General features: G+C 60.4%; 52 protein-coding genes (1 of these 52 only partly in view). 38 read left to right on the forward strand and 14 right to left on the reverse strand.

Annotated elements, in window-relative coordinates; translation table 11 throughout:
- From AC1DLT_RS25335 to AC1DLT_RS25445, 23 genes are all read left to right on the forward strand, one after another.
- Positions 1-437, forward strand: a 437-nt coding sequence (locus AC1DLT_RS25335) for a calcium-binding protein (RefSeq protein ID WP_477488566.1), incomplete at its 5' end; no start/stop codon positions are given.
- 52 nt (positions 438-489) lie between these two features.
- The gene (locus tag AC1DLT_RS25340; protein WP_477488567.1) at positions 490-2652 is read left to right on the forward strand and encodes a type I secretion system permease/ATPase; all 2163 of its coding nucleotides are present in this window, start codon (positions 490-492) and stop codon (positions 2650-2652) included.
- On the forward strand, positions 2649-4088 hold the full coding sequence (locus tag AC1DLT_RS25345; RefSeq protein ID WP_477488568.1) for an HlyD family type I secretion periplasmic adaptor subunit: 1440 nt from the start codon (positions 2649-2651) through the stop codon (positions 4086-4088). Before AC1DLT_RS25340 ends, AC1DLT_RS25345 begins: the two co-directional genes overlap by 4 nt.
- Before the next feature lie 655 nt (positions 4089-4743).
- Positions 4744-5724, forward strand: a complete 981-nt coding sequence (locus AC1DLT_RS25350) for a Bug family tripartite tricarboxylate transporter substrate binding protein (protein ID WP_040124553.1) — start codon at positions 4744-4746, stop codon at positions 5722-5724.
- 65 nt (positions 5725-5789) lie between these two features.
- The gene (locus AC1DLT_RS25355) at positions 5790-6623 is read left to right on the forward strand and encodes an amidohydrolase family protein (protein ID WP_477488569.1); all 834 of its coding nucleotides are present in this window, start codon (positions 5790-5792) and stop codon (positions 6621-6623) included.
- 15 nt (positions 6624-6638) lie between these two features.
- Positions 6639-7136, forward strand: a complete 498-nt coding sequence (locus AC1DLT_RS25360) for a nuclear transport factor 2 family protein (protein WP_477488570.1) — start codon at positions 6639-6641, stop codon at positions 7134-7136.
- 44 nt (positions 7137-7180) lie between these two features.
- The gene (locus AC1DLT_RS25365; protein WP_477488571.1) at positions 7181-7660 is read left to right on the forward strand and encodes a tripartite tricarboxylate transporter TctB family protein; all 480 of its coding nucleotides are present in this window, start codon (positions 7181-7183) and stop codon (positions 7658-7660) included.
- 7 nt (positions 7661-7667) lie between these two features.
- Positions 7668-9179: a tripartite tricarboxylate transporter permease gene (locus AC1DLT_RS25370; RefSeq protein ID WP_477488572.1), complete on the forward strand. Its 1512-nt coding sequence runs from the start codon at positions 7668-7670 to the stop codon at positions 9177-9179.
- A 226-nt stretch (positions 9180-9405) separates the two neighbouring features.
- Positions 9406-10629: an MFS transporter gene (locus AC1DLT_RS25375; RefSeq protein WP_477488573.1), complete on the forward strand. Its 1224-nt coding sequence runs from the start codon at positions 9406-9408 to the stop codon at positions 10627-10629.
- Positions 10630-10755: 126 nt separating this feature from the next.
- On the forward strand, positions 10756-11640 hold the full coding sequence (locus AC1DLT_RS25380) for a helix-turn-helix domain-containing protein (protein ID WP_477488574.1): 885 nt from the start codon (positions 10756-10758) through the stop codon (positions 11638-11640).
- Between the two features lie 87 nt (positions 11641-11727).
- Complete coding sequence (locus tag AC1DLT_RS25385) at positions 11728-12609, forward strand: beta-keto acid cleavage family enzyme (RefSeq protein WP_477488575.1); 882 nt, start codon at positions 11728-11730, stop codon at positions 12607-12609.
- Entirely contained in the window at positions 12609-13073 is a 465-nt protein-coding gene (locus tag AC1DLT_RS25390; RefSeq protein WP_477488576.1) for a PaaI family thioesterase, read from the forward strand. The genes AC1DLT_RS25385 and AC1DLT_RS25390 overlap by 1 nt, the downstream gene beginning before the upstream one ends.
- A gap of 113 nt (positions 13074-13186) precedes the next feature.
- On the forward strand, positions 13187-13954 hold the full coding sequence (locus AC1DLT_RS25395; protein ID WP_477488577.1) for an HpcH/HpaI aldolase family protein: 768 nt from the start codon (positions 13187-13189) through the stop codon (positions 13952-13954).
- Between the two features lie 23 nt (positions 13955-13977).
- On the forward strand, positions 13978-14892 hold the full coding sequence (locus tag AC1DLT_RS25400; protein WP_477488578.1) for a cupin domain-containing protein: 915 nt from the start codon (positions 13978-13980) through the stop codon (positions 14890-14892).
- 32 nt (positions 14893-14924) lie between these two features.
- The gene (locus tag AC1DLT_RS25405; RefSeq protein WP_477488579.1) at positions 14925-15839 is read left to right on the forward strand and encodes a DUF6282 family protein; all 915 of its coding nucleotides are present in this window, start codon (positions 14925-14927) and stop codon (positions 15837-15839) included.
- A 601-nt stretch (positions 15840-16440) separates the two neighbouring features.
- A complete protein-coding gene (locus tag AC1DLT_RS25410) occupies positions 16441-18231 on the forward strand; it encodes an AfsR/SARP family transcriptional regulator (protein WP_477488580.1) in 1791 nt (596 codons plus the stop codon).
- A gap of 39 nt (positions 18232-18270) precedes the next feature.
- Positions 18271-19281, forward strand: a complete 1011-nt coding sequence (locus AC1DLT_RS25415) for a phosphatase PAP2 family protein (RefSeq protein WP_477488581.1) — start codon at positions 18271-18273, stop codon at positions 19279-19281.
- Positions 19282-19315: 34 nt separating this feature from the next.
- The gene (locus AC1DLT_RS25420) at positions 19316-21013 is read left to right on the forward strand and encodes a S8 family serine peptidase (protein WP_477488582.1); all 1698 of its coding nucleotides are present in this window, start codon (positions 19316-19318) and stop codon (positions 21011-21013) included.
- Between the two features lie 270 nt (positions 21014-21283).
- On the forward strand, positions 21284-22732 hold the full coding sequence (locus AC1DLT_RS25425; RefSeq protein WP_477488583.1) for an aKG-HExxH-type peptide beta-hydroxylase: 1449 nt from the start codon (positions 21284-21286) through the stop codon (positions 22730-22732).
- A gap of 61 nt (positions 22733-22793) precedes the next feature.
- Complete coding sequence (locus AC1DLT_RS25430; protein ID WP_477488584.1) at positions 22794-23510, forward strand: ThiF family adenylyltransferase; 717 nt, start codon at positions 22794-22796, stop codon at positions 23508-23510.
- Complete coding sequence (locus tag AC1DLT_RS25435; RefSeq protein WP_477488585.1) at positions 23507-24418, forward strand: class I SAM-dependent methyltransferase; 912 nt, start codon at positions 23507-23509, stop codon at positions 24416-24418. The genes AC1DLT_RS25430 and AC1DLT_RS25435 overlap by 4 nt, the downstream gene beginning before the upstream one ends.
- 656 nt (positions 24419-25074) lie before the next feature.
- Positions 25075-25311: a hypothetical protein gene (locus AC1DLT_RS25440; RefSeq protein ID WP_247138120.1), complete on the forward strand. Its 237-nt coding sequence runs from the start codon at positions 25075-25077 to the stop codon at positions 25309-25311.
- A 91-nt stretch (positions 25312-25402) separates the two neighbouring features.
- Positions 25403-25669, forward strand: coding sequence for a hypothetical protein (locus AC1DLT_RS25445; RefSeq protein WP_477488586.1), 267 nt, complete (start codon positions 25403-25405; stop codon positions 25667-25669).
- 177 nt (positions 25670-25846) lie between these two features.
- Here the strand turns inward: AC1DLT_RS25445 and AC1DLT_RS25450 are convergent, their stop codons facing one another.
- Positions 25847-27085: a HipA domain-containing protein gene (locus AC1DLT_RS25450; RefSeq protein WP_477488587.1), complete on the reverse strand. Its 1239-nt coding sequence runs from the start codon at positions 27083-27085 to the stop codon at positions 25847-25849.
- On the reverse strand, positions 27082-27354 hold the full coding sequence (locus tag AC1DLT_RS25455) for a helix-turn-helix domain-containing protein (protein ID WP_477488588.1): 273 nt from the start codon (positions 27352-27354) through the stop codon (positions 27082-27084). The genes AC1DLT_RS25450 and AC1DLT_RS25455 overlap by 4 nt, the downstream gene beginning before the upstream one ends.
- Before the next feature lie 634 nt (positions 27355-27988).
- Between AC1DLT_RS25455 and AC1DLT_RS25460 the strand changes: the two genes are divergently transcribed.
- Complete coding sequence (locus AC1DLT_RS25460) at positions 27989-28363, forward strand: VOC family protein (RefSeq protein WP_040124572.1); 375 nt, start codon at positions 27989-27991, stop codon at positions 28361-28363.
- Between the two features lie 230 nt (positions 28364-28593).
- On the opposite strand, the gene AC1DLT_RS25465 is transcribed toward AC1DLT_RS25460, so the two are convergent.
- Positions 28594-29400, reverse strand: a complete 807-nt coding sequence (locus AC1DLT_RS25465; RefSeq protein WP_477488589.1) for an AraC family transcriptional regulator — start codon at positions 29398-29400, stop codon at positions 28594-28596.
- Between the two features lie 397 nt (positions 29401-29797).
- Between AC1DLT_RS25465 and AC1DLT_RS25470 the strand changes: the two genes are divergently transcribed.
- Genes AC1DLT_RS25470 through AC1DLT_RS25480 form a run of 3 tightly spaced genes read left to right on the forward strand, consistent with a single transcriptional unit; the run spans position 29798 to position 32912 of the window.
- Complete coding sequence (locus AC1DLT_RS25470; protein WP_477488590.1) at positions 29798-31828, forward strand: FUSC family protein; 2031 nt, start codon at positions 29798-29800, stop codon at positions 31826-31828.
- Positions 31825-32034: a DUF1656 domain-containing protein gene (locus AC1DLT_RS25475; protein WP_477488591.1), complete on the forward strand. Its 210-nt coding sequence runs from the start codon at positions 31825-31827 to the stop codon at positions 32032-32034. The genes AC1DLT_RS25470 and AC1DLT_RS25475 overlap by 4 nt, the downstream gene beginning before the upstream one ends.
- On the forward strand, positions 32031-32912 hold the full coding sequence (locus AC1DLT_RS25480) for an efflux RND transporter periplasmic adaptor subunit (RefSeq protein WP_477488592.1): 882 nt from the start codon (positions 32031-32033) through the stop codon (positions 32910-32912). Before AC1DLT_RS25475 ends, AC1DLT_RS25480 begins: the two co-directional genes overlap by 4 nt.
- A gap of 241 nt (positions 32913-33153) precedes the next feature.
- Here AC1DLT_RS25480 and AC1DLT_RS25485 read toward each other — a convergent pair whose 3' ends face one another.
- The 4 genes from AC1DLT_RS25485 to AC1DLT_RS25500 all read right to left on the reverse strand — a co-directional run bounded on the left by AC1DLT_RS25485 (position 33154) and on the right by AC1DLT_RS25500 (position 38022).
- Positions 33154-34005: an NADPH-dependent oxidoreductase gene (locus AC1DLT_RS25485; RefSeq protein WP_477488593.1), complete on the reverse strand. Its 852-nt coding sequence runs from the start codon at positions 34003-34005 to the stop codon at positions 33154-33156.
- A gap of 167 nt (positions 34006-34172) precedes the next feature.
- Positions 34173-35846 (reverse strand): GMC oxidoreductase, encoded by a 1674-nt coding sequence (locus AC1DLT_RS25490; RefSeq protein ID WP_477488594.1) that lies wholly within the window; start codon positions 35844-35846, stop codon positions 34173-34175.
- Positions 35847-35950: 104 nt separating this feature from the next.
- On the reverse strand, positions 35951-36862 hold the full coding sequence (locus tag AC1DLT_RS25495; RefSeq protein ID WP_477488595.1) for a sugar phosphate isomerase/epimerase family protein: 912 nt from the start codon (positions 36860-36862) through the stop codon (positions 35951-35953).
- 227 nt (positions 36863-37089) lie between these two features.
- Positions 37090-38022, reverse strand: coding sequence for a LysR family transcriptional regulator (locus tag AC1DLT_RS25500; RefSeq protein WP_477488596.1), 933 nt, complete (start codon positions 38020-38022; stop codon positions 37090-37092).
- A 403-nt stretch (positions 38023-38425) separates the two neighbouring features.
- Here AC1DLT_RS25500 and AC1DLT_RS25505 point away from each other — a divergent pair, with 403 nt between their 5' ends.
- The 4 genes from AC1DLT_RS25505 (at position 38426) to AC1DLT_RS25520 (ending at position 42853) form a co-directional block, all read left to right on the forward strand.
- Entirely contained in the window at positions 38426-39781 is a 1356-nt protein-coding gene (locus AC1DLT_RS25505) for an ABC transporter substrate-binding protein (protein WP_477488597.1), read from the forward strand.
- Positions 39782-39841: 60 nt separating this feature from the next.
- A complete protein-coding gene (locus tag AC1DLT_RS25510; protein WP_477488598.1) occupies positions 39842-40810 on the forward strand; it encodes a carbohydrate ABC transporter permease in 969 nt (322 codons plus the stop codon).
- Positions 40811-40812: 2 nt separating this feature from the next.
- Entirely contained in the window at positions 40813-41703 is an 891-nt protein-coding gene (locus AC1DLT_RS25515) for a carbohydrate ABC transporter permease (protein WP_477488599.1), read from the forward strand.
- A 91-nt stretch (positions 41704-41794) separates the two neighbouring features.
- The gene (locus AC1DLT_RS25520; RefSeq protein ID WP_477488600.1) at positions 41795-42853 is read left to right on the forward strand and encodes an ABC transporter ATP-binding protein; all 1059 of its coding nucleotides are present in this window, start codon (positions 41795-41797) and stop codon (positions 42851-42853) included.
- 42 nt (positions 42854-42895) lie between these two features.
- On the opposite strand, the gene AC1DLT_RS25525 is transcribed toward AC1DLT_RS25520, so the two are convergent.
- The 7 genes from AC1DLT_RS25525 to AC1DLT_RS25555 all read right to left on the reverse strand — a co-directional run bounded on the left by AC1DLT_RS25525 (position 42896) and on the right by AC1DLT_RS25555 (position 50140).
- Positions 42896-43735, reverse strand: a complete 840-nt coding sequence (locus AC1DLT_RS25525; protein WP_040124587.1) for a MurR/RpiR family transcriptional regulator — start codon at positions 43733-43735, stop codon at positions 42896-42898.
- A gap of 104 nt (positions 43736-43839) precedes the next feature.
- Entirely contained in the window at positions 43840-44517 is a 678-nt protein-coding gene (locus AC1DLT_RS25530) for an aspartate/glutamate racemase family protein (protein WP_477488601.1), read from the reverse strand.
- 69 nt (positions 44518-44586) lie between these two features.
- Complete coding sequence (locus AC1DLT_RS25535; protein WP_477488602.1) at positions 44587-45552, reverse strand: ABC transporter ATP-binding protein; 966 nt, start codon at positions 45550-45552, stop codon at positions 44587-44589.
- Position 45553: 1 nt separating this feature from the next.
- Positions 45554-46615: an ABC transporter ATP-binding protein gene (locus AC1DLT_RS25540; RefSeq protein ID WP_477488603.1), complete on the reverse strand. Its 1062-nt coding sequence runs from the start codon at positions 46613-46615 to the stop codon at positions 45554-45556.
- Positions 46612-47505, reverse strand: coding sequence for an ABC transporter permease (locus tag AC1DLT_RS25545; protein ID WP_477488604.1), 894 nt, complete (start codon positions 47503-47505; stop codon positions 46612-46614). Before AC1DLT_RS25545 ends, AC1DLT_RS25540 begins: the two co-directional genes overlap by 4 nt.
- Positions 47506-47508: 3 nt before the next feature.
- A complete protein-coding gene (locus tag AC1DLT_RS25550) occupies positions 47509-48462 on the reverse strand; it encodes an ABC transporter permease (RefSeq protein WP_477488605.1) in 954 nt (317 codons plus the stop codon).
- Between the two features lie 79 nt (positions 48463-48541).
- Positions 48542-50140 carry an ABC transporter substrate-binding protein gene (locus AC1DLT_RS25555; RefSeq protein ID WP_477488656.1) on the reverse strand — a complete coding sequence of 533 codons (1599 nt, stop codon included), beginning with the start codon at positions 50138-50140 and terminating at the stop codon, positions 48542-48544.
- Between the two features lie 486 nt (positions 50141-50626).
- Between AC1DLT_RS25555 and AC1DLT_RS25560 the strand changes: the two genes are divergently transcribed.
- From AC1DLT_RS25560 to AC1DLT_RS25590, 7 genes are all read left to right on the forward strand, one after another.
- Complete coding sequence (locus tag AC1DLT_RS25560; protein WP_477488606.1) at positions 50627-52102, forward strand: FAD-dependent oxidoreductase; 1476 nt, start codon at positions 50627-50629, stop codon at positions 52100-52102.
- Complete coding sequence (locus tag AC1DLT_RS25565) at positions 52095-52733, forward strand: DsbA family protein (protein ID WP_477488607.1); 639 nt, start codon at positions 52095-52097, stop codon at positions 52731-52733. Before AC1DLT_RS25560 ends, AC1DLT_RS25565 begins: the two co-directional genes overlap by 8 nt.
- Positions 52733-53749, forward strand: a complete 1017-nt coding sequence (locus AC1DLT_RS25570) for a dipeptidase (RefSeq protein ID WP_477488608.1) — start codon at positions 52733-52735, stop codon at positions 53747-53749. Before AC1DLT_RS25565 ends, AC1DLT_RS25570 begins: the two co-directional genes overlap by 1 nt.
- Positions 53750-53945: 196 nt before the next feature.
- Entirely contained in the window at positions 53946-54962 is a 1017-nt protein-coding gene (locus AC1DLT_RS25575) for an ABC transporter substrate-binding protein (RefSeq protein ID WP_477488609.1), read from the forward strand.
- A 24-nt stretch (positions 54963-54986) separates the two neighbouring features.
- Positions 54987-56054 (forward strand): ABC transporter ATP-binding protein, encoded by a 1068-nt coding sequence (locus tag AC1DLT_RS25580; RefSeq protein WP_477488610.1) that lies wholly within the window; start codon positions 54987-54989, stop codon positions 56052-56054.
- Between the two features lie 62 nt (positions 56055-56116).
- Positions 56117-56935, forward strand: coding sequence for an ABC transporter permease (locus AC1DLT_RS25585; protein WP_477488611.1), 819 nt, complete (start codon positions 56117-56119; stop codon positions 56933-56935).
- A 6-nt stretch (positions 56936-56941) separates the two neighbouring features.
- Positions 56942-57204 carry the 5' portion of an ABC transporter permease gene (locus AC1DLT_RS25590; RefSeq protein WP_040124602.1) on the forward strand. Its footprint extends 532 nt past the window's final position, so 263 of the gene's 795 nt are visible here — the first part of the coding sequence; it begins with the start codon at positions 56942-56944; its stop codon lies off the right edge, out of view.

The following is a 57204-nucleotide window of genomic DNA, read 5'->3' on the forward strand; positions in this document are numbered from 1 at the left end:
CCGGCACGATCGATGCGGATGTCACCGGCACGATCGATGCGGATGTCATCTAYGGCTTCCAGGGCAATGACGCGATCAACGGCGGCGATGGCGGCGACTGGCTGTTCGGTGGAGAGGGCAACGACGCGGTCAGCGGCGGAGCCGGCAATGACGAGATCTATGGCGGCGAAGGCRACGACACYCTGACGGGCGGCTCGGGCAGCGACGCCTTCGTGTTCACSCCRAACTTCGGCCAYGACACCGTTACCGACTTCTCGGYGGCCGGCGGCGACATCATCCAGTTCGACAAGGCGGTCTTCGCCAACTGGGCACAGCTGCTCTCGCACGCCGTGCAGTCGGGATCGAACGTCGTCATCACCGCCGATCCCAACAACTCCATCACCCTGCAGTCCGTCGCTCTGTCCAGCCTGCAGCAGTCGAACTTCCAGTTTGCATAAATGGGGCTTGGGCGGCCCTAGAATAATGAAGTAGTGGGGACTTAGTTGGGGAATGAATAGCGTCGAAGCCCGACCGCAGCCAGTTCAAAAGCTGGATTCAGGACTGCGCGCACTTTGCGGTATCGCAGCGTTTTATCAAATTGCGGCTGACCCTGAATCTCTCCAGCGGGAGTTGGCCCTGATTGGCCGCTCCGCCGATGATCGCGATGTGCTCCGCGCCGCGAAGCTGGTTGGATTGAAGGCAAGGCTGATCAGAAGGATTACGCTGGACCGGCTCAGGACCGTGCCCGTGCCAGCCATCGTTCAACTTGTCGACGGTACCTATCACGTGTTTGCGGGCGTAGCCGACGGCAAACGATTTCGTCTGGTTGACCCCATCAGCAGGCACGATCGCTTCGTCAATGCAGATGATCTTCTGTCTTCAATCGACGATCGCATCATCCTTCTCGCGCGCCGAACTGGAGGAGCAGGCGTCGATCCCCGAAGTTTTGGGCTGAAATGGTTTTTGCCGTCGATATGGCGGTACCGCAAACCCATAGCACATGTGCTGCTTGCTTCCCTCTTTATCCAGGTATTTGCCCTCGTTACGCCACTCTTTTTCCAATTGGTCGTTGACAAGGTCCTGTCGCACAAAGGCTATTCTACCCTTACAGTTTTGGTCGCTGGCATCGTCATTATCGGAATTTTCGATGTCACGCTGCAGTATCTCCGGACGTATGTCCTGTCGCATACAACAAATCGTATCGACGTCGAACTGGGACAGAAGCTCTTCCGTCATCTGCTGAGACTCCCGCTTCAATATTTCGAGAGCCGCTCCGCCGGACAGACCGTGGCACGTGTGAGAGAGTTGGAAACGATACGAAGCTTTCTGACCGGGCAGGCGCTATTCTCCTTGTTAGATCTGATTTTTACCGTCGTCTTTATCGCGGTGCTATACGCATACTCCCCACAACTGACGTTGATCGTCCTCGCCTCGATCCCGATCTACGTCCTCATAGGCATACTCATTCGCCCTCCACTTCGCGATCTGATCAACGAGAAATTCAATAGAGGTGCGCTTAGCCAGCAGTTTCTGGTTGAAGCCGTTGTTGGGATTCACACCGTCAAGGCTGGCGCTGTTGAACCGATCCTGCAATCGCAATGGGAGGAGAAGCTTGCCGCCTATGTGCGCATCGCATTCGATGCCACGCGGTTGAGCGCAGCCGGCCAGAATGCGATCCAATATGTGAGCAAGCTGTCGGCTGCGTTTCTGCTATATTTCGGTGCGCAGGCGGTCATCGATGGGGAGCTGTCGGTCGGAGCGCTCATTGCGTTCAATATGCTTGCTGCCCAGGTTACCCAACCCGTTTTAAGATTGTCTCAGCTCTGGCAAGACTTTCAGCAGGTCCAAATTTCGATTGAACGCCTCGGGGACTTGCTCAATTCCCCAATCGAACCCATGCCGCAGCAACGTATGGCGCTTCCGAAACCAAGGGGCGCAATCAGTATGAGGAACGTCACCTTTCGCTATCGTTCTGGATCCCCCGAAGTCCTGAAGTCAGTTACGCTCGATATCGCGCCCGGAGAGGTCATCGGGATCGTCGGCGCGTCCGGCTCCGGCAAATCAACGCTGACGAAGCTTCTGCAGCGGCTCTATCAGCCTGAGGAGGGCCAGGTTCTTCTCGACGGAATAGATCTCTCGAATGTCGATCCCTCTTGGCTTCGTAGCCATATCGGGGTCGTCCTGCAGGAGAATATCCTCTTCAATCGCTCCATCCACGATAACGTAGCCTTCGCCAACCCCGCGATGTCGCGCGCGGAAGTGATGTCCGTGGCCAGGCTCGCTGGAGCCGACGAATTCATTGCCAAATTGCCGCAAGGTTACGACACAATGATAGAAGAGCGCGGGGCGAACCTCTCCGGCGGTCAGCGGCAGCGGATCGCCATCGCTCGGGCCCTCGCTACCAATCCGCCTATTCTGATTTTTGATGAAGCGACCAGCGCGCTTGACTATGAAAGCGAGCGCGTGATCCAGACGAACATGATGAAAATCGCCAGAAACCGCACGGTCATCATCATCGCCCATCGTCTGGCTGCAGTCCGCACCTGCGATCGCATCTTGGGGATGGCCGATGGGCGGATAGTTGAAAGCGGTTCTCATTCCGACTTGCTGGTCAACAAAAGCGGGATCTACTCCAAGCTTTGGGCTCTTCAAAGCGATATGAGCGTCTCATGACGGCCGGCAAGGAACATTCATCGTCAAAGCGCGCAAGACGTGCCGATCAGGAGTTTCTGGCACCCGCGCTTGAGATTCTAGAAACGCCGCCTTCGCCAGTGCAGACGGCCATCCTTACGCTGATCTGTTCGTTCGCGGTGACAGCTCTGATCTGGGCTTACGTGGGGCGCGTCGATATCGTCGCAGTTTCGCAGGGCAAGTTCCAGCCCACCGGCAAGGTGAAGGTCATTCAGCCGGTCGTAACAGGCAAAGTGGTAAGGCTGCCGCCCGCCAACGGCACGTATGTGAAGGCCGGCGACATATTGCTGGAACTCGACCCAACACAGGCGCTATCGGAAGAAAAGGGATTGCGCGATAAGCTGAATTCCACAGAAGCTGAGGCTACCCGAAGACGAGCTGCCATTGCCGCAGCGCGCCAAGGCCTAATGTCATCCGAGGTCAATATTGGTTGGAGCTCGACCATACCGGCAGATATCCGCCTTCGAGAGGAGCAGATCCTTCTCGTAAGCTTAGACGAGCTGGAATCGACGCTTTCTGCATTACGGGCGCAACGTTCTCAAAAAGAAGCCGAACGACAACAGAAGACCGCAGAGATTGAAGCCCAGCAATCACTCATCGAAACGTTACGGCAGAGAGTGGATATGCGAAACACGTTGGTGTCTCGAACTGCGGGCACCATTTCCAGCGTTATCGACGCGACCGAACTCATGAAAACGCGAGAGACGGATCTGGTTACACTGGTGGGCGAGATGAGGGTCGCAAATGCCGGTGTAACCGTTTTTACTGCCGAGATTGACAAGACACTCCGCGCGTTTGTAAGTGATCAGGCTCAAAAACTTGGCCAATCCGAACGGGAGGCCGAAGAGTTGCGCAACCTTCTGGCAAAGGCGGAAAGCCAGCGGCGGCAATTGACTATCGAAAGTCCTGTTGAAGGTATCCTACAAGCATCAGTAGTATTTACGCTTGGACAGGTCGTTACCACCGGCCAAGATCTGGCGCGGGTAGTTCCTCTTGACTCAGAGTTGGAGATTGAGGTGTACGTCCTCAACCGAGATATCGGGTTCATCCAGCCAGGTCAGTCGGCGGTCGTGAAAGTTGAATCTTTTCCGTTCACCCGCTACGGCTCACTTGAAGCGACCGTCAAACAAATTGCAACGGATTCCCTGCCCCAGCAGGATGCCCAACTGATTGAAGGAAATCCAAACGCGACGTCATCGCGCGATCGTTCCTTTTCTGGCACGGAAAGAATACAAAACCTTGTATTTCCAGTCACCCTCCGGCCGGAGAAAGACGTCATCGAAGCGGACGGCGCGGTGGTCGCGCTTACCCCAGGTATGGCGGTTACGGTGGAAATCAAAACTGGCTCACGTCGTATCCTGGAATATCTGTTCTCTCCGCTTGTGGAGGTAGCCTCTCGCGCATTTCGCGAACGATAGCGACGAGACGCTCGTCGGTTCCAGAGCAGGGGACGCGTCGGCGCCCGCATCGAAATTGGTAGGTCTGGATATTTGCCAGTTTTGATATCCTATCTGGGTTGGACATCATAATCACGCGCGATCGTTGACCAGTTTATTTGAAGGTCGGCGATCGCTTTATGGCGGTATTGTATAGCCAAGCTGCACCCCGTGATGTTCCTAGGGCATATTCGTCAAAGAGTTCACGAGGAAAGCCACACATATGGACGAGGGCAAGGGTCGCCAACCCCGGATTTGGCCATCTGCTACCAATGCCCCCATAATCCTGCCCGCCTTGATCTGTGGTCGGCTTTCCCTGGACGAGCAACGGCGCTTCTTCATAAAGATTACAATGGTGGTTCTCTTGGCCGGACGAGGTCAGGACGCAAATCGTTTCGGCAGGCCTGCGGCCTTGCTCTGGGGTGAATGAGGGCGCAGAGCGGCATGAGCTTTACTGAAATCCCTGTCCGGGACTTTGTGAAACTTGCAGTCTTGGCCTCCACCGACTGCAGACCCCTATTTCAACCTTTGAAACAGATGCCTCACTGCAATAGCCGAGGCTCGGCTTTTGTCTATGATCCATCTCCACCGGAACAAGAAGCATGAAGCGCCGATCCGGGTTGAGGGAGGAGAGACAATGCGCAGGATACTGACATCCATCGGTCTTGCCTTGCTGGCGTTCGCGGGTGTGAACGCAGCGAGCAGTGCCGGGCTGGCGGCGGAATGGCCGAAGGACAAGCCGGTCACTCTGGTTCACGCCTTTTCGGCAGGCAGCGATTATCTGGCGCGGCTGGTGGCCGCGGCGCTGGAAAAGGGCATCGGGCAAACGGTCATTGTCGAAAACAAGCCGGGGGCTGGCGGCGCGATCGGCACGGGCTACGTGGCTCGCCAGAAGCCGGACGGCTATACCCTGGTCACCGCCTATCCGGGACCGGCGGCCAATTTCACCAACACCATGCCCGGGCTGGCCTATAAGCCGCTGCAGGATTTCGAGCACATCATCCAGTTTTCGGTCGGCGACATGGTGCTGGTGGCCCGCAAGGATTTTCCGGCCAACAATTTCAGCGAGTTGATCACCTATGTGAAGGAGCACCCCTCGCAGGTGAGCGCCGGCAACAACGGCATCGGCTCCTACGGTCACATGATCGAGACCGCGATCATGGACATGGCCGGGATCGACATCAAGCTTGTCAGTTATAAGGGCAGCCCTCCGATCGTGACCGACATGCTGTCGGCGAGCCTGGATCTCTCCGTGGATTATCTCGGTGATGCCTATATCAAGCACATCGAGGCGGGCACTCTAAAGCCGCTCGCGGTGATCTCAGCCAACCGGGTCAAGATACTGCCGAACGTTCCGACCCTGAAGGAGGCGGGGCTCGATCTCGTTGCCGTGCCGTGGGGAGGCATCATGGCGCCCAAGGGTACGCCCCCGGCGGTCGTCAAGAAGATCAACGACGTGCTCACGGAATATCTGAAGTCGGACGACGCCATCCGGAAATTCGCCGTTGCGGGCCAGGTCCCGGCGCCGACCACGCCAGAGGAGTTCCACAGGATCGTCGTCGATGAAGAAGCGCTGTGGCGGAACATCATCACCAAATACAAGATCCGGAGCGAATAGTCCTTCGGTCTCTCCGAAACAGAGAGCGACGGCCGGCAGATTGACGAAATCCGGGAGCGCATCCGATGTCGAGTGATACCCTTGTCCGGTCACATCGGCCCGCCGACGCGCCGCTGGTGGATGCGCATTTTCACATCTATACGACGGACCTGCCGCTGGCGCCTGACGCCTGGCACCAACCGCCGGAAGATGCAGGCACCGAGCGGCTGATCAAGCTGCTCGACGACCATGGCATCTCGCTCGGGGTCGTGGCTGCCGCCAGCTTGCATGGCGAATACAACGACTACGTTCGTGATGCTTTGCGCAGATATCGCCGCCTGCGGGCAACGGCAATCGTCTCTCCGTCCATCGGCATCTACGAGCTGGAGCGGATGCGCGACGACGGCTTCGTCGGCATCCGGCTGATGTGGAGAACGCTTGCGGAGGCGCCGGATATCACCTCGCCGGACTATCGCCGGCTGTTGCGGCGGGTCGCCGATCTCGGCTGGCACGTGCACCTGATCGAAAGGGCGGATCGACTGCCGAAGATGATGCAGGAGATCGAGGCAGCAGGCGCGCGCATGGTGATCGATCATATGGGCATGCCGGAGGCGGGCAAGGGTGTGGACGATCCCGGATTTCGCCTCGTCCTCAACGCGATCGATCGTGGCAATACCTGGGTCAAGCTTTCGGCGGGTTACCGGTTCAAGCCGTCCTCGGCCGCCGTGGATTGCGCGCGGGAGCTGGTGAAGCGGACGGGCGGGGAGCGGCTGGTCTGGGCGAGCGACTGGCCTTTTGCCGCCTACGAAAACAACGTGACCTACGGAGAGACCGTGGCGGCGCTTTCCGAATGGGTGCCTGACCCGGTCATGCGGCGGCGCATCGGCGGTCGAAATGCCCTCGAACTCTACTTCATGTAAAAGCTGGAACCGGAAATGGATGCACTCGCGGAATTGACTGCCAAGGCCGAAATCCTGTCCCTCGTCACCGCGTACTGGAACGATGTCGACACCAATTGGGGTGCCGGTGCACATATGATGTTCACCGAGGATGGCGTGTTCGGGTCAGGCCCTTCCGCTTTTATCGGGAGGGGGCAGATAAAGGCGTTTTACGACTGGCGCCGCAGCCGGGGCGAACGTGTTTCGCGCCATCTGATCAATAACCCGATCGTTTCGATGGAGAGCCGAGATCGGGCGACGATCCGATATATCATGAGCATCTATGCGGTCGATGGCTTGCCGGTCCTGCCCATCAACGGGCCAAACAGCATTTCGGACGTTCTCGAAGTCGTCGTGCGCGATTGGCCGGATGGTTGGAAGATCCAGTCGAAGGTGTTTACCCATTTGTTCAAGGGGCAGGAGCCGACGACGACGATGCCGGCAGATCTGCGCGAGGCCCTGTTGCCGGAGGGCAGCTCGCAGGTTCAGAGCTAATTTCCGTATCGTACCGATCGAATGCCGTTGAGGAGGAAAACAGCATGGCCATCGCAACGCGACAGCACCGCCCGCTCAGTCGCCGAAATGTCACTTTCGCCGCCATTTTCGTAGGTTTCAGCGTGGCTGTCGGCATCTACGCTTATGAAACGTTGAAGATCGGCACGGCGGCCGAGATGGGGGCCGGGTTCTTTCCCGTCATGCTCTCGATCATGCTCGGGTTCCTGTCCCTGGCCGTGGCTTTCACGCCGATCCCCGCAGGCGCCCAGCCGTTGCGGTTCGCCCCGGTCAAGGCGTCCATTCTGATCATGGGGTCCCCCCTGATCTTTGCGGCGTCCATCCAGTCGCTGGGTCTGGTGGCCGCAGTGGCGTTGACGATCTTCTTTTCCAGTTTTGCCAGCCGGTTTGCCACCCTGCGCCAATCCCTTCTGCTGTCCGTCGGTTTCACCGTCTTTTGCGTGGCGGTATTCCATTATCTCCTGAACCTGCCAATCGCCCTCTGGGGCGACCTGATCACGGGTTAGAAACGCCATGGATATCTTTGCCAATCTCGCGCTCGGCTTCGGGGCGGTTCTTGAACCTTCCAATCTGATGTTCTGCTTCATCGGCTGCCTGCTTGGTACGGCCGTCGGTGTGCTGCCGGGCATCGGCCCGCTTGGGACGATCGCCATCCTGCTGCCGGTGACGTTCGGCTTTGCGCCGGAGGCCTCGATGATCATGCTGGCCGGCATCTATTACGGCGCCCAATATGGCGGCTCCACCACCGCGATCCTCATCAACCTGCCTGGCGAGGCGACATCGGCGGTGACCGCCATCGACGGTTACCAGATGGCGCGCCAGGGCAGGGCAGGGGCAGCGCTCGCCATCGCCGCGCTCGGCTCGTTCTTTGCCGGCTGCGTCGCGACGCTCGTTATCGCGCTGTTTGCGCTGCCGTTGACCTCGCTTGCTCTCAGCTTCGGTCCCTCGGACTATTTTGCGCTGATGGTACTCGGGGTCGTGGCCTCGATCGCGCTGGCGCACGGTTCGGTACTGAAGGGACTTGTCATGATCGTGCTGGGCCTGCTGCTCGGCTGCGTCGGGACCGATGTCTATACCGGCAGCATGCGCCTGACGCTCGGCACGCTTGACCTCGCGGATGGCATACCGATCATCGCCTTCGGTTCCGGCGTCTATGCGATTGCCGAAATCCTGCGCGGTCTCGAGGATGAAAAGGAGCAGGAGCGGGATGTGCTGACGACGCGCGTCACCGGCCTCATGCCCACCTGGACGGATATCAGGGAGTCAGCCTGGCCTATCCTGCGGGGGACGGGGCTCGGTTGCATTCTCGGAATCCTGCCAGGCGGTGGCGCGATGCTGTCGTCCTTCACGTCTTATGCGTTGGAAAAGAAGATTTCCCGCCATCCCGAACGGTTCGGCCACGGCGCGATCGCCGGTGTTGCCGGTCCGGAATCGGCCAACAATGCCGGCGCCCAGAGCTCCTTCATCCCGATGCTGACGCTCGGTATCCCCTCGAACGCGATCATGGCGCTGATGATCGGCGCGCTGATGCTGCAAGGCGTGGCGCCGGGCCCCAATCTCGTCAATGAGAAGCCGGTTCTGTTCTGGGGTGTGATCGTCTCGATGTGGATCGGTAATCTGATGCTGGTGATCCTCAACCTGCCGCTTGTCGGGCTGTGGGTAAAGCTGCTCTCGGTGCGCAACCATTACCTTTTTCCGGCGATCATCGGTTTCTCGGCGATTGGCGTCTACAGCGTCGGCAACAATCCGTTCGATCTGGTCGTGATGGCGATTTTCGGAGTGGTCGGCTACGGCCTTACCAAGCTCGATTGCGAACCCGCGCCCCTGCTGCTGGGCTTTGTGCTCGGACCGTTGCTGGAAGAATACCTGCGGCGCGCCATGCTGCTGGCGGACGGCAATCCGCTGGTGTTTTTCCAGCGGCCGCTCACCGCCGGCCTGCTGTTTGTCGCGGCAGTGACACTCTTTGCGGTGCTGTTTCCGGCGATCCGCAACCGCCGCAGGGTCGTTTTTGCGGAAGAGGATTGAGAGCTTCTCCATCGTTGCAGGGCGGATTTTACCACGTGTTATGGCGCGATCGTGTTTCATGTCGTGAAATCGCCGCGCGGCGAAGGTGGACCCCTCGACCGTCCGGGTTGTAACTCATCGAAATCCGGCAAACAGCCGGACAGCGTTTCCCGCCCATCGACCAACCCCGATATTCACAGGTGAAACTTGCAATATCTGCTGAGTTTCCATTTTTCCGGCTGTGCTGATGAGCGCTGACAAGGTCGGACGCTACAACCCTCTGCTTGCCCTGAAGGACCCGCATTACCGCCGTTTCGCCATCGGGAGCATCGTCTCCGTCCTCGGCATGTGGATGCAGAAGATCGGCGTCGCATGGCTGGCATGGGAGCTCAGCAAGTCGCCATTCTGGCTCGGGTTGATTGCCGCCGCCGACATGCTGCCGTCGATCTTCCTCAGCAGCTTTGCCGGCTCGCTCGCCGACGCGCATGACAAGATCAAGGTGCTGCGTTCGGCGCAATCGGTCGCCATCCTGCAGTCCGTGGCGCTGGCCCTGCTCTCGTGGCTGGGGCTCACCACCGTCGAAGTGCTGCTCGGGCTCACCCTGATCCTTGGAATTTCCAGCAGTCTCGAACAGCCGGCGCGGTTGTCGCTCATTCGGGAAATCGTGCCTGCGGACTATCTGCATGCGGCAGTGGCGGTCAATGCGCTGAGTTTCAACCTCGCCCGGTTCGTTGGCCCGATCATCGCCGGGCTGTTGATCAGTAAAGTCAATGTCGGCGTTACCTTCGCAGTGAGTGCCGCGGCAATCGCCTTCTTCTCTTATGCACTGGCTATGATCCGGGTCCAGAAGCGTATCGATCGACCCTCAGACGCTGTTCAGCGATCGGGCACCGCCGATGGCTTTCGTTACGTGCGTCGCCACAAAAGCCTTCTGGCGACGTTGGGGCTGCTGGGGATGACCGGGATCAGCGTCAATGGGATATTGCAGATGCTTCCGGCAATCTCCGATGCCCTGTTCGCGAAAGGCATAGACGGGTTCGTGGGGCTGATGGCGGCTTCCGCCTTCGGCTCGGTGGTCTCGGGCACGATAACCCTGCTGCGGCCACCGAGTGCGCGGGGCCTGCTTGGTATCGCGTTTGCCGCGATTTGCGCCACCGCCGCCCTTGCGGTGCTCGCGTTGACGCCGAGTTTTCACCTCGCGCTGATTGCGATCTTCTGCATGTCGTTCGCCAACATGTATGCGGGGATCGCCGGACAAGCCTTGCTGCAGCTGGAGAGTGAGCCCGGCAAGCTGGGCCGCGTGATGGGGATCTACAGCATGATCATCCGTGGCGGTCCCGCGGTCGGTAGTTTCGTCATCGGAACCGCGGCGACGTTTGTCGGCATGGTCATTCCCATCGTCGGCGTCGCGGCGCTTGCCGCCTGTTATTCCGGCGCCATCGCGCTGGCCTTCCGCCGGCAGCAATCGTGACCGTTCTCATTTCATCTGCTGAAATGAAAAAAAGAAGCCTCTGGCCTCATCGCCCGGCGGGGACTACCGTCTGCTTAGGCATTGGTTGGGAGACTGGTGCAGAGGGAATTCTGGGAGGAGTTCTGGATGCTGGATAGCGAGCTTAAGGAGAGACCGGCCAGATCTCCGCAGCTGCCGAAATATAACGATCTTCATTGCAGGGCTAACTCATTGCGTGGCAGCGTCGACGAACACAAGGCGTCCTATGCTCCCGTCGAATCCGCCCGCCGGGTTCTGCTGCTGCTGCAGGCGCTCAATGCCCAGCGTATCGCCACCATCGGTTCGCTGCATCAGGTGACGGGCCTTTCCAAGTCGACGATCGTCAGAATGCTCGAAACCTTGATCAGCGAAGGATACGTCGTCCGCGACAATTTCGTCGGCGGCTATAGCGTGACCTCCAAGGTCGTCTCGCTCGCGTCCGGGTTCAGCGGCGCTCCGTTGCTGATCGAGGCGGCGCGGTCGCGGGCGGTGGCGTTGACCAATGATATCAAGTGGCCCGTGAGCCTCGGAACGCTGCGCGACGGCCACATCCTGGTCAGTTTTACCACGGCGCCGATCAGTCCCTGGTCCTATCCGTTTCCCGTGCTGCACCGGTTCCTGGATCTGGAACTGACCGCGATGGGGCAGTGTTACCTGGCGTTCTGCGATGACGAGGAGCGTGCGCTGCTTTTGAACGCACTGACCCAGCAGCGCCGCGGGCAGGGCAAGCCGTTCGATGCCGCGCGGGTGCTGAGGGACCTCAGGGCAACCCGCAAGCGCGGTTATGCCCGTGTCGGCGGACCGCGGCGGGTTTTCGATTTCGTGGCTGTCCCGATCCTCGACGGTCAGCGTTGCTCTGCCTGCATGGGGGTCGGCTTCTATCGTACCGCGGTTCCGTCCGATCGCATCGTGGAGAGCGTAATCCAGCCCATGCTCGAGACCGCATCCGCCATAAAAGTGGATATGCGCAACCTCAATAGCACCGGTTACTGAGCCACAATCAACACTGATCTGCTAGGCGTTGCTCGATCAGGGCAGGCCGAGCTGCGTCCAATCGTGACCAACCCAAAGAGGGATCCAATGAAGCGTAAGGTTGTGCTGACATGTGCCGTCACGGGCGGCAGTGCTTTATCCAGGAACAGCCAATATGTACCGATCACGCCGGAGCAGATCGCCAATGAGGCGATTGCAGCCGCGCGGGCCGGTGCTGCGTCGGTGCATATCCACGTCCGCAATCCGCAGACCGGCGCCCCCTCGATGAAATTCGAACTTTATGAGGAGGTGATGCAGCGTATCGGACGCTCCGGAGTGGACGTGATCGTCAATCTGACCGCCGGTCCGGGCGCTGGCTACGCGCCGACACTGGACGAGACTGCCGTGCCGCCTGTCCTGTCTCCCACCGTTCGCACCGACCATGTTTCGCGCCTGCGCCCCGATATCTGCACGCTGGATGTGGCGACCATGAATTTCGGCGATCGGGCGATCGTCAACACGCCGCCGCATCTGATCGCCATGGCGAAATCCATCCAGGCGGCCGGTGTGAAGCCGGAGCTTGAAGTTTTCGATGTCGGCCATGTGGGCGTCGCGGTGCGGTTGCTCGAAGCCGGGCACCTGCCGCAACCGCCATTCTTCCAGTTCTGCCTCGGGATTCCGGGCGGAGCTCCGGCGACGACCGAGGCGATGCTTCTGATGCGCTCGCTGATACCGCCGGGCGCCATCTGGTCTGCCTTCGGCATTTCCCGCTTTCAGATGCCCATGGTCGCCCAGTCGGTCATCCTTGGCGGCCATTGCCGCGTCGGGTTGGAAGACAACCTTTATCTGGAACACGGTGTTCTGTCCGAAGGCAATGCGCCGCTGGTCAAACGCGCGGTGGAGATCATCAGGGCAATCGGGGCCGAGCCCGCGACGCCGGCGGAAGCCCGCGAGATCCTGTCGCTCGAAGCGGCGAGGATGGCCGCCTGATGAATGGTCCCGAGCCGGTTTCCGAGACCGTCTTCGATCCTGCCGCGGCAGGTTGGACGAAGCGCCGGTCCAACCCTTTCTCCGATGTGGTCGGGCCGTTCTGGCAGAAGCAGGAGGATGGCCAGGTCGTCTTCGGACTACTTTGCACGCCGCAGACGCTGAACAATGCGCGCGTGATGCATGGAGGCGCGCTCGCGACCTTCTGCGATCAGGCATTGGGCGGCACGCTCCATGAAACCTTGTCGCGCGGTCAAGACCCCGATGCACCGCCGGTGCGGTCCGTCACGGTCCAGCTCAACGTGCAGTTCCTCGCGGCCGTGCGGCCGTTCGATTTTGTGATCGCCCGCTGTCGCGTCACCCGAAAAACGCGCACGCTGGTGTTCCTGGACGGGCTTGTGGAAGTGGGCAACGAGGCTGTCGCGTCGCTGCAGGCGGTGTTCAAGCTGGTTAAGCCGGCCGGCTGAACAGGTCCGTCGGTTTGTATTTCAGTCATTGAAATGTCCCCACGCCGACCCTCGCCGAATGCCGCCAAACGCCGCAGAGTCACAGAAACAAAGCGGCCTCGGGGAGGAAAAGCATGCCACGGACGGAGTTTACGGCGCGTTTGAAGGCGTCTCAGCAACTGCTTGGCACATTCGTCAAGACACCCACCAGCCATGCCTCGGAAATCTTGGGCGGCGCGGGGTTCGATTTCGTGGTCATTGACGAAGAGCACGCGCCGATCGATCGTTTCGCGACCGACCAGATTCTGCTGGGATGCCGGGCGAACGATATCGCCGGCCTCGTCCGGGTGCCCTCGTCGGCTCCGAGCGCCATCCAGTCGGTGCTCGATTGCGGCGCCAGCGGCGTGCTGGTCCCGCATGTAGCCTCAGTCGAGATCGCCCGCGCCGCGGTGGCCGCCAGCCGATATCGCGGCGGGGCCCGCGGTTTTTCCAATTCGCCGCGGGCCGGCGGTTATGGCACGACCGGCATGTGGGCGCATATCGAGGCGCAGGACCGCGATATCGCCGTACTGGCGATGATCGAGGATCGCGAAGCGATCGATGTCATCGAGGCCATCGTGGCCGTCAACGGGCTTGACGGGATCTTCATCGGCCGCGGTGACCTGACGGTTTCGCTCAGTGCCAAGTCGGCGAGCGAGCCGGTGGTCAAGAATGCTGTTGCGCGCATCATGGCCGCCGCCCGCAATGCCGGCAAACCCATCTGCATCATGGTCGGCTCGGTGGATGAGATCGGACCTTTCCGTGCGGACGGCGCAAGCGCCTTCATCGTTTCCTCCGACCAGGCCCTTTTGCGCGCCAGCGCCAACCGGATCCGCGCCGAATTCAGCGCGGCCGTCAACTGAAACGATCACGTCAGGAATTGGACATGTACGCAGCAAACGACCCACGGGCGGCGCTCAATACTGCAACGGCCCGCAGCAATCCCGCTCCTGCCGCCTACAAGGGCGCGGAATATGCCCGTTTCTATGATGCCCCGCCGCAGGACGTGACGGGCGGCAGCGAGACCTATTATGCGCGGGGCCAGAACCTTGTGGTCGCGCACACCACGGGCAAAGCCGGTCTCGTGCTTTCCAGGACCAACCAGGTCGACGAATATGTGGTTCTGCTTCCCAACAAGGATACGCCGGTCGAGGTCCGCTGGAACGGTCAGAGCATTGTAGTTGGCGGCTATTGTCTCGTCGTCGTTCCGCCCGGAGACAGCGAGGTGCATCTGAAAGGCGACGGCGAGGTGATCCGGCTGATCACCACCCGCGCCGACGATCTCGTCGCCAAATGCTCGAACGCGGACTCCTATCTGAGCCCAGACCCGAACGTCCCGCCGTTCGAGCCCTGGCCCGACCCGGTCGGCGGCCACAAGCTGCGTCAATACAGCCTTGACGTACCGCCGGAACCCGGCCGCTTCGGCATCATCTTCCGCTGCTCGACGATCATGGTGAACTTCCTGCCCGGCAGCGGACCGCGCGACATCACCAGGATGTCGCCGCACTTCCACGACGATTTCGAACAGTATTCGCTCTGCGTCGCGGGCGCCTACATCCACTACCTGCGCTGGCCCTGGATCAGCGATCTCAACGCCTGGCGGCCGGACGACGCGGAGCTTTGCGCAGCGCCCTCCGTCGCCGTCATTCCGCCCCCGGCCATCCACACGTCCCGATCGATTGACCCGGTGAAGAACGTCCTGGTCGACATCTTTAGCCCGCCGCGCGCCGATTTTTCCGCCAAACCCGGCTGGGTGCTGAATGCCGACGAATATCCCGCACCAAGCAATACCGCGTGCTGATCCGATTATCAGCCCTTAAGGGAGTACTTTGCATGACCGAAACGTCCGCCGCCACCACTGACCGAAATGCCGAGATCGCCGATCTTCTTGTCGGCGCGGTCGATCTCCACTGCCATAGCGGGCCGGCGGTCTTCCCGCGGCTGCTGGATCATTACGAAGCCATGGTCGAGGCCTCCGCAGCCGGCTTTTCCGCGCTGGTCTACAAGGACCATTTCTACCCTGGCATGGCGCATGCCATGCTGCTTGAGACGCTCTATCCGGATATGGGCGTGCGCCTTTATTCCGGTGTCGCGCTCAACAATGCGAGCGGCGGTATCAATCCGCATGCGGTCGATCACGCCGTCAAGCTCGGCGGTAAGATTGTCTGGATGCCGACATTCGCGGCGGCGAACCATATCGACAAGAGCGCCAACGAGACCAAGAACTATCCAAAGAGCGCCGATCCGATGCTGCCGCCCATTCCGCTGAGCGTGCTGGACGAGGACGGCAGGCTAACCAAGGAGACCAATGAAGTCCTCGACGTGATCGCTGCCGGCGACATCATTCTTTCGAGCGGGCATCTTTCGGTGGACGAGCTGAAAGTGCTCTATCCGGAAGCCAAGCGGCGTGGGGTGAAGAAGATGATGATCAATCATCCCACCTATGTCGTCGGCTGCTCGGACGACGATATCCGGGAACTGAGCCGGCTTGGCGTCTATATGGAACATTCCATCTGCATGTTCATCCCCAACGAGCGCGGTCCAGCCAGGTGGGACGCCACTGAATTGCGCCGCCTCGTGGATCTGGCGGGCGTGGAGATGACGATATTCGGCTCCGACCTCGGCCTCGTGAAGATGCCGCGTCCGGTCGAAGGATACCGCGCCATCGTCAACGACCTGCTCGACCTGCAGGTGCCCAGGTCCGATATTCGCAAACTGGTGGGCGGCAATGCGGTGGAGCTGCTTTGAAAGGCACTTACCCCAAGAAGCACGTGCCGCAAGCGATCTGCAAACCGTGAACGTGCCTACCCAAAATGGCGGATGACCCCTACCAATATTAGGGGGCTTGTCACGGAGAACGGATAGGATGAATGGCCAAGGGATCCTTGTATTATAGGTCAACTGGCCATGGGATCAGCCGCTCCTCATTTCCAGGAAACGACACGTTGCCGCCGCTGCGCTGAGAAGGGCAGGCAGATGTCTTTCGACCATGGTTGAGCTGTCAGAGGGGTGGTTGCACTCTCGGGGAAACCGGACGTTTCGGATCAACGCGACGGTCCTCCAATCCGAGAAAATGTAAAGGCTCGGCTTCAGTGCAACTCGTCAAGCCTCGTTTTTTAACGCTGTTTTGACGCTGCTTTGACAGCGGCGCGCTAGGGCAATTCCACGGTTTCCTGGGATGCTCTTCATGCTTCAATACGTTGATGGCCACAACGCTGGCATGCATTACCGAAGCACAAGTGCGCCTGTCGCGCTCTTGTCAAGGGACGCTTTTGTGTCAGACTGCCTGTCGGACGGGCGGCCTGGGTTCGATGATTTCATCGAAAGGGGCACAACACGAGTTGGACCGATGGATCGCATGGATGAAAAACATGCAGTGTTCCGGATGTACCTGCTTGGCCCATTCAGCCTTGTCGACAGCAAAGGGAAATCCGCCACACCCAAGTCCCAGAAGGCCCAGGCAATCCTTGCAATGCTTGCTCTGTCTGCGCGAGGATCCCGCTCTCGGGTTTGGCTGAGAGACAAATTGTGGAGCGACCGCTCCGAGGATCAGGCGGCTGCCAGCCTGAGACAGGCCCTGCTGGATATTCACAAAGCCCTGGGTTCGTGTCGCGATCTCATCATCGCCGACAAGAACACGGTGTGGCTGGATATGGACAGCATCGCGCTCGACACCGATGAAATGCTCCGCAGCGAGCGCCTTGCGGACCAGATCACCGATGAACTGCTCGAAGGCATGGATATCCGCGATCCTGAATTCGAAGACTGGCTGACCGTCGAGAGGCAGAACTGGTACCGACGCATCGAAGAAGGGCGCGTCGACGACGTGTTCGAGCCTCGCCAGCAACCGCGCCGCGACGTCAGCACGCTATCGGCACTGCTGCCTTTGACAGGCTTGCCCGACCAACGCCCCACCGATATTTCCCCGGCCACTGCAGGCAATGATCCGGACAAGCCGCCGTCCCCGGACAATATTCAGTGGACCATCGCTCTCCAGCCGCCGATTGTTGTTGGCGCTGGAGATGGCGGACAGATCGCGGCTTTGCAGTTTCAGAACCTGCTCGCCAAGGCGATCTTCGACGGACTGGGGCTCGGCATTACCGATCTCTCCTTCGATCCGCACCTTGGCCAACCGGATCGAAAAATGGGCCTGCCACTGTGTCTTCAACTGCGGCTGACGTACGATGGCAGTCAGGTGTTGGTAGAGCTGGCGATCAAGCATCTGCTGGACAACAGGATCATATGGCTTGGCAGCCGTATGATCGGACGCACCCAGATGGAGCGGTCCGAATACGGGATCGCCGCGGCGCTGATCAGCCAGGCGGTCGACCAGCTGTCGCTGTTTCAGGAGCTGAGCGCCGGCGACGGTCGCCTCGGCCGCGATGGTCTCTTCATCGATGCGGTCAACGCGATTTTTCGGCTTTCGAGAGGCGATCTCGAAAAAGCGGAAAGGCAGCTGCAGGAGCAGATTCAATACCAGCCGCGAGCCTCTGCCTTCGCCTGGTTGTCCTTCATCCGCACATTCCAGGTCGGCCAGCGCTTCAGCGCGCTGGATGCGCATCTGATCGAAGAGGCCCAGGCCTATGCGCGAAAGGCCCTTGAACTCGATCCGAATAATTCCGTCTCTTTAGCGCTGGTCGGACACGTTCATTCGTTCCTGTTTCGGGAATACGACTACGCCGCCGGTCTGTTCGAGAAGTCGATCCGCCTCAACCCGGCCTTGCCGCTGGGATGGGATCTCTATGCCATGCTGCACTGCTATGCGGGGCAGCCGGAGAGGGCCAGTGCAATGGCGCGGTGGGTTCAGGAGCTCGGCGTCTACAGCGCGCATAAATATTACTTCGATACCACGAAATGCATCAGCGCCGGGTTGGCAGGAGACCACGCGGCAGCGATCGCGGCAGGCGAGGATGCGCTGCATTCCCGGCCGAACTTCAACAGCCTGTTGCGCTATCTCGCCTCCAGCCATGCTCACGCGGGCAATCTGGAGGTCGCGAACCAATATGTGGAACGGCTCGATAAGGTTGAAAACGGGTTCTCCATAACGTCGTTCCGCGGCACGGGCTATCCATTGCTGAGTACCGGCGGCGGAAAGCTGCTGCTCGACGGCTTGATCAAGGCCGGCGCCAGAATTCGCTAAGGCAATGTTCATGATGGTCTTATTTGAGGGGGCTGGGGCATGGTAGGGGAAGCAAATTTCGAGGCGCAATCAAAGATTGTGCAATTTATGAATTCATATAAATTTAAAGTTGAGCCGGACACGGTTCTCCCATGCGAGCCGAGGCCTGTCGCGGCCCCCCTTCCGGAGGCGGTGGCACCGCCGCCTCCTGCGCCGGCTCCTTTGCCTGAGGAAGGTCCCCCTATAGACGAACCTCCGTTGATGATGGCGACAATGGCAGCTGCCTCGGTCCTCAACAAGAGCGTTGCGAACAAGTCGGTGCTCAACAAGGCCGCGCTCAACAAGAACAAGAATAAAAACAAAAATAAGAACAAAAACAAGTCGACGATGGATGGCGCGAGCCTCGGCGTATCGCAGCTCATTCCGGCGTTTGAATTGCGTCGATTGCACCAGCAGCCGTCGCGCAACGCGTTCACGGCCGCGCGGCGCTTTACCTGGGAAATGCTCGACATCCTGCCGCCACCCGGCCCGGACTACACCCGGCTGGAAGCGGCGGTGCTGCTTTCCATGCAGCGGCGCGATCGTGAGCGGGTGAGGCGCTTGCCCGACATCCAGGCTGAGGCGACTATTTCCGTGTCGGAATTCACCCGCGCCTTGCATATCGAGGACATTGGCGGGTTTGAGCAGACCGAGGGGTTGTTTCAGGCGATCCTGACGGCCTGCGAATATGTCGGGCTTCTCTACAAAAGCCAGTTCAACAGGCTTCGGCCGAACCAGTTCGAATCCCTGTTGCGGCCGCTTCTGCCCGTGCCGGTGCACGAGTCCTATCCCAGCAACCACGCCTTTCAGTGCTTTTCGATCGTATTCGCTTTCTCGACGATCCTGCCGGAACATCCTGCAACGGACGACCTCGCCCGTATCGCGCAGAACGTCGCGGAAAATCGCGAATGGGCCGGATTGCATTATCCGAGCGATACGCAAGCTGGCCGGGATCTGGCGCGTCGCTTCGCCCCATACCTTCATGATGCGTTCGGGTCGCTTTTCCAGGCGGTCCACGACGAATGGGTTTGAGACCGGTTTTTATTCTTTGGGGAGAACGAAGGTCATGACGTCCGCCGACATGGAAGCGCTGCAAGCTGTACCGATGGACTACTACTATCTCTGGCATCTGACGGCCTTGGGCGTCATCGATGCCGATTACGGTTCGCCGCCAATCGTACCGCCGTCCGAAAACGAGACCGCCGCGTCCCCAGTCCCTGACCCGGAGATCGCGGGAAGTGTCTGGGATACGATTGCGGCTGCCGGTCCTATCCATCCCGCCCGCGTCGCGCTGATCGATGTCGGAATAGCGCCCGATCATCCGAATTTGGCGACGCGGCTTGACCGGGAAGCCTCGATCGACCTCACGACCCATCGTTATGGCTCGCGCGTTGCCGAAATCCTCGATACGACCACCTCCTTCGATCGTGAAGAAAAGCAGTCGTTCTTCGCCGGGCTTGATATCACCCCATTGGGAAATCTCGGCCTGTCCAACGATGATCGGGAATATCTCGACGATATCGTCGCGGAATATGCAGCCTCGCAGGGCGTCGTCCGCCGGCTGTTCCAGCCGGAGTCGCTTTTTGCTTCCCATGGCACCTGCTGTGCCGGGCTGATCGTCGGCGAACCGGCCGTGGCGACGCAGGACGAGGTCCCGCCGGCTCTCCCCGAAGGCATCTTCTACGGTGATGGCGGCACGCCATGCCCGAGCGCCAATCGCAATGTTCTTCCCTATTTCGGTGTCGATCCCTTTTCGCGGGTGATCTCGATCAGGACGTCTTTCGAGGACGATGTCCTGCAGTTCATCGCCGCGTTTCTCTACGCGTACCATCAGCGCGTCGACGTCATCGTCATGCCACGCGGCCTACCGGACCCGAAGCGCAGCCGGGTTATTCCGAAGAACGAATTGAAGGCCGATCTCGAACGCTGGAAAAATCAGGTCGCTGCCGATCTGTTCGCCCGTATTTCGCTGGCCGAACATGGTGGTGCCGAACTGGAACCGAAAGCTGCGCAAAAGGGATCAAACCCTGATCGGGCGTGGCACATCCTCAAGAGGCTCATCGTCGCCATCAGCCATCATATTCCGATCGTTTGCGCGGCGGGAAACAGCGGTGAAAGCCAGTTGATCTATCCGGCCAGTCTGGCTGCCGATGACAACGGGGTCATCGCAGTCGGCGCGGTGACGGTCGAGGGCTACCGTTCAGGATACAGCAATTACGGCGAGGGGCTTACGGTCGTCTCGCCATCCGATGACGGCGAAGTTTTCAATCGTCATCAGTTGCGTATCGATCGTCTCTCTCCTTTCGCCGCGCAGCATGACTATCAGGCATTCGGACTGCGGGAATATCAGTATTCGCACTTCTCGTTGCTGACGACCGATCTTGCCGGCGCATTCGGCTACAACCGGGGGGCCGATCCATGGTCGTCCATTGTGCCATTCGGAGCCAATCCCGGTATTGGCGGAGGCTATTACACGACGTTCGGCGGCACGTCCGGAGCCTCTGCGCAGGTGGGGGGCATCTGCGCCTTGATCCAGCGGGCACATAAGAGCCAGAATGATGGCGATGCGCGGCTCTCAGGCCCCGCAGTCAAGTCGATCCTTCAGGCCACTTCCCGCCTGGATGCGACCGTAGCGCCCGGAATGCGCGCTCTTACTCCCGATTGCATGAACGCCGATGGCGAAGATACTCTCGAGATGCGTTACTTCTTCGGGTTCGGCCTGCCCGACGTACCCGCAGCGATCGCCGCCGTCTTGACTCCCTGACACCGGCTCTCGGCAAGGATCACCAGAATGGAAGCCCCCTGAAATGGGGGCTTTTTTGTCGGCGAAACGTCCTTTTAACGGAAGTTTAACGCAGTGCTGGCGTGCCGATGACGGGTCGGCAAGAAGCTCCTCTTATCGAAAGACCAGACGAGATCGTGGTTTCAAGCCGGATGGCCGTCGATGCGGCCGGTTCCGGCGGCAACTGATCTTCCCTGGAGTGGCGCGCCTCATGACGAGGTTTGAAAGCGTCCGGGGTGAGGAGAGCTTAAGATGTCTGCTTATCAAATCGAGCAGTTGGCGGATCAAGCCAGAGCCTTGCTCCAGCGTAATCCGCTCTTTTCGAGGTCCGGTTTCGTGAATGCGGCTGCAACGGGCAATATGCTGAAACAGCGACCTCGTTATGCCCGAATTCTTGCGGCCGCTTCCGAACTGCCGGAGAGCGTTGAAAGAGTAGAGGCCCTGGCCGCCTATTTCCCGGGCCTGTCCGATGGCGGATATCATGATGCCGACGCTTTCCTACCCACTTCAGCCTTCCTGCCCGTGCGAAGCGACCCTTACCGGTCTCCGGCTCTGGCTGCCTGGATGGATGAACTTCAGCGGGCACTGGAAAGCTACGTTGACGGCGCCAGTTCCAAGGTCGTGGACGACAACCTGCAGCCTCGTCTCGTAGCCGAGGATCTTGCTCTCGAGCGCCATCCGGTGCGCCGACTTTCCTGTGGTATCGGTCTTGTTCTGATTGACAGTCTGGAAGCGAGCCGCACCCTGAGCAAGCGCATCGCCCGCTGCCTGCCGGCCGATTCCGGCCTCGAACATGCCCAGACGAGCGACCGCGATATCGACCGGATCGCCGATCATCTCGCCGAGGCCATTACCTTGATCTCGACCGTCGATCCCGGCAGCTACCAACGGCTGACTGCAGGCCTTCATACCCTTTATATCGGCACCCGGCGCGGTGCGATAAGCTCGGTCTCCAGCTCCGGGGATCTGCCGGGGAGTGCCGTCGTGGTCCTGTCGCAGGAAAGACTGGACGCCGAAGACTATCCCGCCACCGCCGCGGAGCTTCTGCGCGAAGCGGGGCATGTCCTGCTGCGGCTGTACACTGCGGCTGCGCCGTTATCGCTGCCCGCCGAACTCCGTTACGTCTCGCCATACACACATAGTTTACAGACGCTCGAAAGCATCCTGCATATGGCCTACGCCATTCCCTGGGAGTGTGCCGTTCGCATCGCATGCTTGCCTTTCAGAGCACCGCCTGAGCACCGCACGCGGGAAGCAGCTTTTGTTATTGCGTATGCTGCCCGCCTGATTCCGCTCATCGATATCGCCCGCGAGGGGATCGAGCGTCTGGGCGGCGATGTTCTTCTCGACCTCCGGGACATCGCCGTCATTCCTTCCTGGGGCGCCGCAATCTTGGCGCTCGTCGATCGACTCCTGGAACGGGAGCCGATGGCCCGGCGCCAGGCTTATTACGCCCAGCGCCGGTGCGTCGTGGATCGTCAGGCCTGGGATCTCGGGCAGGTGATTCTGCGGGGAGAGCAGCCGATCGACCCAAGGATGGGCCGCCCCATGCTGCAGAGCAGCGGCGATGGTCTCAGCCTCTGGTATGATGGCCGGCTCCATACGATCCGCAAAGCCACCATCCGACCTCCCGATGCGCTTTCCATTCAAGATGTCGCGCTGGCGGGAACGTCAGGTTCGACCGTGATGGCGCATGCGTGATGGGTGAGCGCCGTTCGTGTGAATTCGCAGCAGTCCTCGACTGGATCAAAGGTAAACGATCATGAAAGCCTTCGAATATCATGCCGATCTCTTTGATGTCATTCACGACACGGATTTCGTAATTGTCGGATGTGGAGGCCTCGGCTCCCAGATCGCCTCCCAGCTTGCGGCACTCGGGGCTCGCAATTTTTTCCTGGTGGATGGCGACCGCATCGAAGAGAGCAGCCAAAACCGAAGAAGCCGGGCGACAGCGGAGGATACCGATCGACTAAAGAGCGACCGGTTGGCAACCTATCTCGCCTCCCGCTTTTCTGCCGCGGTCGCGATCATGACCCAGTTCGCCGATGGGACGGAGGCTGCCCGGCTCACCTTGGCCCGTACGCGTAAACCTTTCCTGATACTCGCGGAGGACAATGTCTCCCTGGCCCGCCAGTTCCTGGCGGAATATCATGCGACGGCGCCAGTGCCTCCACCTTACCTGCATGTCGGCCAACTCGGCCCGTTTTGTGTCGCCGGGCCGTTGGTGGCGCTGCCGGATGACGCCTGCCCCTTCTGTTGCTCGACATTGCCGGCATCGGTCGACACGGGGGTCGTAGCGCCGCCGTCGCCGGCCGACAACGCGCTGATTGCCTGTTTTGCGGTTTCACAGATCGCCATCGAACGCCTTACCCACCGCAGTTCATTGCGCGGCCATCGCTGGCTCTTTGCTCCAGCCACGGGCCACGCCTCGCTGCATCCCGTTTCCAAAAGCCACGATCGCAAGGTGTGTCAACCATGAAGACCCTTTCTTCTCAGGACTACTATTTCTCGATCGTCGCAGCTCTGAAGCAGAAGAACGTGCCGCCTGGCGGAGAAGCGATGATGGAGGCGATTCTTGCCGCCGTTCCCGGCGGTTCGCGCAAGATCGTCGACTTCGGCTGCAATACCGGCTGGATCAGCCGGAGGGTTGCACGGGCTTTTCCGCAAGCCGAAGTAATCGGCGTCGACGAAAATCCGGCGATAATCGAGGTCGCGCGAGAGGTGGCGCGGCTGGAGGAATCGACAGCGGCATTTTCCTGCACCGACACGGCCGCGCTCCCCGACCTCATCTCGGAGGCGGATGTCATCATATGCGGAGGAAGTGCCGCCTTTTTCGACCGACCGCTCGATCTCTACCGGATGGTGGCGCGATGCCTGAGGCCCGGCGGACTCCTGATGGATTGCCACTATGTCTACGACGCCGACGTACCTCCTTCTCTTCGCCAGGAGGAGAAGGAAATGTTCGGCCTGGGGTGGACGCCTGACGGACTGAACGACATCGTGTCCGTCCACGAAGACGCAGGATTGAGCGTCGGAAAGATCAAGCGGCTGCCTCGGTTCCATTTTGAAGACAGTGCTGCAGCCCGGGTGGCGCGCCATATCCTGCACACGGTTCCGAAGATGCAGGAATTGGCGGAGGCGATGGCGAAACGCCGGCGGCTGATCAGCAAGCTGGCGCATCACCGACATCCCTATCTGCTGATAGCGCGCACCGGCGAACAGACCGTTGCCGAAGGCGTGACGCAACGCGAACGCACGGAAGTCCCGATGGCGTTCGACGCGGTCACGTCCAATCGTCATGTTTCCGCGCGCCGCCCGATTGTCGTCCGGCGCAGCTTTTGGCGGGAGGCAGCAAGGGCGGTTAGCCTGCATAGCGCATATCCGTAAAACCCAGACCGACATCACTCAAATTGTCTCGTGGATTACTCAAAACCGCAGGCCTCGTTCAGATAAACGTTTGCTGCCGAGCCAGGCTTTTACGGCCTGAATGTTGCGATGCGGTTCTCGATTCCGCCAGATCAGATTCTCCCCCAAATGCTCAGATGTTGAGATTTCCCCGGTCAGTCTCCGCAAGACTGGCTGTTTGCTCGTCGCGATATTCGATTCTGTTGGCTTTTGTACCTTCGTTAGGGCGAGAGATTCGAAGTATTGAGATTCTCTTCATTGTTTTCTGACCACCGCAATTTTTTACGGAAATTTGACGCCGCGCTGGCGAGGCGATGACGGGCTCGAGAGAAAGTCTCATCACGAAAGACGGTGGAGAACACAGTCCGGCTGGCTGAGATTGCCCGTTCCCGGCAGCACTCGACCGATAGGCAGAGGCATACGCTCACAAACGCTTCAAGCCGGTGGGCAGATCCTCAGCCTGCTTTCGTTTCCGAAGGATGAAGAGCTCAAGGAGAGCTTCGGCAATACCGTTCAGCGGGCCGGGAGGAGATCCTCCAGTCATTCGGAAAATCGATGACAGCGACCGCTGTCTCGCCAGACTTAAAATCAAACACGACGTCCGCAGAAGCGGGTTTCGCCAAATAATGGAGTGAGAAATGACTGTGCCTATAGAGAAGATTGCCTTCCTCGTTGCCGCGGCCTGCATGGCTTCGTTTGCCGGACATGTCCTGGCCTATGACGGCCATCAGTCGGCTTCCGGAAACGAGGTTTCGTTCGCCACTCCGGTGGATGCCGCCAGAGCCGAGACAAGAGCCGATGTCGCACGCGACGTGGCGCAGGTCCGCGCCCCAACCCGTCGCGACAACCGGCTTGCCGGCGACGAACGGCAGTAGGCCCCAGAAGCAAGCATCCAGACAGTTCATTCAAGACATCGATCGGCTGGGTCGCACCAGAAGCCGATCAGGCTAAACAAGGAATATGATCATGAAAAACTCTGTCATCACCACCATCCTCGCCACCCTGGTGGTATCCACCTTTGCAGGCGGTAGTGCCTTTGCGCAGGAAGGCGATTATTACGAGGGCGCCTCTCGTGACCGTGACTATCTGGCGGTCACGACGGATTCACCGGGCATCCCCTCGGTCACCCGTTACGGCTACCCGCTGTTGAAGCGTGATCAGCGTCTCAACGACCCTACGCCCCCCATGATCGACAGCGGCGACTATTACGACGGCGCGGTGCGCGGTCGATAAACAGCCAGGATTGAAAATCGAGCGCCGGGATTTCCCGGCGCTCCTTGCGTTAACCGATGGTGAACTTGCTTTCCGGGGGGGCGATCAACGACTGGACGAAGACCGAAGCGAGTTTCGACTTCTCAACGCGGATATAGGGGGCTGTTATCCCGAGACAGTGGTTTTCGGGCTCGTGTTTCAGGCTCGAATCTGCCCTTGAACCCGCCTGCATCGTTTCTGAATATCATGGGTGATGCGCTCCAGGACTCTCGTCGGATCGCCAGTCGCGTCGACGATCTGCTTCGCGACATTTTCGCTGGCGTCACCAACTACGGCCGCAAGTTCCTCGACCCGCCTGGCAGTCGATGCGCCGCTCAACCCGATCTCCTCGGCCACCGCTTGCCAATCGCGTCGATGCAAGTCGGGCGCGATGAAACGTCCGGCAATGCCCTGCGGCAGGCTCTGATCAATCTGACGATACACCGCGGCACACGTCAAATCGTAAAGCGGCGCCATCTTCGCAGACCCACCTGCACCGATCAGGATGGAATAGTTCTTTGCATGCGAGTCGGAGTTGCAAATCAGCACGTTGAAAATTACCGCGTCCAGAAGCTTCAGGCGCTCGCCGGGTGAAACGAGATCACTGACGGCATCGAACATCATCTTCAGCGTCACGCCGCGGCCCCCCGAGGAGCGCTCGTATTTCTGCGACGGAAAATGACCCGTTAGCTGACAAAGATCCTCCTGATGCAGCCGGCGGATTTCACCCAGCGGGTCCGTGAAACGGTCGTAGCGCTTCACCAGCAGATAGCGTCGTTTGCCGACTACGCCTATTGTCGCCTCGGCTGCTTCCAATCCGCATGCCCTCGCAAGGGCAAGACAGAAGGCTTCGTTTTCGACGCTTCCCGCCAACCGCGTGGTATCCGGCTTGATGATGTGGGTCGATGGTGTTCCATCGACAGGGACTGAGATGATCCCTTCCTCGTCGATGAAGACGGGCAATTTCTCCTGCACGCCGGCGAGCGACATGGACACGCCCCGCTCCCCGACCAGGAAGGGTTTGGACGGAAGCTCGTTGAGGATGCGCTCCAGCACCTCGTCGTCCGGAACGGGCTGCAGGTTGACGCCTGCCTTGCGTGGTTCTCCGATCGAGAGCGCTCCCGCCGTGTCGCGGCCGATGTGACCGAGCAGGCCCACGATGTCCTGGGGAGACACTTTCAGCCGCTGACCGATCTCGGCGAGATGGGTTTCCGGCAGCAGGTTGGCGAGCCACGGCAACAGCCTGTCTGCGTGGACCGCTCCTGATCGTAACGGCATCGTTAGTGAGATTGGGAAGGCCGAGCGGCGCGCTTCCCAGGATGGATCGTAGTCGAGCCGCCATTCCCCCTCGAAGGTCATCTCACCAACGAGGAAGGTTTCGTAGAAGATGGTTGTCATCGGCCATCACCGAAAGTCGGCAGGAAGCCGAGGTCATCTTCCATGGCGGTCAACGGGGGTTGGGCTGTCTTCAAGTCGCCGATCTCGATGCCCACCGTGCGCGCGACGATCAGCGCCTTCTCAAGCTGGCAGCTCGGCTTGCCGGATTCGAGTTCGATGATGAAACGTTCGCCTGTTCCGGACCGGGCGGCAAGCGCCGTCTGAGTCCAGCCGAGACCTTTGCGTTTTTCCCTGACGGCGGTGCCGAAATCACGTGCGGACCTGAACATCCTGCGTCTCCTGTGCTGACTTACCGTACAGGAAGTTGTTCGGGTTTTCAATCGCATCCTTACCGATCGGGAAGCATGGCCGTTGAAGCGCCGATTCAACCCGATCGGGAAGTTTTTGTCATCGAAGCGGAACACGAATTCCCGATCTGGACGCTCGGGGTACCTCACTTACGAGGGCGAGAGATTCCGGCGCGGTCTACGAGATAGATCTCGATGTGACTGTCACCCCACTTGGCGCCATTTCGCGTCTTGAATGTGCACTTAACGGGTTCAACCAGGAGCGGGACCGCTGTTGCCTGCGACTGGAACAATGCCGGCGTAGGCCAACGTCTTATCATTCGCGGCAGGGTGTGCGGTTGGCTTCGCTGACAGGTTGAAAGACAAGCGCCATGCCTTGCGTGAGGTTGAGCGATCCTTGCGGCTGATATCGATGGAAACGAGGCAGGCGACAAATCGAGAGTAGCGTGATAACAGCCAGCAAGGACTTCCAATCGTGTCGAAAAATTCGCGCTTTCAACATTGCAGAAATCAGCCGCAAAACTGAAAACTCTGTTCGGGAGTTTCGCGACTGACACCTGGCTGAGTAGGGTATCCGAGGATGGGGTCCCATCGGGTATCTCACTGGAGATGAGACATGTTCACCCACGTCATGATCGGCAGCAACGACCTGGAGCGGGCCAGAGACTTCTACGACGCGACGTTCGCTGCATTGGGTGGCAAGCCCGGCGAGATGGATGCGAGAGGCAGGCTGATCTATGCCCACGAGGGCGGTCGATTGATGATCACGAAACCGATCGACGGAAAGCCGGCGACCGTATCAAACGGTGGGACGATCGGTATCGCCGCCGCGAGCCGCGACTATGTTCTGGCGTGGCACGAGGCCGGTATCACGCATGGTGGCACAGCGATCGAGAGCCCGCCCGCGGAGCGCCCGAACGGGTCCTTCGTTGCCTATCTTCGCGATCCGGACGGAAATAAACTCACCGTACGGTCTCCGCCGACGGAGTAAGATCGGCGTCCGGGGCGGCGCGCGAGTATCCGTATTCAACGCGTTCGCGTCGCCGCTGCCGTCTTGGCAACCTTGAACTGACTTATGAACCGCTCGATGTGCTGTCAGCTGGACAATTTGTTCAGGTGTAAATTTTCCTTTCCTGGACGTATTTCCGCTTGATGAACGTGAGCCATGTGCGGCGCCAACTACCCGGCCCGAACCCGAATTCCGCTTCCCAACTGAATTCCCTAATGGTCGAAGTTCCTGAGATATTTGGCCGGTGATGTGCCGAGCGCTTTTTTAAACATGGTGATGAACGCAGACGCCGATTCATATCCGAGGTCACCCGAAACCTGCTGCACTGTCGCCCCCGCGGCAAGACTCCGCAGCGCGACGATCAACTGCAGCTGCTGTCGCCAACGGCCGAAGGTCAGGCCGGTTTGCTGTTGAACGAGACGACTGAGCGAATTTTCGCTCAGCGCCACTCGCGCTGCCCATTGGGCTATGGTGCTTCGATCGGAAGGATCATCCACCAGTGCCGACGCGATTCGCCCAAGTCGCGGTTCATCCGTCAGTGGCAGATGCAGTTCCTCTACCTTCATGCGCGACAGAGCCGATAGGAGCAGCGTCGTGATGAGTTCGGCATCCGCCGTCGCGACTGCAGACTTGTCAGCGATCTCAATAATCAGCTCCCTGACAAGCGGGGATAGCGAAAGCGTGCAGCACCGGCCTGGCAGATCGGCAGCGCCTGGCTCAATGAACAAGAAGAACAAGCGAGCATTGGCAGTCGCCACGTTGCTGTGGGGCATGCCACCAGGGACCCAGACCCCACAGTGAGGAGGCACCATCCACATCCCACTGGGAACCCGACATGTTACCCCTCCCCGCAGGGGCATGACCAGTTGCCCCTTGCGATGACTATGTTCAGGGGCTTCGCGTTCGTTCTGCGAAACATCGATCCTCACAGCGCTTACCCGCGCCGTAGATTTGTCGAGATCATTATCCTCCCGAGCCCAGGAAAGGGACAGCGGGATTTGGTGGGATTTCGATATCATGTGGGAGAATGTCTAAATTCTTTGGCGTAATTTGTCGATAGGTCTTCGAACCTACGCCACGTCCGGAGACGACAATGATAAGTCACCCACACGTTCCTCATGATTACCAAGCTTCGCCAATCGCAGGCTCGTTACGGCTGCCGAGAACCTGGTCAGTTCGACGGAACCTTCTCAATGCATTAAAGCGAGTGGAGTTCTTCTCGAAATTCAGTGCCTCACTAACTTCTCCGGCGACAGACACGCCGGCTACTTCATGGGCAGACCCTGTGGAGGCTTATCTGCATGCCTGCGTCGCGGTTCCGCTTTTTTGCTATGTGTCGCCCGCGATCTATGGCCTCACCGGCCCACGTGATGACCCAGGCGTCCCGCATAGGAGCTCCCAGCCAGGAGATGACGTGTGAGCGTTCGACCGGTTGTCACGACCGGAAACGTGATCTTTTCGTTAAAGACATTTCTGGCCGCCATGCTGGCCTATTTGGTCGCGATCAGGTTCGATCTGCCGCGACCGTTCTGGGCGATATCAACCGTCTACATCGTCGCTCATCCGCTTTCGGGGGCGATATCATCCAAGTCGTTCTATCGCCTGCTGGGAACCCTCATCGGCGGCGCTGCGACAATCGTCATGGTTCCCAACCTTGTAAACGAGCCAGTACTGCTTTCAGCAGTAATTATTGCATGGGTGTCGGCGTGCACCTTCATTAGCCTTCTCGATCGCACGCCTCGAAGCTATGTTTCTCTGCTGGCCGGATACACGGTGCTTCTCGCAGGATTGCCGTTGGTGACGATCCCTGCAAGCACGTTTGACACCGTCGTGTCCCGAATTGAGGAAATCGGACTTGCGATCATATGTGCCTCGATCGTCAGCCACGTCGTTTTTCCGGTTCACGTGGGGACCGTGCTCGTCAGTCGGATCGATGGATGGATGGCACGGGCGCGAATGCTCATCGCAGCGACGGCAACTGGCGAAACAGACGAAAAGCAGAGCAGAACAGAACGACAGGAGCTAGCGGCGGACGCGGCGGACCTGAGGTCGTTTACAGTCCATCTTCAATATGACGGGTCCAGGTACCGACGTGCAGTTTCGCTGTTGCGATCACTGCAGCACCGGATGGTTTCCTTTCTCCCTTTACTGGGCGAACTCGAGGATTTGCGACGATCGCTGGCCAGGCTGGACACTTCCGGCGCCAAACGGGCTTTGTCATTGATTGCAGAGACTGGTTCTCGTTCGACGAATTCTTCTGAAGCCTTCAAGGCTGAGATCGAGGCGCTTGCCCCTTCGGGCGCGCCTTATTCCTGGGAAAAGCTCCTTCTTGCCAATGCTGCTCGGAACCTGCTGGATATTCTTCGAATCTCCGAAGAATGCCGCACCATTCGACAAGCCATGGAAGAAGACAACGCGGCGAGAGCAACGCGCCGCTTCGCTGCTCCTGACAGGACGCCAGCCCAGCATCGTGACGTCGGTATGGCTCTGCTATCAGCGCTGGCAGTCGCGATCTGCCTGGCGACATCGATTATCTTCTGGATCGCAAGCGGCTGGTCCGACGGGATGACATTTGCCCAGATATCGGGCGTCCTTTGCTGCCTCCTAGCAACGATGGACGATCCGGTTCCGGCGATGCGTAGGTTCGTCGTCATAACAATCGCTTCTTTCATCGCAGCGTTCGTCTACGGCTACGCGATCCTTCCGATGATCGACGGCTTCGCGCCGCTCGTCGCGGCTCTTGGACTGTTCCTGATCCCTGCCGGGATATGTCTCGCTTTGCCTTCGCTGGCCATCGTCGGCATGGGGCTATGCATAAATTTCCCCCTTCTTCTGACCCTCCAGGCACAACAACACAGCGAGTTCGTCACTTTTTCAAACGCAGGCATCGCAACAATTCTTGCGATGGTCTGGACGATCGTGGTCTGCGGCATCTTCCGATCTGTAAGGGCGGAGACAAATGCCCGGAGGTTGTTTTCAGTTATCCGGAAATATGTGGCGAAAATCGCGGCCGGTAGACATGCCGACGTCAATGCCACGCGCCATCGCATCAGCGACGTTGCCGGCCTCTTTGCTTCCAGAGCGGCGAAACTTCCATCGACGTCCGATATCGCGAACGTCGATCCCATGCGGGATCTGCGGACGGGGCTTCATATGACCGCGATACAGCAGCTTTCCGACGAAGCGTCCGAGCCAGTCCGTCGTAAAGCGGAAGCCGTCTTCAAGGCAGTGGAAGGACTATACGACGTGAAGTCCGACAGACGTTCCGACCCATTGGAAAACGTCCTCATGATTCTGGACGATCTTGTTCTTTCCGCTCCGGGCGTAATTACGGCGGCTGCGGAAAGGCGGATTTTGGTACACGTGGCCGCTCTTCGTCTTTGCCTCGCTCCGCACGTTGATCCGCCGGGTTTGAGGACGCCGCCGACAAGGAGAATGGCCGCATGACCGGACAATTCGATCTCTACGGCGTCTTCCTGCCGTTGTTCGCGGCGCCGGCCCTTTTCGCGTATGGCCTGTACCGCGTTCTCGCAGCGGTTCTCGGCAAGGTCGGATTTTATCGATGGGTATGGCATCGCTCGCTGTTCAATCTCGCACTCTACGTCACCCTCCTTGGTGGGTTTTCAGTCGCTATAAACTGGTTTCAAAGATGAAAAATGTCACCATCGTTTCCGGGCGAGCCCTTTTGACACTTTCCATGGTCGGCTGCGCAGCGGTCCTGAGTTGGAACCTATGGTCTTTCTACATGGACGCGCCATGGACGCGCGACGCTCATGTCCGTGCTGACATCGTCCGGTTGGCCCCGGACGTCTCCGGCCCCGTCACGGAGATTCTGGTGTCGGACAACGCGCGGGTGGAGAAAGGGGAGCCGCTGTTCCGTATCGAAACAGACCGTTTCGAGCTTGCACTCCGTGAGGCGGAAGCCCAGGTACAGAGCGCAAAGGCCGTGGCGGAGCTAGCGAGGACCGATTTCGAACGAAATCAACTGCTCGCCTCTAAAGAGGCGGCCAGCCTAAAGCAGCGGCAGCTGGCGGAAAGCCAGATGCATCAGGCAGGCGCAGCCTATCAATCGGCACTTACAGCGTGGGATCTGGCCAGACTCAACCTTGAGCGGACAACCGTGAAGGCGCCGGCATCAGGGACGATCACGAACTTCTCTCTGCGAAGGGGAAACTATGTCTCTGCGGGAAGTGCGATCGGTGTGCTGGTTGAAAGAGAATCCATCTATATCGCTGGATATTTCGAAGAGACAAAGCTTCCCAGAATCCACGTCAACGATCTGGTGAGGATCGATATCATGGGTGAGCCAGAACCGGTGATCGGGCATGTCGCAAGCGTCGCCGCCGGTATCGAGGATCGGGAGCGAAGCGATTCTGCCGGTTCTCTCGCAAGCGTGGCTCCGACATTCTCGTGGGTTCGTCTAGCCCAAAGGATCCCGGTACGTATCGAGATCGACCACATCCCGGATGGTGTACAACTGATTGCGGGCCGAACTGCAACAGCTTCGGTTGAACGCAAGAACGACCCATAACGTGATCACGTCTGGGACGCACGAGAAGGCACCGTATGGTTTGGGACAAAATTTCCGGCGATTTTTCAACGCCGCGGAAATGCAGGAATCCTCGCAGGACTGCCCCGTCGACAGCAAAACGCCTTCTAATCCGAGTTCATCGACGGCGATCGCGAGCTGCGTCCGCCGTTCGGCCATAGGATATTCAACCCTTGGCGCAAAAGGCGAACGGCGTTTCATATCGCGCCGGCCGCCTGTTTTTCTACTTCACCTTGAACCCCATGTGCCGCACGACGTCGAGAAGTGCATGCCGACCCTTCAGCGCCGCGGCATCCGCGATGCGGTTGGCGATGACAGTCGTCCAGCCTCGGACAGCCATGGCTTGCCTGGTTTGGAAGGTGCGCATCGTATCGTCATAGGCAGTGAGATCCGCGTCGGAAGGTCTCGCCTGATAATGCTCGCGGTGCAGGACCAGTGATTGCGGCAGACGCGGCTTGACTTCGGTCTCGACGGCAGGATCTGGATATCCGACCGTCATGCCAAATACCGCAAAGACCTCCGGCGGAAGACCAAGGACTTCACCCACTTCGGCGGGGTGATTGCGGATACCGCCAATATAGCAGGTCCCAAGACCGAGCGATTCCAGCGCCGTGACTGCGTTCTGAGCGGCGAGCGACGCGTCAATCGCCCCCAGCAGAAAGCTTTCCATGTAGTCGAGGCCTTCGCCGGTCTTGCCGTGTGCGGCGGCGATTTTCCGGAGCCGAGATAGGTCGGCTAACCAGACGAGGAAAAGCGGCGCGGAGAGAATCTGCGGGTTGGGGGAAGCAAGTTCGGCAAGCCTTGCCCGGCGTTCCGGCGCCTCGACCGCGACGACGCTCCACGCTTGCAAAGTGGAGGATGTCGGGGCCGATTGCGCTGCGGCGACAGCCAATTGCAGAATGCCTTCCGGCACAGGCTTTGGCAGGTAGTTTCGGACGGAGCGGTGCGAAAGAATAGCCTCAAGAGCGTCGTTCCATTCCACAGTCTTTGCCGGCTGGTCTTTCCCGTAACGGCGGCGCAGGAAATCGGTTGCTGTTTTGCGCTGTGGAGGAGAGGCGAGGGGGTCGGCCGACATCGCGTGTCCTTGTTCATGGGTTTGGAACTTCGGTCGTCGCCAGCCTAGCACTTTGTCCAAGACGCGGCATGCCGGCCGCATCTTAAATAACCTGCGGAAAATGGGATTTTATTTCGTCTCGGTGGACCACAGCGCAACGCGCAGACAGCTCTGTGGAAGGTCTCCTCTCATCCCGGCGATTTTCGCGGAGGCCGGACCGAAGCCTGTTGTGCAAGTCGTCGGCAGGCGCGGATCGTCAGCGCCATCACCGTCAGCGTCGTACCGGCGACGCCGCTCGTGGGGAAGGCACTGGCATCGGTGACGAACAGGTTGGGAACGTCCCAGCTCTGGTTCCAGCAATTCAGCACCGATGTTTCAGCTGATGTTCCCATACGCACGCCGCCGCTTTCATGGATGGCGGCGCCCATCGACATGCTTCTGTGGAACATCCTTCGGAAGAGGAAGCGGCTCAGGGCATCGGCGTTGGGATAGGCGCCTTTGCCTATTTCCTTGAGGCCGAGAGGCGAGCCGATGAATTCCAGTTCGCCACCGGCCTGCTCGACGATTTCGATCAGTGTTTGTTCCTGCCGCCTGAGCAGGTCACGCTCCCCTGAACCCATGACACATCGGATATGAGGAACCGGTATTTTCCATGCGTCCGTCCTGTTCGGGGCGAGTGTAACCCGATTGTCGGCATGCGGCAGCATCTGCCCGTAACCGAAGAACGCCATGCGGGCAGGCATATCGCCGGCGACAGGCCCTCTGCCGACGGTCCCCTGATAGGCGAAGTCGCTTTTCTTCTCACCGCTGCCGAAGCCTTCGAAGCGCGGGATGAAGATACCGCCGGATGCGGCATAGAACGGGTCCGGCGGAGCAGATTCGTCCTTCGTCCAGCCTGGAACCGGGGGGAAGGCTCCGACCGCCAAACACGGCAGTTGGTCCATGAAGTAGCGGCCCAACGTCCCCGAACTGTTGCCGAGACCGGCGGGATGCCTGGCTGACGCAGAATTCAAAAGCAGCCTGATGCTTTCGATCGGCGAAGCGCAGACGATGACGTTGGAGGCCTGGACCTTTTCGGTTTTGCCGGTAAAACCGTCCGTCACCTCCGCGCCGGTTGCCAGGCCGGTTTTGTCGTCCGTGGTGATACGGCGAGCTACCGCATTGTAGCGAATGGTCAGCCGGCCGCTTGCCTGCGCATCCCGAAGGGCGCGGGGAATACGCTTCGCTTCCGGAGCGACATAACGCCAGGAGACGATGCGGCGCTCGGGCCAGCGTCCTTCGACGGAGGCCTTGAACGCTTCCTCCGCCGGCGTCAGGTTGGAGCGATTGGCATAGACGCCATCGGGCATCGTCGAAACACGATCCTCCTGGCCATAGAGACCGAGATAGGATTCGACCTCGGAATAGAAGGGGGCGATCTCATCGTATGACAGGGGCCAGTCGACGCCTTCGCCGGTGCGGCTGTGCAGCCTGAAATCGTCGTCGCTCCAGCGCACCAGAACTCGGCCGAACGTGTGCAGCCTGCCGCCGGCCTGGCGCCCTCGGATCCACAGGAACGGCGCATCCGCCGGCGTCGTGTAGGGGTTTTTGCGATCGTTGACGAAGAGGTGGCTCATCCACTCCTTGAAGAAGATCGCCCGCGCCTGGACGGCCTGCCCGTTGGCGGTGGCCATTGCCCGATCCCAGATGTTGATGTCCTTTTGAACCGCCGTCTTGCGCGCCGGGTCGAAGTCTTTTGGGCCGACTGCAGGCCCCGCCTCGAGAAGAAGGACGGACAAGCCCTGGGCGGTGAGTTCCTTGGCCGCAAAAGACCCGGCCGCGCCGGACCCGACGACCAGTGCATCATAAATGGCTTGAGACATCGCTTCTTGGCATCCTGCGCGGCAAATAAGTGTCGTGGAAGGCGGCGTAAAGGTGTTCGGGCCCTGATGGTCTCGAAAGCTTCGTTTGCCGCCAGGCGTGGTCCCTAATGCGAGGGCCGCCGCAATTTCGAGAGCCATTCGGCGCTGGCCTTCGCGCATTCGAAGGGCGGCAGTGTCGGGAAGTCGACCTCGGCGATCAGCCAGCCGTCGAAATCACTGCCAAGGGCTGCAAGCATGCCGGCAAGATCGAGTTCACCCGAACCGGGTTCAGCCCAGAGACCGGAAACGACCGTCTGCTGATAGGTCTTGCCGGCGGCCTTGGCAGCATCACGCACCTGCAACCGGCAGTCCTTGACATGCATAACCCGGGTCCGGTCCCGATACTCCCTGATAAGGCCTATGACATCGGCGCCTGCCCATGAGAGGTGGCCCGTATCCGGACCGAAGCCGAGCTGCTTCGCGCTGATATTATCGAGGAGGCGGCGGGTTTCGATTTCGGTCTCGATCCAGGTGCCGATATGCGGGTGGAGCGCCGCCTTGACGCCTTCTTCGCTCAGGATAGCCGACGCCCGATCGACGAGATCGAATATCATCGCGAACCTGGCTTCGTCGAATTCCGCTCCGACGCCGGGACGCATGACCCGCGGCGCATCCTTGGTCATGCGGGTCGCGATGAACATGTCGGTCAGGCCGAGCTCGGCCTGTTGAGCGGCGCTTGTGCGGGCCGTCTCCAATGCCGCCTCTATCTCGACGCCGTGTTCCGGCAGCGCCATCGACAGGTAACCCGGAGCGGGCTTCAGGCCTGCATCCTGCAAGGCGCTCTTGTATTCTCCGATCGTCCATCCGGCTGGGACCTGCGCATGCACTGCATCAAAGCCGGACCGCGCGATTTCCTTCAGCAGCGCCTGTGGTGTCGGTCCCTTGGTCGGATCGAGCCAGCCGTCCGCCGTGGCGAACCACTGGATAGGATTGAGAGCAAATCTGTAGCCGCCGGGCGTGGAGAGAAAATCGGTCATGGATAGGGGTCGCTCCGTTTGAACGCGCCGCATGCCGCTCGGTTTGGGGCATGCCATCGCCGCGGCCGAACGGTTGCCCGAACGACGCGAGATGCCCTGCGGCGTGTTTGGTGTTGGTTCGCCGCTCAAGATGTGCTGGCGGCGAGCACCCCCAAGAGGTACATGAGCGCGTTCAACGAATAAAATAACTTCGGCTGGCGTAGGTATAACTGATCTTCATAGGGCAGCTATGCCGCAGGAGGGGTTGCACCTATGCCGCTGGCCCGTTCAATTTCTCTCAGAAGCACCGAAACGGTCGGGCGGACTTCCCCTTTGCGGCGAAAGACCGCGTAGATATCGCGTGTGAGGGAAATCTCGTTGAAGTCGAGAGCGACCAATCCCAATCCGCTTCCCTGAAGGTTCGCTCGCGTCAAATACGCCAGATGATGGGTGCGAGAGATCATCGACGTCAGAAAATTGATCGACGTCGTTTCCACGGCCACGACGGGCTTTGACAGGCCGGAGCTGCGAAAAAGCGATTCGAGCAGTAGCCGGTCGGTCTCGGGCAGCGGTGGGAGAACCCAACTGTATTCCGCAAGATCGGAGACCGACAGGTTCTTGCGTTGTGCAAGCGGATGCGATTGATGCGCAACGATTTTTACCGGCTCCCTGGCAACCAGCCTCCACTCGAAATCCTCGTTGAGGATATCACTCGGCTTGACCGTCAACACGACGTCGAGTTTGGCCGCGAAGAGTTGGGGGAGGAGAACTTCGTTGGTGCCCTCGTGCACCATGAGGGCAACATCGGGACGGGCAGCCGAAAAGCGGATCAACGCATCGGGAATAACTTGTCTGAGGGCAGCGGCCATGCTTCCGATCCGAAGCGAACCGCGACGAGCGCCCCGCAGGGCGTCTATTTCGTCGACAGCCTCGTTGGCCAAGGACAGCAGCAATTCGCTGTAGCCGATAAGGCGCTGCCCGAACAGCGTAACCTGAACTCCCGTCGGACCTCGGTCGAGCAGCCGGACGCCGAGCGCCTGCTCCAGGCTGCGAATGCTTTTGCTAAGGGCGGGCTGGGTGAGCCGCAGGTTCTCGGCCGCCATGCTGAAGCTACCCGTGTGCACGACGGCTATGAAGTGCCGGAGCTGTCGAAGGTCCAGTCGGTGCAGGTTTTTGTTCATGGTGTCCGGTCGCGGGAGAGGCGGCTACGGTCCCAGTATGACCAAAGGTTATACCTCGGGCAATGTTAGTTGTTTGACTTCGAGCCCCCGCTGAACAGAGTGTGGTGTCATAAATGCCGGGCCGAACATTGCCTTTGCATCTCGCAGCGGGATCAACCTGCTGGGGCGATACGCATGGTGGAAGTGGCGGTCACGACAGGGGAACAGGATGATTACACTGGATATTCCAAGGCCAAGAGGCGCAGCGTCATAGTCACGGAAGACGTGAGACGGCGGCTGGAGCCACCCTGGAGATTTGAAGACGCACCGAATTCTCTCAGCATCCGGAATGATGCGGAGAGCAGCCATGCGCCCAGACGTAAGAATCCACGAACGGACCGTTCAAACAGGAGGTAAACGAATTATGGTGTCCCGAAAGATCGAAAAGGCGCGCGCGCCAACACTGCTGTCCACGTGTTTCGTGGTGGCACTGGCGCTGGCATCCTCCGACAGGCTGGCCCATGCCCAGGCGGTCGAACTTCCTAAACCACTGATCGACGCGGCCCAGGCCTATGCATCCAAACTGACGGGTGGGCAGAAGATCGGAGGGAAGGTCTCCATCCTCGGCGTCAATGGCGGTCGCGAACTCGAGATGCTGAAGGCAGCCTGGGCTCCCTTCCAGGCGGCGACCGGGATTGCCGTCGATTATACGGGAACGACCGACTTTGCCGCAGTGCTGCAGACCCGCGTCCAGGCAGGTGACCCACCGGATCTCGCGGGGTCTACCAACATCAACAACCTCGTGCGCTATGCGAAGCAAGGTGCTCTGAAGGATGTCGGCGCGATGGTCGGCGAAACTGCCATCAAGGGGAAGTTCGATCCCGGGCTCGTCGACGCCGCGAGCCTGAACGGCAAGATCTACGGGGTTTGGACCGAACTCAACAACTTCATGGTCTGGTACAATGTCCACACCTACGACGGCCCGAAAGATGCCCCCACCTGGGAGCAGTTCGATGCCTGGGCCGTGAAGCGCGCCAACGCCGGCAAGACGCCCTGGTGCTATACCGACGAACGGGGCGCTTCCTCGGGGGCGCTTGCCGGCAATTGGATCCAGGCCTACATCCTGAAGAACTCCGGCCAGAAAACCCTCAAGGGTCTTGGCGATGGCTCGATTTCCTGGACCGCTCCGGAAGTGAAGGCCGCGTTCGAGGCATTCGGTAAAATCGCCCACGACCCCAAGATGGTTCCCGGTGGCCCGGTCGCGGCCATGTCGACGCCTGCGGTCAAAGTCGGGGCGGGGCTTTTCTACGATCCCCCGCAGTGTTCGGTTCTTCTCTGGGGAACATATGCCGGCAGCCTCACCAATCTGATCTATCCCAAGGTCAAGCCGATCGAAGATATGGACTTCATGCCGGTGCCGGGCAAACCGGAAAATGCGGCCTATGAGACGTTCGGCGGAACGCTTTACCTGGCATTCAGGGACACGCCGCAGGTCAAGGCATTCTTGTCTTACCTCGTATCGGACGAAGCCCAGAAGCTCGTGGCGTCCGCCGGCAACTGGACCGTTGCCAGCCAGGCGGTTCAGCCGAGCGACTATTCCAATCCCGTACTCAAGCGGGCTCGCGAGACGTTGCTCAAGCCAGGTGTCACGCTTGTTGCCCAGCCGACCCAGGTTGTCGATCCGCCGGTAATCCAGGCATTGTGGAAGGGTGTCGTGCAATACGTGCTCGATCCCGACAGCCTGGATAACGTGCTGCAGGCGATCGACGCTGCGAGATAAGCCGGACGATCATTTCCAGGAGCGGCCCGGCTGCTCCTGGCACAGGATGGAATAAACGCCATGAGTAGTCAGATTCTGCAACTTATCCTCGGGCTCGTTTCCTTGCCCGCAGTGGCTCTGGTCATCATTCTGCCGGGCGAACTGGCTATCAGGAGGTTTCCGCAAAGGACGCAGAGCAGCATCCGGCCGTGGATATGGCTCTCGCCGGTTCTGGCTCTGGTGGGTCTGGTCATAGCCTACCCGCTGGTCGCATCGATCGTTTACAGTTTCCGTGACGCGACCGGCAGTAACTGGGTGGGATCTAAAAACTTCGTCTGGGCATTCGGGACCGCCATGCGTCCCGTTCTGTTCAACAACGTCCTCTGGATCGTTGTCTTTCCTCTGCTGACGGCCGTGCTTGCCCTTACCGCCGCAATCATGCTGGACCGGGTCAAGTACGAGCGGGTCGCGAGAACCTTCCTGATCCTGCCGACCGCGATGTCCTTCGTCGCCGGCGCCGTCATCTGGAAGATGATGTACACTTACGAGCCGCCGATGCAGCCGCAGACCGGGACGCTCAACGCCATCTGGACGGCGGTCACGGGCAAGATGCCGATCGCCTGGCTGATCGACCGCAACGTCAACAACTATGCGCTGATCTTCGTCGCCGTGTGGATGAGCATCGGTGTTGCGACGCTCATTCTGTCGGCGGGCGTCAAGAACATCCCGCGCGAACTGGTCGAGGCCGCCAAGATCGACGGGGCTGGGGAGTGGGCGGTCTTCCGCTTCGTGACGCTTCCCTCGCTCTGGCCGACGATTCTCGTGGTCCTGACAACCCAGGCGATCTTCTCCCTCAAGGTCTTCGACATCGTCTACGTCATGACCAACGGGTCCTTCGGTACCGACGTGATCGCCAACAAGATGTATTCGGAGCTCTTCGTGAAGCAGAATCTCGGAACGGCCAGCGCCATTGCCGTCCTGCTCCTCATCCTCGCGTCTCCTGTGATCTTCATGAACATCAAGCAGATCAGGTCGGAGGGAGGAGAGTGACGATGTCCGCAATCGGAAGCCGCAGGGCCATGCTCGTTTCCGTGCGGCCGACCTCCAAGCTCGCAAGCCGGTTGAAGCGGATCGCGCTCCATGGCGCTGTCCTTCTTCTCTGCGTAGTCTGGTTCACGCCCGTCCTGTCGCTCTTCGTGACGACATTCCGCTCGGAAAGCGACTCCTCCCAGACGGGCTGGTGGCACGCCTTCGTCGAATGGCGGCCGGTGCTGTCGAACTACGTCGAGGCGATGTACCTGACCGGCGTCGGCCGCAGCGTCGTCAATTCGGTCGTCTTGACGGTTCCGACCGTGCTCGGGACCGTGCTCTTCTCGGCAATTGGTGCTTTTGCCCTGGCGCGCATGCGGTTTCGCGGGCGTATCGCGCTGTTTCTTGCCATGGTCGGTTTCCAGGTATTGCCGCCCCAGCTCGTCCTGGTGCCGATGCTGAAGTTCTTCCTCGCGGTTGGCCTCACGGGGACGTTCATACCGGTCTGGGTCATCGAAATGGGCCTGACGGTGCCGTTCGGAATCTTTCTCCTCTACGGCTTCTTCTCCAGCATTCCCTCGGATCTCGTGGAGGCGGCGCGCATCGACGGCGCCTCCGAACCTCGTATCTTCTTCCAGATCATCCTGCCGCTGTCGGGTGCCGTTCTCGCGTCGCTGGCAATCCTGCAATTCATGATCGCCTGGAACCACCTGCTGATCCCGCTGATCTTTTTGGGATCCGGCTCGCTCTCACCACTCACGGTGCAGGTCGCGAGCCTTGCCCAGACCAATGCGGGTGGCCTCAATACGCTCACCGCAGCGACCTTCATCTCGGTGATCGTACCGCTGGTGCTGATCGTCAGCCTGCAGAAATATTTCGTGCGCGGCGTGCTCGGCGGCGCCGTCAAAGGGTGACCATCAATGGTCTTGCGATCCGCCCGGTGCGCAAGACGGATATCGGCGCGCTCGATCGGAAGGTCCGGCGCCCAAGACGAGGAATGGAAACATGGCAAACGTAAATCTGCGCGACGTCAGAAAAGTCTATAACCAGACCCAGGTCATCCACGGCGTGAATGTCGATATCGACGACGGCGAGTTCGTGGTTCTGGTCGGGCCGTCCGGATGCGGGAAATCGACGCTGCTGCGCATGATCGCCGGGCTGGAGGAAATCAGCGACGGCCAGGTCCATATCGGCTCGACCGTCGTCAACGAGATGTCTCCGAAGGACCGGGATATCGCCATGGTCTTTCAGAGCTATGCGCTCTACCCGCACATGACGGTCGCCCAGAACATGGGCTTTTCCCTGCAGCTGCGCGGCGACGCAAAGACGGAAATCCGCGCCAAGGTCGAAAAGGCGGCAAAGATCCTTAATCTCGAGGCCCTGCTGGAGCGTTACCCGCGGCAGTTGTCGGGTGGCCAGCGGCAGCGTGTCGCGATGGGACGGGCGATCGTGCGCAACCCGCAGGTGTTCCTGTTCGATGAGCCCTTGTCCAACCTGGATGCCAAGTTGCGCGTCACCATGCGCGGCGAGATCAAGGCGCTGCACCAGCGGCTCGGAAGCACCATGATCTATGTCACGCACGACCAGATCGAAGCCATGACCATGGCGGACAAGATCGTCGTCATGCGGGATGGTTTTGTCGAGCAGGTCGGCTCGCCTCTCGCTCTCTACGATCGTCCCGCCAACCTCTTCGTGGCAGGCTTCATCGGTTCGCCTGGCATGAATTTCCTGTCCGGCCGTTATGTGCAGGGGAAGGTCTGGATCGGCGATATCGCGCTTCCTGTCTTAGAGCTTCCGTCGTCGGAGAACGAGGGGCGTCATGTGGTCTACGGCATCCGTCCGGAGAATCTGAACATGGCCGGCGAAGCTGGCCAGCTCCTCATCGTCGAGGTCGTCGAGCCAACCGGCGCCGAAACGCATGTCGTCGGCCAGGTCGCAGGCCAGCGGGTCATCGGGGTATTCCGCGAGCGGGTCACGACGCGGCCGGGGGATGTTCTTCGCGTCGACTTCGATCCCCGAAAGGTGCATCTCTTCGACCCGCAGAGCGAGCAGCGCATAAACTGACGGAGCGCCAGCTGGTATCTAATGGTGTCGGCGTCGATCCCGTCAGAGTTCGTCGAGCCCTTCATTCAGCGTCTCGATGTGGCGGAGGCGCTTTCTTCCCTCGACACCTGCCTTTTCCAGGCACCGGGTGATCAGCAGATGGCAGAGGGCCATGACTGCCGTATGGTTGAAGAGCGGGCCGGGTGCCAGGGTCTGGCATTGGAAATGCCAGGTTGCCGACGTCTCGAACGCAGCGCCCTCGTCGGTGATGTAGAGAAGTTTCGCTTTAGACCGCCGAAGCTGGGCCAGAATGGCGTCCACCTGCGCGATCCTCCGGCGCATGGCAAAGAACACCACGACGTCGTCTTCGCGCAAGCTGACAAGGTGTTCTCCAAGCGTCTGCCCCGCGCCGGGGATTGCGACGATATCCTCGATGACCTGGGTCAACTGCCATTGAAGGTAGGAGGCAAAGGGGTGGCTGCTCCGGAAACCAAGCACCCAGACCTTCCTGGCCGCAATCATTGCGTCCGTCACAGCCTCGATCTGGCCCTCGGAAATGGAAAGGAACGTTGCTTCAAGATTGGCGACCCCCTGGGCGACATGCGCCTGCATCGATTGGGCCGCCGCGGCGTCGGCAGCGGTCGTCAGGAAGAGCCGGGAGCCGGTCTGTTTTTCGGCCCGAGCATGCCGACGGGCTTCCTCGTAGTTTTCGTAGCCGAGGCGCTGGATGAAACGCGTCACCGTGGCCTTGGAGACATGCGCCAGAGCTGCAAGCTCCTGCGCCGAATAGCTGGCAAGCTCGCCTGGAAAGTCGCAGACGAATTCTCCCACGCGCTTTTCGGCGGGACGCAGTTCGGGCAGGGCTTGCCTGACCCGATACAGGAATGATTTATCCTTCGGCATAGGAAACTCCGCCAAGACATCAGCGGGCGGACCTTCCGGCGGGGCGCCGCGACTTGCAACAGAAAAAACGACCCCTCCATGGCGTTGTTCGGGAGACGCCCTGATCATTTCGCGCTCGATCCGGCTTCGGGAGGATGGGCGATCCGGGAAAGCAACAGTTCGACAGCGGAGCGGATCGGCGCAATCACCGGTGACGAGAGAGCCTGCTGAAGATCGTCCGCCGCCTGGCCCAGCGGACCGCCGCCGATGATGACGGCTTCAGCGCCGTCCCTTTCGAAACATTCCCGAACCGCGATCTCAAGAGCCGCGTGTAAACGCGCGGGGTCGGATGCAAGGACCAGCGGATCGCCGCTGGTCAGCCGAGTGCCGGTAAAGAGGTGGGCAAGGCCCAGCGTTTCAGCCTTGGCGGCGAAACTCACCACGAGGTCGGGAGTGACGGTCGCGATGCCGAAACGCCGGCCTCCGGCGGAGGCCTCGTGCATGCTCGCCTCGCAGATGCCGACGACCGGCAGGCCGGACAGGGCTTTCAGGCGTTCGAGTCCCGGATCACCGAATGCACTGACGATCAACCCATCGCTCATTCCCGCCGCGGCCAGTCCGATTTCGACGACGCCGCCGGCCGCTGCGGCAAGCTCCTCGCCATTCAGGATCATCGATACTCCTCTCGTGGCGGTGACCCCCTCCACCGAGAATTTTTCCGGCAGGTATTTCCGGGCGATCTCGGTCATCATGACCGTCGTCGCCCGGGACGTGTTCGGATTGATCAAGGTGATATGCGTCATGTCTCGTTCCGTGCGCGATTGCCCGGACGCCCTCCCTGTCTTGTCATCGTCTCTCRTCATCTTTGGCGTTCAGGCATATTGCACGCAAGCGACGCTGCCGGCCCCGCCGGACGGCATCAAGGCCGGGACTTCCGTGCGGCAGAGATCGGAAACCTGGGCGCAGCGCGGTGCGAAGGCGCAACCGGGCGGCATGGCGGCCAGGTCCGGCGGTGCGCCGGGAATGGTGATCAGCCGGTCGCGTCCATGGGCCAGTTCGACGCGGGCGCCGAGCAGACCCCTGGTATAGGGGTGTCTCGGTTCGCGGATGATGTCGGCGACCCTGCCTTCCTCGACGATCCGCCCGGCATACATCACCGCGATCCGGTCCGCGACTTCCGCCGCAACGCCGATATCATGCGTGACGAAGATGACGGAGAGCCCGTATTCCTTCTGCAAATCGCGGATCAGCAGGAGGATCTGGATCTGCACCGTTGCATCGAGGGCCGTGGTCGGTTCGTCGGCAAGCAGGACCTTCGGATTGCAGGCGAGCGCCATGGCGATCATCGACCGCTGCAGCATGCCGCCGGACATTTCATGCGGATAGTTTTGCAGCCGGCGCTCCGGGGAGGGGATCTTGACCTTCTGGAACAGAGCAAGCGCGCGCGCCGCGGCTTGCGAGCGCGAGATGCCCTCATGCCGCATGATGGTTTCTTCTATCTGGCGGCCAAGCGTGTAGACGGGGTCGAGTGCCAGCCGCGGCTCCTGGAAGACCATCGAGGCGACGGCGCCGCGAAAGGCACCGAGATCCTTGGTCGTCAATCCCGTCACATCGCGGCCGGCGACCGTCATCGAGCCTTCGATCGTCGTGCCTTTGGGGTGCAGGCGCAGCAGTGAGCGCATGGTGACGCTCTTGCCGGACCCGGATTCGCCGAGCAGCGCGACAACCTCGCCCGGCTGGACCGAAAGGCTGACGCCGTTGACCGCTTTGACGGGCTTTCGGCCGCGATTGAACGTCACGGAAAGATTGCGGATATCGATCATTGTACCGGGCTGCATCTCAAGCCTCCGTCAATGTTGTTGCACGGCTATGGCCGGAGCCTGGCACAGACATCAGGCAAGCCGCCGCCTGACTTTCGGAGATCTCGGCAAGCGGCGGAAGGTCCGCACTGCAGACGCTTTCGGCAAACGAACAGCGGGTATGGAACCGGCAGCCTGGCGGCGGATCGATCGGGTTCGGCGGGTCGCCCGAGAGGGGCGGCTCCGAGGTTCGTTCGGACGGGTCCATCTTCGGCATCGAGGCGAGAAGCGCAGCGGAATAGGGATGGCGGGTGTTTTCGAAGATCGCATCGCGGCTGCCGATCTCGGCCACCTTGCCGAGATACATGACCATCACCCGGTCGCACATGAAGCGCACGACGTTAAGGTCGTGGGAGATGAACAGGTAAGTCAGGCCGAAATCCCGCTTCAGGTCGAGGAGCAGGTTCAGGACCTGTGCCTCCACCGACTTGTCGAGCGCAGACACAGCCTCGTCGAGGATGACGAGCCGCGGTTCGAGTGCGAGCGCCCGGGCGATATTGACGCGCTGCCGTTGTCCACCCGACAGTTCATGCGGGTAACGGCCGGCAAAGCGCGACGGCTCCAGCCCGACCCGATGCAGCAGGTCGTGGGCCCTGGCGATCGCCTTACTCGCGGTAATGCCATGCACGCGTGGCGCAAAAGCGATGGATTCCTCAATCGTCAGCCTGGGATTGAGGGAGGCATAGCTGTCCTGAAAGACCATCTGGACCTGCCGGCGGTAATCGGAAAGCGGCAGCGCGCCGCCGACCGTCTCACCGTCGAACAGGATATCGCCTCGATCGGGTACGATGAGCTGCATCAGCAGCCGCGCCGTGGTGGACTTGCCGCAGCCGCTTTCTCCGACGACCCCGAGCGTCTCGCCCTTGAGGATATCGAAATCCACGCTGTCGACGGCACGCACAACCTTCTTCGGCTTCATGAAGCCGCTACCCTTGACCGGGAAATGCTTGATCAGACCGCGCGCGGAGATGAGCGGCTGCGCAGGCCCGCCCCTTTCTCCGACGGGAAGATCGTAGGCGGGTTCTTCGACGATGCTGATCATGACTTCACGTCCATGGCTGTGCGCAGCCCGTCTGAGAAAAGGTTGAAGCAGATCGAGGTGATGAAGATCATCAGGCCGGGCAGAGCCGCCACGAACGGATTGTTGTAGATCGCTGTGCGAAGCGTGTTCAGCATCAGCCCCCATTCGGCATCCGGCGGCCGCACCCCGAGGCCAAGGAAGGAGAGGCCCGAGGCGAGGATCATCGAGACGGATATCAGGCTCGTGGCAAAGACGAAGATCGGGCTGAGCACGTTGCCGAGGATATGAACGCGGATGATCGTCATCGGCGGGGCGCCGGACGCCCGCGCCGCATCCACGTAGTCGAGTTTGCGGACTTGGGTGGTGACGCTTTCGGCGACGCGGGCGATCTGCGGGATGAAGACGACAGTCAGCGAGACGAGCGCATTGGTGAGTCCCGAGCCGAGTGCGCCCGACAGCGCCACGGCCAGAAGGACCGACGGAAACGCGTAGAAGACGTCGACCGTGCGCATGATCAGCGTGTTGACGATGCCGCCCGCATAACCGGCGACGATCCCGATGGTCGAGCCGATGATGAAAGCGACCGGCACCGGGATGACGCCCATGATAAGCGAAAGCCGCGCCCCATAGATCAGCCGGGAGAGCATGTCGCGGCCGAGTTCGTCGGTGCCGAAGATATAGCCTGGCGTGCCGATCGGCTTGAGGCGCCGGATGACGCTGCCCTTGGAGGGGTCGTAGGGTGCGATATAGGGCGCGAAAATCGCGATCAGCACCAGGATCAGGAGAATAGCGAGGGCCGACATCGCGACCGGGTCACGGGAGATGCGGCGCAGCACGCCGCTCCAGAAGCCAGGGGACTTGGCAATAGCGGCAGGGGAAGGGGCCGCGATGTCTGCGGTGACGACAGCCATATGTCAGCTCCTCTGGATGCGGGGATCGATCGCGCTCTGCAGCACGTCGACGACGAGGTTGAGGAAAACGAAGAACATGGCAAGCACCAGGATCGTCCCCTGCAGGATGGGCAGGTCGCGGGTGAAGATCGCGCCGTTCAGCAGGAAACCGGTTCCGGGCCACGAGAAAACCGTTTCGATCAGGATCGAGCCGCCGAGCAGGTAACCGAGCTGCAGTCCCATGACCGAGAGCGCGGTCGGCGCGGCGTTGCGCACCACGTGACGCAGGATCTGCGGCGTCATCAGCCCCTTGGCGGCGAGCGCCTGGGTGAAGTCCTGGGAGAGGATATCGGCGACCAGCGAGCGGATGGTACGGGCGATGATGCCCATCGGGATGACTGACATGGTGACCGCAGGCAAGATGAGGAACTGCAGATAAGCCCAGCTTAAGGTTCGGCCCGCCGATCCCTCCGGTCCGCCGCCCATGGCCGGCAACCAGCCGAGCGTGACGGAAAAGGCAATGACCAGCACCATGCCGAGCCAATAGTGGGGCACGCTGACGCCGAGCATCGAAACCGCCGATGCCAGGCGATCCACCCAGCCTCCGCGGAAGACACCGGCAAGGAAACCCAGGGAAGAACCTGCCACGAAGCCGATAACGGCGGCAGCGAGTGCGAGGATGATGGAATTGACGGATGCATCCAGGATCTCGCGCAGCACCGGCCGGCCGCTGGCGATCGAGTTGCCGAGGTCGCCCTGCAGCGCATGCCATGCCCAAAGGGCATATTGGACCGGAAGCGGCCGGTCGAGGCCGTAGAAGCTGCGCATCTGTGTCTGCAGGTCGGCGGAGGCATCCGAAGGCAGGATGGCGGCGAGCGGATCGCCCGGCGCGATATGGATCAGCATGAAGCATACGATGCTCACGCCGATCGCGACGGGAATAACGTGCAGAAGCCGTTTCAGGGCATAGAGCAGCATGGTGTCCTCACCGGAAGAGGTTGATCGGGCATCATGGAAGGGCGGCGCGCCGATCGACCGGCGCGCCACTGGCTCGAGATCAGGGATCTAGGGTGATCGTCGAGAAGTCCTGGAACCAGTTCTGTGCCTGGACGAAGCCCTTGACCTTGGCGGTCATGGCGCGCGGGTTGACGTCATGCGTCACCATCAGGAACAGCGCATCGTTGACGTATTTCTCGTGCACCTGCTGCATCACCTTGTCCTGTTCCACGGGATCGAAAGTGTTGCGCACCTTGTCGAACAGCGCATCCATATCCTTGTCGCAATAATAACCCCAGTTGGTGCCGGTCGGCGGAGCGAGCTTGCACTGCGACTGACGGATCATGGCGGTGAAGGGATCCTGGATGAAGTAGCTGTAGTTGATGGCCGTAGCGCCTTTGGCGCTCGGATCCTTGGCGCCGGCGCGCCAGACGTTGATGACCGTATTCCAGTCCATCACCTCGTATTCGATATTGATGCCGACTTCGCCGAGCGTCTGCTGGATATATTCGTTCATCTGCAGCGGCAGCATCTGACCCGAACCGGAGGAGGAGATGATGACCTTGGTCTTCAGCGGCTTATCGGGACCGTAACCCGCTTCCTTCATCAGCTTCTTGGCTTCCTCGACATTGTATTCCACCTTGAAGGTCGGCTTGCCGAACCACTGGTGTCCCGGCGGCATGTAACCCTGGGCGGGAACGGAAAGGCCGCCGAGAAGTTCGTTGAGACCATCGCGATCGACGGCAAGGTTTGCGGCCTTGCGAACGCGGATATCGTTCCACGGCGAGCCTTCGATACGCGACAGATGCCAGGTCCAGTTATGCGGATAGGAATTGGTGATGATCTTGAAGCCGGCCTCCTTCAGCGATTTCACCGAATCCGGAGCGGGCGCCTCGATCCAGTCGACCTGGCCGGAGCGAATTGCGGCTACGCGGGTGTTCGGCTCGGGTAGGGGGATCAGGACGAGCTTGTCGAGCTTCGGAACACGCGCCTTGTCCCAATAATCCTTGTTGGGCGTCAGCTCCGCACGCTCGCGCGGCGTGAAGCCGCTTTCCATCTTCCATGGGCCGGTGCCCGACGGCTTCTGGGCAACCGTATCCCAGCTCTTGCCCTGCTTTTCCCAATTCGTCGGCGAAGAGATCAGAATCCAGCTGATCTGGTAAGGAAGCGTCGCGTCCGGCGTGTTGGTGACGATCTCGACGGTCTGCGGATCGATTGCCTTATAAGAGACAACCGCCGGAATACGCGACTTGCCCTGGGCCGCCTGGCGCTTGTCGAACTGCGGGGCGTCCGTCTTCAGAAGCTTGTCGAGGTTCCAGACGACGGCATCCGCATCGAAGGCGCTGCCATCATGGAATTTGACACCGTCGCGCAACTTGAAGGCCCATTTGGTCTTGTCGGTCGGATCGACCTGCCAGGACGTTGCAAGGCTCGGAATGAGGGAGGATGGCTTGTCGGCCTTCGAAAGGTCCCACTCGATCAACGAATTGTAGACCGTGTAACCCATGAAGCGCTGACCTTCACCGCCCTGGTCGGTCTGGCCGGTGGTTAGCGGGATGTCGGAAGCGGTCATGCCGATGCGCAGCGTTCCAGCCGCCAATGCGGGGGTTGCGGCGGCTGCAAGGAGTGCTGCCGCGGTCGCGCCGAATATCGTCGTCATCCGCAGGTTCTGGAAAATGCCGATGCCGTGCCGGCGAGTTGATGAAGTTCTGGTCATGCAGTTCCCTCTTTTTTTGAAGTCGCCGGATTTTCACCCAGTCGGCAAAGGAGAAGCAGATTTCATGCCAATTGCTGTGAAACTGAAATTTCATGCTTTGCGCCAAGTGAATAGCGCAAAACAGGCGAGATCAATTTCGGAATGCAGGCCGCTCGTGCCGAATTCTGTGGCGGGAATGCCGGGCGTCTGCCGAAAAATACCGCGGACTGGATAAAATCGACGTGCTCGGCCTCGGCGCATGGCGTGCGGGTCTTGGGCTCAACAGAGGCGATACTCAATTCGATGGAATTCTTGAAAAGGAAATCTATTGCGCGCCCGACACACAATCATGACGCTCTTGCAATCTTCCACGGTTGGAGTAATTTTTCAGAAAGCGCATCCTTAACGCGCTTCTATGTTCTTTTTGCATAATTGACTTGGGGCACGAGAATGCAGGATCGAAATCGACCCGCCGATCTTGAGGCGCTTGAAGCGCGTCTGGCCCTGGATCTGCTTTGGTTGAACCAGCCGCCGAAGGCCTGGGTGCCGCCCCGGGACGTCGAAGGCTCGCGGGTTCTCGATGTTGCGGTGGTCGGGGCGGGTCTGTGCGGATTGGTCACTCTGGCGGCACTGAAAAAGGTCGGGATACCGACTGCGCGGGCCTATGACCGTAGCCCGCAAGGGTTCGAAGGGCCGTGGGTGACCTATGCGCGCATGGAAACCCTGCGGACGCGCAAGGATGCCGTCGGTCCGGCCCTTGGCATTCCGTCGCTGACGTTCCGAGCCTGGTTCGAGGCGCAATATGGCGCTCAGGCCTATCTCGACATGGGGCTCATCCCACGCCCGATGTGGATGGAATACCTTGTCTGGTATCGCCGGGTGCTCGATCTTGATGTGACTAACGAGACGGCGTTTGCCGGTCTGGATTTTCGCGAGGACGGGCTCCTGGCACTGCAGCTGGAAACCGCTGGGCAGACGCAGAAGGTGCTCGCCCGCCGAGTCGTGCTGGCAACCGGTCTCGACGGCTTGGGCGCACCCACGCAGCCGGAGGTCGCAACCCGGGTATCCCAGCGCTTCGTGAAGCACGGGGCCGACCTCATCGACATGGCCGCGTTGAAGGGCAGGCGGGTGGCGATAGTCGGGGCCGGTGCCTCGGCCATGGACAATGCCGCCGCCGCCCTGGAGGCCGGTGCGGCGCGTGTCGATATCTTCGTCCGCCGTGCGGATATCCCGCGCATCGACAAGTTCACGGGTGTCGGCAGCCAGGGAATGACGCATGGTTATCTCGGCCTGCACGATGCGGACAAATGGACCTATATGGTGGCCGGCGAGCGGGCGCAGATTCCGCCGCCGCGTCACAGCGTGCAACGGGTCTCGCGGCACCCGAACGCCTTTTTTCACATCGCAAGCCCCGTGGACGATCTCGTCGAGACAGGCGATGGCGTCGAGGTCGTGACACCGAAGGGCCGTTACGCCGCCGACCTGGTGATTTTCGCCACCGGCTTTTCGGTCGATTTCGGCAAGCGTCCGGAATTTGCGGCGCTGCGGGACAGGATACTGCTCTGGAAGGACGTCTACACCCCTCCTGCCGGCTGGGAACATGCCGGCATCGGCGCCACCCCCTATCTCGGCCCGGCTTTCGAGTTCCGGCCCAGACCCGATCTCGACACCGCGACAGCGGATGCGGTCTCCCGGATCTCCTGCTTCGCCTACCCCGCGGTCCCGTCACACGGCAAGATCACGAGCGGCATTCCTTCCATCAGCGAGGGGGCAACGCGACTTGCGACAGGACTTGCCCGCTCGTTGTTTGTCGAAGACCGGGCCTACCATCTCGATCGCTTTCTCGGGTTCGATACGCCGGAGCTTCTTGGCGACGAATGGACAGACGCAGACCTCGAAGAGGAAATGAACCGTGCCAATGGATGACCAAGTCCCGCAGTTGCAGATTTTCTACGGCATCTCGTCGCCCTGGGCATATTTCGGGGCACAGAAGGCGATTGCCGTCGCCGGCGACAACGGCGCTCACGTGCGTCTGCGCCCGATCCGCATCATCGAGGCCAATGGCGGCATACCGTTGCGCAGGCGGCCGGACGCGCGTCAGCTCTATCACGAGGTCGAATTGCGCCGCTGGCGGGAATATCTCGGCATCCCTCTCAACCTGAAACCGAAATTTTATCCCTGCCGCACGATCGAACCGGCTGCACAGGCGGTGATCGCGCTCCAGAAAGCCGGCCTCGACGCCATCTCGTTTTCCTTCGCGGTCCAGCGAGCTCTCTGGGCCGAAGAGCGCGATATCGCCGATACCGGCACATTGCGCGCTATCGCTCGTGCGACGGCCGGCGAAGAAGCCTCCGCATTGGTGGTTGATCCACAGCCGGAAACGATCGTCGATGAGTGGCAGGAAAACCTTGCCGAGGCCGAGCGGCTCGGCATTTTCGGAACGCCGACCTATGTCGTCGGCACCGAATTGTTCTGGGGCCAGGACCGCCTCGATTTCGTCGACCGGGCTCTGAAAGCCGGCCGAAAAACGACTGAAGCACTGAAGGAGCCTGCGTGATGCCCGACACCGAAAACCTGAGCGCGAAGAAGCTGCACGACGATGCGATCATCGTTGATGGCCTGCAGACCTGCCAGTGGAGCCGGTCGATCTTCGAGGAAATGCGGGCAGGGGGCCTGACGGCCGTCAACGTCTCATCGCTGCTCTGGGAGAATTTTCGCGAAGGCATCGCCTATGTTTCCGAATGGAAACGCTTCCTGCGCGAGAACGACGACATTCTCCGTCCGGTTCGCAGCGTCGCCGACATCCATGCCGCCAAGGCGGAAAACAAGACCGGCATCATCATCGGCTGGCAGAACACGTCGCCGCTCGAGGACAAGCTCGACTACGTGGAAATCTTCAAGGATCTCGGCGTCGGGATCATGCAGCTCACCTACAATACCCAGAACTATTCCGGTGCCGGCTACCTGGAGGAGGTCGATAGCGGCCTCACCGGTTTCGGCAAGGAAGTTCTGGCGGAGATGAACCGCGTCGGCGTCCTCTGCGACCTCAGCCACGTAGGCGACAAGACGACCGCGGACGTTATCGCCCACTCGAAGAGCCCGGTCTGCATCTCCCATATCCTGCCGAGGGCGCTGAAGGACGTGAAGCGCAACAAGCCGGACGAACTCTTCGTTGCTTGCGCGCAAAAGGGTGGCATTATCGGTGTCAGCCTGTTTGCACCCGGCCTTGCCGCCGGCAATGACGCCACTGTCGAGGACTACCTCGATGCCATGGCCTATATCATCGATCTGGTCGGCGAAGACCATGTCGGCATCGGCACCGACTTTTCACTCGATCGCCCACGTCCAGGCCCTTGGCTGCTCTGGGCCAACAAGGACAAGGGCACGGCCCGCACGCTCACCGAGTTCGGCTCGGTCAAGATTTCCAAACCGAAGGGGATCGAGCGCATGACCGAGTTGCCGAACCTGACCGCCCGCATGCTGGCCCGCGGCTGGAGCGAGGATCTGGTGCTGAAGTTGCTTGGAAAGAACTGGCTGCGTGTCCTCGGCAAGGCCTGGACGCCAACCGCGTGACGAAGCCGGCGCAAGGACGAAAGCTGCAGCGCACGGAGAGTGGTTCGCGTCAGGCGCGCCCAATGAATTGCAAGCCGATAGATGGCAAGCCTTGGCTAAAACTGGAGAGACGGACATGACAACATGCATGGAGAATAGGATTTCAGGGAACGGGGTTTCGCGGATCTTGCTCCGCACTGGCGCGGCTGTCGCCGGGATGCTAGCGCTTCTGGGCACGGCTCAGGCACAGGACGCCTCCACCAAAGGTACGGTCAATATCGTCGGCTTTTCCGGCGTGTTCGCGGACAACTACCAGAAGTTCATCATCGAACCCTTCAAGGCCAAATATCCCGGCATCGACGTCACCTATCAGCAGAGCAAGAACTCCGCGGAGACCCTGGCGCTGTTGACCCTGCAGCGCGCCGATCCGAAGATCGACATCGCGCTGATCGACGTTGCGGTCGCTATCAAGGCCAGCAAGGATGGCATTTTTGCCAAGCTTGACCCCGCCAAGGTCAAGGTGCTTGACGAGATGCCCGCCTGGGCTCGTCTCGACGGTGATAAGGCTGTTGCGTTTTCGCAGGACAACCTGGCGATCCTCTACAATACGGATACCGTCAAGCAGCCGCCAACCAGCTGGAACGACCTGGCCGACCCCAAATACAAGGGCAAGATTGCCGCAAAGCTTGGCGATACGCGCGGTGTCATCCTGCTCCCGATTCTCGACAAGCTGGCAGGTGCCGACTACAAGCAGAGCATTGACCCCGCACTCGGCCTTCTGAAGAAGATCGCGCCGAACGTCTCGACCTGGGAGCCGGCTCCGGACTGCTATGCGGTGATCCAGAGCGGCGAAGTCGACCTGTCGATCTGCTGGAATGGTCGCGCGCAGTACCTGCACGACACTCAGGGCGGCAAGATCGGTGTCGCAGCCCCGAAGGAAGGTTCGATCGGCCAGACCAACACGATCGGCCTTGTCGAAAATTCCAAGAACGCCGCGGCGGCCCAGCTCTTCATCAACTATGCGCTCGGCACTGAAGCGCAGGCGGCGTTCGCAGAGAAGAGCTTCTACGGTCCGGTCAACACCAAGGTAAACCTGCCGGACGCCGTGGCTGCCCGCATCTACGGTTCCAAGGAAGCCCAGGCCGCGCAGATGTCGCTCGACTGGAACTTCGTTGCCGATAAATATTCGGCCTGGATCCAGCGCATCAACCGCGAAGTCATCGCGCTCAACTGATCCAACTTGGAGAATCTGGCCGCCATGGCTGATCATCACGTCGTCATCGACAATCTCGTGAAGACCTATCCAGGCGCCCAGAAGCCTTCCGTGGATCACGTCAGCTTCTCGCTGCCGCGCGGCGAGATGCTGGCCCTGCTAGGCCCCTCGGGCTGCGGCAAGACAACGATCCTGCGCATGATCGCAGGCCTGATCGCCCCGACTTCGGGGGCGATCAGGCTGGAAGGCAAGGATGTGTCGTCGATTGCCGTCTACAAGCGCAACATGGGCATGGTCTTTCAGGCCTATGCCCTGTTCCCTCATATGACGGTCGCCCAAAACATCTCGTTCGGCCTTGAAATGCGCAACGTTGGCCGCGCCGAACGGGAGGAGCGTGTCCGCAAGGCTCTCGATCTCGTCAAGCTGACCGGGCTTGGCGACCGCAAGGTCAGCCAGTTATCCGGCGGTCAGCAGCAGCGTGCGGCGATTGCCCGCTCGCTGGTGATCGAGCCGGAACTTCTGCTGTTGGACGAACCGCTTTCCAATCTCGATGCCAAGCTTCGCGACGAGATGCGCGATGAGATCCGCGATATCCAGGCGCGCACCGGCGTCACGGCGATCTTTGTCACCCATGATCAGGACGAGGCCTTGTCCATGGCAGACCGCCTGGCGGTCATGTCCGCCGGGCGCCTGGAACAGGTCGGTACGCCGCGCGAGATTTTCGACCGGCCTCAGACCGAGTTTGTCGCGTCCTTCATCGGGGCGGGGACCTTCTTCGAAGGCCGGGTAACTGAACCCGGCCTTGCCGTGGTCGAAGGGCTGAAGTCGCTGCGTTTCGTCGGTGAAGCGCCGGTTGGATCAGCGGTCAAACTGATGATCCGGCCGCACAGGCTGGTCCTCGCCGACAGTGCCGGCCAGCCGAACAGTTTTACCGGGACCGTGGAGCACATCGTCTATCGCGGCCAGATCCTGACGCTGAACATTCGCTGCGGAGGCAGGCTGCTGCAGGCGGATCTTCCCACCCACGCCGGCGTATTGCCCGAGAAGGGCAGCGAAGTGACGCTCGCAGTCGCCCCAGAAGATGTTACCCTGGTCGGGCAGGTGGCACCATGAGCGCCGCAGCCCTTCCGGCCGCCGGGGCATCACCGGCAAACGCGCCGCGCGGGATATTGCTGATGTTGCTGTTGCCAGGGCTCATTGCTCTGGTGATCACCTTCCTGCTGCCGCTGATATGGCTTTTGCGGGCCTCCTTCGTGTCCTCGACGATGGGTGCGCTCAGCGGCGGAGACTGGACGGTGCAATCCTATACGGTGGTGCTGTTCGATCCGTTCTACTGGCGGGTGGCCTGGAACACGCTGGTGCTCGGCTTCAACGTGGCGATTTTTGCGGTGATCCTGTCCTATCCGATCGCGCTGTTCCTGGCGCGCACGGAAAGCCGCTTTCGCGGTGTCCTGACGGCACTTGCCGTGGCGCCGCTGCTGACATCGTCGGTCGTCAGAACCTATGGCTGGATGGTCATCCTCGGAGACCGCGGCGTGATCAACAGCACACTCCAGTCTCTTTCACTGACGGGCGGGGTCATCCGGCTCACCAACAACAGCTTCGGTGCCACTGTTGCGCTGATCGAAATCCTGATGCCCTACGCCATCCTCGCGATGCTCAGCGGTTTCGGGCGGTTGAACACACAACTCGAGGAGGCCGCCGCCATGCTCGGGGCGAACCGCTTCAGGGTCTTCACGCGCATCATCCTGCCGCTCAGCGCTCCCGGCGTGCTCACTGCAGCGCTTCTGGTCTTCGTGCTGGCGATCTCCTCTTTCGTCACGCCGCGGCTGATGGGCGGCGGCCGCGTCTTCGTGCTCGGCACCGAAGTCTTCAACGAGGCGACGGTCACGCTCAACTGGCCGTTGGCGGCAGCCCTGTCGGTCATGCTGCTGATCCTGTTCAGCAGCATCATCCTGCTTTACCAGCGCGCCCTGCGCGCATTGGAGACGTGAGGAGCCATGCAGAGCAATCCACTCCTCGGCCGGTTCGCCTGGAATACGCTGATCGCGCTGCTTTACCTGTTCCTGCTGGCGCCGATCATCGTTGTCTTCATCATCTCCTTCGATACACGCCAGTATCTGGCCTTCCCGCCGGAGAGCTTCTCCTTCGGCTCCTATGTGAAGGTCTTCCAGAACGTCAAGTTCATCTCGGCCTTCTGGCGCAGCCTCATCATCGGCGCGATTGTCGGTTTGGTCGCGGTTTCTGCCGGAATGCTGCTGTC

This window comes from Neorhizobium sp. 05N33 (genome assembly GCF_056397445.1).

Excerpts from the sequence above, each read along its gene's own strand:
- AC1DLT_RS25340 (WP_477488567.1), top strand. The coding sequence starts at position 490 with ATGAATAGCGTCGAAGCCCGACCGCAGCCAGTTCAAAAGCTGGATTCA.
- AC1DLT_RS25345 (WP_477488568.1), top strand. The coding sequence starts at position 2,649 with ATGACGGCCGGCAAGGAACATTCATCGTCAAAGCGCGCAAGACGTGCC.
- AC1DLT_RS25350 (WP_040124553.1), top strand. The coding sequence starts at position 4,744 with ATGCGCAGGATACTGACATCCATCGGTCTTGCCTTGCTGGCGTTCGCG.
- AC1DLT_RS25355 (WP_477488569.1), top strand. The coding sequence starts at position 5,790 with ATGTCGAGTGATACCCTTGTCCGGTCACATCGGCCCGCCGACGCGCCG.
- AC1DLT_RS25360 (WP_477488570.1), top strand. The coding sequence starts at position 6,639 with ATGGATGCACTCGCGGAATTGACTGCCAAGGCCGAAATCCTGTCCCTC.
- AC1DLT_RS25365 (WP_477488571.1), top strand. The coding sequence starts at position 7,181 with ATGGCCATCGCAACGCGACAGCACCGCCCGCTCAGTCGCCGAAATGTC.
- AC1DLT_RS25370 (WP_477488572.1), top strand. The coding sequence starts at position 7,668 with ATGGATATCTTTGCCAATCTCGCGCTCGGCTTCGGGGCGGTTCTTGAA.
- AC1DLT_RS25375 (WP_477488573.1), top strand. The coding sequence starts at position 9,406 with ATGAGCGCTGACAAGGTCGGACGCTACAACCCTCTGCTTGCCCTGAAG.
- AC1DLT_RS25380 (WP_477488574.1), top strand. The coding sequence starts at position 10,756 with ATGCTGGATAGCGAGCTTAAGGAGAGACCGGCCAGATCTCCGCAGCTG.
- AC1DLT_RS25385 (WP_477488575.1), top strand. The coding sequence starts at position 11,728 with ATGAAGCGTAAGGTTGTGCTGACATGTGCCGTCACGGGCGGCAGTGCT.
- AC1DLT_RS25390 (WP_477488576.1), top strand. The coding sequence starts at position 12,609 with ATGAATGGTCCCGAGCCGGTTTCCGAGACCGTCTTCGATCCTGCCGCG.
- AC1DLT_RS25395 (WP_477488577.1), top strand. The coding sequence starts at position 13,187 with ATGCCACGGACGGAGTTTACGGCGCGTTTGAAGGCGTCTCAGCAACTG.
- AC1DLT_RS25400 (WP_477488578.1), top strand. The coding sequence starts at position 13,978 with ATGTACGCAGCAAACGACCCACGGGCGGCGCTCAATACTGCAACGGCC.
- AC1DLT_RS25405 (WP_477488579.1), top strand. The coding sequence starts at position 14,925 with ATGACCGAAACGTCCGCCGCCACCACTGACCGAAATGCCGAGATCGCC.
- AC1DLT_RS25410 (WP_477488580.1), top strand. The coding sequence starts at position 16,441 with ATGGATCGCATGGATGAAAAACATGCAGTGTTCCGGATGTACCTGCTT.
- AC1DLT_RS25415 (WP_477488581.1), top strand. The coding sequence starts at position 18,271 with ATGGTAGGGGAAGCAAATTTCGAGGCGCAATCAAAGATTGTGCAATTT.
- AC1DLT_RS25420 (WP_477488582.1), top strand. The coding sequence starts at position 19,316 with ATGACGTCCGCCGACATGGAAGCGCTGCAAGCTGTACCGATGGACTAC.
- AC1DLT_RS25425 (WP_477488583.1), top strand. The coding sequence starts at position 21,284 with ATGTCTGCTTATCAAATCGAGCAGTTGGCGGATCAAGCCAGAGCCTTG.
- AC1DLT_RS25430 (WP_477488584.1), top strand. The coding sequence starts at position 22,794 with ATGAAAGCCTTCGAATATCATGCCGATCTCTTTGATGTCATTCACGAC.
- AC1DLT_RS25435 (WP_477488585.1), top strand. The coding sequence starts at position 23,507 with ATGAAGACCCTTTCTTCTCAGGACTACTATTTCTCGATCGTCGCAGCT.
- AC1DLT_RS25440 (WP_247138120.1), top strand. The coding sequence starts at position 25,075 with ATGACTGTGCCTATAGAGAAGATTGCCTTCCTCGTTGCCGCGGCCTGC.
- AC1DLT_RS25445 (WP_477488586.1), top strand. The coding sequence starts at position 25,403 with ATGAAAAACTCTGTCATCACCACCATCCTCGCCACCCTGGTGGTATCC.
- AC1DLT_RS25450 (WP_477488587.1), bottom strand. The coding sequence starts at position 27,085 with ATGACAACCATCTTCTACGAAACCTTCCTCGTTGGTGAGATGACCTTC.
- AC1DLT_RS25455 (WP_477488588.1), bottom strand. The coding sequence starts at position 27,354 with ATGTTCAGGTCCGCACGTGATTTCGGCACCGCCGTCAGGGAAAAACGC.
- AC1DLT_RS25460 (WP_040124572.1), top strand. The coding sequence starts at position 27,989 with ATGTTCACCCACGTCATGATCGGCAGCAACGACCTGGAGCGGGCCAGA.
- AC1DLT_RS25465 (WP_477488589.1), bottom strand. The coding sequence starts at position 29,400 with ATGATATCGAAATCCCACCAAATCCCGCTGTCCCTTTCCTGGGCTCGG.
- AC1DLT_RS25475 (WP_477488591.1), top strand. The coding sequence starts at position 31,825 with ATGACCGGACAATTCGATCTCTACGGCGTCTTCCTGCCGTTGTTCGCG.
- AC1DLT_RS25480 (WP_477488592.1), top strand. The coding sequence starts at position 32,031 with ATGAAAAATGTCACCATCGTTTCCGGGCGAGCCCTTTTGACACTTTCC.
- AC1DLT_RS25485 (WP_477488593.1), bottom strand. The coding sequence starts at position 34,005 with ATGTCGGCCGACCCCCTCGCCTCTCCTCCACAGCGCAAAACAGCAACC.
- AC1DLT_RS25490 (WP_477488594.1), bottom strand. The coding sequence starts at position 35,846 with ATGTCTCAAGCCATTTATGATGCACTGGTCGTCGGGTCCGGCGCGGCC.
- AC1DLT_RS25495 (WP_477488595.1), bottom strand. The coding sequence starts at position 36,862 with ATGACCGATTTTCTCTCCACGCCCGGCGGCTACAGATTTGCTCTCAAT.
- AC1DLT_RS25500 (WP_477488596.1), bottom strand. The coding sequence starts at position 38,022 with ATGAACAAAAACCTGCACCGACTGGACCTTCGACAGCTCCGGCACTTC.
- AC1DLT_RS25505 (WP_477488597.1), top strand. The coding sequence starts at position 38,426 with ATGGTGTCCCGAAAGATCGAAAAGGCGCGCGCGCCAACACTGCTGTCC.
- AC1DLT_RS25510 (WP_477488598.1), top strand. The coding sequence starts at position 39,842 with ATGAGTAGTCAGATTCTGCAACTTATCCTCGGGCTCGTTTCCTTGCCC.
- AC1DLT_RS25515 (WP_477488599.1), top strand. The coding sequence starts at position 40,813 with ATGTCCGCAATCGGAAGCCGCAGGGCCATGCTCGTTTCCGTGCGGCCG.
- AC1DLT_RS25520 (WP_477488600.1), top strand. The coding sequence starts at position 41,795 with ATGGCAAACGTAAATCTGCGCGACGTCAGAAAAGTCTATAACCAGACC.
- AC1DLT_RS25525 (WP_040124587.1), bottom strand. The coding sequence starts at position 43,735 with ATGCCGAAGGATAAATCATTCCTGTATCGGGTCAGGCAAGCCCTGCCC.
- AC1DLT_RS25530 (WP_477488601.1), bottom strand. The coding sequence starts at position 44,517 with ATGACGCATATCACCTTGATCAATCCGAACACGTCCCGGGCGACGACG.
- AC1DLT_RS25535 (WP_477488602.1), bottom strand. The coding sequence starts at position 45,552 with ATGCAGCCCGGTACAATGATCGATATCCGCAATCTTTCCGTGACGTTC.
- AC1DLT_RS25540 (WP_477488603.1), bottom strand. The coding sequence starts at position 46,615 with ATGATCAGCATCGTCGAAGAACCCGCCTACGATCTTCCCGTCGGAGAA.
- AC1DLT_RS25545 (WP_477488604.1), bottom strand. The coding sequence starts at position 47,505 with ATGGCTGTCGTCACCGCAGACATCGCGGCCCCTTCCCCTGCCGCTATT.
- AC1DLT_RS25550 (WP_477488605.1), bottom strand. The coding sequence starts at position 48,462 with ATGCTGCTCTATGCCCTGAAACGGCTTCTGCACGTTATTCCCGTCGCG.
- AC1DLT_RS25555 (WP_477488656.1), bottom strand. The coding sequence starts at position 50,140 with ATGACGACGATATTCGGCGCGACCGCGGCAGCACTCCTTGCAGCCGCC.
- AC1DLT_RS25560 (WP_477488606.1), top strand. The coding sequence starts at position 50,627 with ATGCAGGATCGAAATCGACCCGCCGATCTTGAGGCGCTTGAAGCGCGT.
- AC1DLT_RS25565 (WP_477488607.1), top strand. The coding sequence starts at position 52,095 with ATGGATGACCAAGTCCCGCAGTTGCAGATTTTCTACGGCATCTCGTCG.
- AC1DLT_RS25570 (WP_477488608.1), top strand. The coding sequence starts at position 52,733 with ATGCCCGACACCGAAAACCTGAGCGCGAAGAAGCTGCACGACGATGCG.
- AC1DLT_RS25575 (WP_477488609.1), top strand. The coding sequence starts at position 53,946 with ATGCTAGCGCTTCTGGGCACGGCTCAGGCACAGGACGCCTCCACCAAA.
- AC1DLT_RS25580 (WP_477488610.1), top strand. The coding sequence starts at position 54,987 with ATGGCTGATCATCACGTCGTCATCGACAATCTCGTGAAGACCTATCCA.
- AC1DLT_RS25585 (WP_477488611.1), top strand. The coding sequence starts at position 56,117 with ATGTTGCTGTTGCCAGGGCTCATTGCTCTGGTGATCACCTTCCTGCTG.